Origin of the sequence: Pseudomonas sp. URMO17WK12:I9 (assembly GCF_900230165.1) — a bacterium.
GTDB lineage: Bacteria > Pseudomonadota > Gammaproteobacteria > Pseudomonadales > Pseudomonadaceae > Aquipseudomonas > Aquipseudomonas fulva.
This window is the reverse complement of the sequence record NZ_OCMQ01000003.1, coordinates 120,905-173,646: the sequence shown is the minus strand read 5'-3', so window position 1 is coordinate 173,646 and position 52,742 is coordinate 120,905. Positions and strand designations below refer to the sequence as shown.

At 60.1% G+C, this 52,742-nt stretch carries 72 protein-coding genes (2 of these 72 running past the window's edge); 41 read left to right on the top strand and 31 right to left on the bottom strand.

The window, feature by feature from the left end; genetic code table 11:
- Positions 1-210, bottom strand: the 5' end (the start) of a protein-coding gene (gene yghU / locus CRP40_RS08460; RefSeq protein ID WP_027916462.1) for a glutathione-dependent disulfide-bond oxidoreductase. 630 nt of this gene lie to the left of the window's left edge; only the first 210 of its 840 coding nucleotides appear in the window; it begins with the start codon at positions 208-210; its stop codon lies beyond the left edge, outside the window.
- Positions 211-399: 189 nt separating this feature from the next.
- On the opposite strand from yghU, the gene CRP40_RS08455 reads away from it, so the two are divergent.
- The gene (locus CRP40_RS08455; protein WP_027916461.1) at positions 400-1,443 is read left to right on the top strand and encodes a dienelactone hydrolase; all 1,044 of its coding nucleotides are present in this window, start codon (positions 400-402) and stop codon (positions 1,441-1,443) included.
- On the opposite strand, the gene CRP40_RS08450 is transcribed toward CRP40_RS08455, so the two are convergent.
- From CRP40_RS08450 to CRP40_RS08400, 11 genes are all read right to left on the bottom strand, one after another.
- On the bottom strand, positions 1,425-3,011 hold the full coding sequence (locus tag CRP40_RS08450; protein ID WP_023533837.1) for an ABC-F family ATPase: 1,587 nt from the start codon (positions 3,009-3,011) through the stop codon (positions 1,425-1,427). The two genes, CRP40_RS08455 and CRP40_RS08450, sit on opposite strands and share 19 nt — an antisense overlap.
- A 20-nt stretch (positions 3,012-3,031) precedes the next feature.
- Positions 3,032-4,225, bottom strand: coding sequence for a site-specific integrase (locus CRP40_RS08445; RefSeq protein WP_027916460.1), 1,194 nt, complete (start codon positions 4,223-4,225; stop codon positions 3,032-3,034).
- Between the two features lie 211 nt (positions 4,226-4,436).
- Positions 4,437-4,760, bottom strand: a complete 324-nt coding sequence (locus CRP40_RS08440; RefSeq protein WP_027916459.1) for a hypothetical protein — start codon at positions 4,758-4,760, stop codon at positions 4,437-4,439.
- A 56-nt stretch (positions 4,761-4,816) separates the two neighbouring features.
- On the bottom strand, positions 4,817-5,287 hold the full coding sequence (locus CRP40_RS08435) for a hypothetical protein (RefSeq protein WP_033695195.1): 471 nt from the start codon (positions 5,285-5,287) through the stop codon (positions 4,817-4,819).
- 52 nt (positions 5,288-5,339) lie between these two features.
- Positions 5,340-5,525, bottom strand: a complete 186-nt coding sequence (locus CRP40_RS08430; RefSeq protein ID WP_027916458.1) for a hypothetical protein — start codon at positions 5,523-5,525, stop codon at positions 5,340-5,342.
- Positions 5,522-5,887: a phage protein NinX family protein gene (locus CRP40_RS08425; RefSeq protein WP_027916457.1), complete on the bottom strand. Its 366-nt coding sequence runs from the start codon at positions 5,885-5,887 to the stop codon at positions 5,522-5,524. Before CRP40_RS08425 ends, CRP40_RS08430 begins: the two co-directional genes overlap by 4 nt.
- Positions 5,884-6,105: a hypothetical protein gene (locus CRP40_RS08420; RefSeq protein WP_239930204.1), complete on the bottom strand. Its 222-nt coding sequence runs from the start codon at positions 6,103-6,105 to the stop codon at positions 5,884-5,886. The genes CRP40_RS08425 and CRP40_RS08420 overlap by 4 nt, the downstream gene beginning before the upstream one ends.
- Positions 6,106-6,107: 2 nt before the next feature.
- Positions 6,108-6,359: a hypothetical protein gene (locus tag CRP40_RS08415; RefSeq protein WP_027916455.1), complete on the bottom strand. Its 252-nt coding sequence runs from the start codon at positions 6,357-6,359 to the stop codon at positions 6,108-6,110.
- A 2-nt stretch (positions 6,360-6,361) separates the two neighbouring features.
- Positions 6,362-6,676, bottom strand: coding sequence for a hypothetical protein (locus CRP40_RS08410; RefSeq protein ID WP_027916454.1), 315 nt, complete (start codon positions 6,674-6,676; stop codon positions 6,362-6,364).
- 87 nt (positions 6,677-6,763) lie between these two features.
- Positions 6,764-6,988 carry a hypothetical protein gene (locus CRP40_RS08405; RefSeq protein ID WP_027916453.1) on the bottom strand — a complete coding sequence of 75 codons (225 nt, stop codon included), beginning with the start codon at positions 6,986-6,988 and terminating at the stop codon, positions 6,764-6,766.
- Complete coding sequence (locus CRP40_RS08400) at positions 6,985-7,854, bottom strand: hypothetical protein (RefSeq protein ID WP_027916452.1); 870 nt, start codon at positions 7,852-7,854, stop codon at positions 6,985-6,987. The genes CRP40_RS08405 and CRP40_RS08400 overlap by 4 nt, the downstream gene beginning before the upstream one ends.
- Before the next feature lie 73 nt (positions 7,855-7,927).
- Between CRP40_RS08400 and CRP40_RS08395 the strand changes: the two genes are divergently transcribed.
- Positions 7,928-8,626, top strand: a complete 699-nt coding sequence (locus tag CRP40_RS08395; RefSeq protein ID WP_027916451.1) for a DUF6602 domain-containing protein — start codon at positions 7,928-7,930, stop codon at positions 8,624-8,626.
- A gap of 16 nt (positions 8,627-8,642) precedes the next feature.
- Here the strand turns inward: CRP40_RS08395 and CRP40_RS08390 are convergent, their stop codons facing one another.
- Positions 8,643-9,518, bottom strand: coding sequence for a hypothetical protein (locus tag CRP40_RS08390; RefSeq protein ID WP_027916450.1), 876 nt, complete (start codon positions 9,516-9,518; stop codon positions 8,643-8,645).
- Positions 9,508-10,293: a DUF2786 domain-containing protein gene (locus CRP40_RS08385; RefSeq protein ID WP_027916449.1), complete on the bottom strand. Its 786-nt coding sequence runs from the start codon at positions 10,291-10,293 to the stop codon at positions 9,508-9,510. The genes CRP40_RS08390 and CRP40_RS08385 overlap by 11 nt, the downstream gene beginning before the upstream one ends.
- Before the next feature lie 125 nt (positions 10,294-10,418).
- On the opposite strand from CRP40_RS08385, the gene CRP40_RS08380 reads away from it, so the two are divergent.
- Both CRP40_RS08380 and CRP40_RS08375 read left to right on the top strand, forming a co-directional pair.
- Positions 10,419-10,685: a hypothetical protein gene (locus tag CRP40_RS08380; RefSeq protein ID WP_027916448.1), complete on the top strand. Its 267-nt coding sequence runs from the start codon at positions 10,419-10,421 to the stop codon at positions 10,683-10,685.
- Positions 10,686-10,773: 88 nt separating this feature from the next.
- Entirely contained in the window at positions 10,774-11,424 is a 651-nt protein-coding gene (locus tag CRP40_RS08375; RefSeq protein WP_027916447.1) for a hypothetical protein, read from the top strand.
- A 33-nt stretch (positions 11,425-11,457) separates the two neighbouring features.
- On the opposite strand, the gene CRP40_RS08370 is transcribed toward CRP40_RS08375, so the two are convergent.
- The 15 genes from CRP40_RS08370 to CRP40_RS08300 all read right to left on the bottom strand — a co-directional run bounded on the left by CRP40_RS08370 (position 11,458) and on the right by CRP40_RS08300 (position 20,558).
- Positions 11,458-11,832 (bottom strand): hypothetical protein, encoded by a 375-nt coding sequence (locus CRP40_RS08370; RefSeq protein ID WP_345770221.1) that lies wholly within the window; start codon positions 11,830-11,832, stop codon positions 11,458-11,460.
- A complete protein-coding gene (locus tag CRP40_RS08365; protein WP_027916445.1) occupies positions 11,795-12,160 on the bottom strand; it encodes a hypothetical protein in 366 nt (121 codons plus the stop codon). Before CRP40_RS08365 ends, CRP40_RS08370 begins: the two co-directional genes overlap by 38 nt.
- 72 nt (positions 12,161-12,232) lie before the next feature.
- On the bottom strand, positions 12,233-12,751 hold the full coding sequence (locus CRP40_RS08360) for a hypothetical protein (RefSeq protein WP_050587374.1): 519 nt from the start codon (positions 12,749-12,751) through the stop codon (positions 12,233-12,235).
- Positions 12,748-13,377 carry a lambda exonuclease family protein gene (locus CRP40_RS08355; protein WP_027916444.1) on the bottom strand — a complete coding sequence of 210 codons (630 nt, stop codon included), beginning with the start codon at positions 13,375-13,377 and terminating at the stop codon, positions 12,748-12,750. The genes CRP40_RS08360 and CRP40_RS08355 overlap by 4 nt, the downstream gene beginning before the upstream one ends.
- Positions 13,364-14,308, bottom strand: a complete 945-nt coding sequence (locus CRP40_RS08350) for a RecT family recombinase (RefSeq protein WP_027916443.1) — start codon at positions 14,306-14,308, stop codon at positions 13,364-13,366. Before CRP40_RS08350 ends, CRP40_RS08355 begins: the two co-directional genes overlap by 14 nt.
- Before the next feature lie 7 nt (positions 14,309-14,315).
- The gene (locus CRP40_RS08345) at positions 14,316-15,386 is read right to left on the bottom strand and encodes a hypothetical protein (protein WP_027916442.1); all 1,071 of its coding nucleotides are present in this window, start codon (positions 15,384-15,386) and stop codon (positions 14,316-14,318) included.
- Between the two features lie 46 nt (positions 15,387-15,432).
- A complete protein-coding gene (locus tag CRP40_RS08340) occupies positions 15,433-15,942 on the bottom strand; it encodes a zinc-finger-containing protein (RefSeq protein ID WP_027916441.1) in 510 nt (169 codons plus the stop codon).
- 122 nt (positions 15,943-16,064) lie between these two features.
- A complete protein-coding gene (locus CRP40_RS21960) occupies positions 16,065-16,235 on the bottom strand; it encodes a hypothetical protein (protein ID WP_176505838.1) in 171 nt (56 codons plus the stop codon).
- Positions 16,232-16,426, bottom strand: coding sequence for a hypothetical protein (locus CRP40_RS08335; RefSeq protein ID WP_027916440.1), 195 nt, complete (start codon positions 16,424-16,426; stop codon positions 16,232-16,234). The genes CRP40_RS21960 and CRP40_RS08335 overlap by 4 nt, the downstream gene beginning before the upstream one ends.
- Positions 16,423-16,845: a hypothetical protein gene (locus CRP40_RS08330; protein WP_027916439.1), complete on the bottom strand. Its 423-nt coding sequence runs from the start codon at positions 16,843-16,845 to the stop codon at positions 16,423-16,425. Before CRP40_RS08330 ends, CRP40_RS08335 begins: the two co-directional genes overlap by 4 nt.
- 21 nt (positions 16,846-16,866) lie before the next feature.
- Positions 16,867-17,310: a hypothetical protein gene (locus CRP40_RS08325; protein ID WP_027916438.1), complete on the bottom strand. Its 444-nt coding sequence runs from the start codon at positions 17,308-17,310 to the stop codon at positions 16,867-16,869.
- Positions 17,311-17,624: 314 nt separating this feature from the next.
- Positions 17,625-17,897 carry a hypothetical protein gene (locus CRP40_RS08320; protein ID WP_050587373.1) on the bottom strand — a complete coding sequence of 91 codons (273 nt, stop codon included), beginning with the start codon at positions 17,895-17,897 and terminating at the stop codon, positions 17,625-17,627.
- Positions 17,898-18,278: 381 nt separating this feature from the next.
- The gene (locus CRP40_RS08315) at positions 18,279-18,770 is read right to left on the bottom strand and encodes a hypothetical protein (protein WP_027916437.1); all 492 of its coding nucleotides are present in this window, start codon (positions 18,768-18,770) and stop codon (positions 18,279-18,281) included.
- Between the two features lie 135 nt (positions 18,771-18,905).
- Complete coding sequence (locus tag CRP40_RS08310; RefSeq protein ID WP_141400904.1) at positions 18,906-19,337, bottom strand: hypothetical protein; 432 nt, start codon at positions 19,335-19,337, stop codon at positions 18,906-18,908.
- Between the two features lie 417 nt (positions 19,338-19,754).
- On the bottom strand, positions 19,755-20,558 hold the full coding sequence (locus CRP40_RS08300; RefSeq protein ID WP_033695194.1) for a LexA family transcriptional regulator: 804 nt from the start codon (positions 20,556-20,558) through the stop codon (positions 19,755-19,757).
- A 116-nt stretch (positions 20,559-20,674) separates the two neighbouring features.
- Here CRP40_RS08300 and CRP40_RS08295 point away from each other — a divergent pair, with 116 nt between their 5' ends.
- The 15 genes from CRP40_RS08295 (at position 20,675) to CRP40_RS08235 (ending at position 27,312) form a co-directional block, all read left to right on the top strand.
- Complete coding sequence (locus CRP40_RS08295; protein WP_027916433.1) at positions 20,675-20,872, top strand: Cro/CI family transcriptional regulator; 198 nt, start codon at positions 20,675-20,677, stop codon at positions 20,870-20,872.
- Positions 20,873-20,901: 29 nt separating this feature from the next.
- Positions 20,902-21,111, top strand: coding sequence for a hypothetical protein (locus CRP40_RS08290; RefSeq protein ID WP_014859732.1), 210 nt, complete (start codon positions 20,902-20,904; stop codon positions 21,109-21,111).
- Positions 21,112-21,129: 18 nt separating this feature from the next.
- Positions 21,130-21,342 (top strand): hypothetical protein, encoded by a 213-nt coding sequence (locus CRP40_RS08285; protein WP_027916432.1) that lies wholly within the window; start codon positions 21,130-21,132, stop codon positions 21,340-21,342.
- Positions 21,343-21,440: 98 nt separating this feature from the next.
- Entirely contained in the window at positions 21,441-22,238 is a 798-nt protein-coding gene (locus CRP40_RS08280) for a Rha family transcriptional regulator (RefSeq protein WP_027916431.1), read from the top strand.
- Complete coding sequence (locus tag CRP40_RS08275; RefSeq protein ID WP_027916430.1) at positions 22,235-22,840, top strand: hypothetical protein; 606 nt, start codon at positions 22,235-22,237, stop codon at positions 22,838-22,840. Before CRP40_RS08280 ends, CRP40_RS08275 begins: the two co-directional genes overlap by 4 nt.
- Positions 22,837-23,565: a helix-turn-helix domain-containing protein gene (locus CRP40_RS08270; protein WP_027916429.1), complete on the top strand. Its 729-nt coding sequence runs from the start codon at positions 22,837-22,839 to the stop codon at positions 23,563-23,565. The genes CRP40_RS08275 and CRP40_RS08270 overlap by 4 nt, the downstream gene beginning before the upstream one ends.
- Entirely contained in the window at positions 23,562-24,323 is a 762-nt protein-coding gene (locus CRP40_RS08265) for a replication protein P (RefSeq protein ID WP_027916428.1), read from the top strand. Before CRP40_RS08270 ends, CRP40_RS08265 begins: the two co-directional genes overlap by 4 nt.
- A complete protein-coding gene (locus CRP40_RS21955; RefSeq protein ID WP_155952748.1) occupies positions 24,323-24,475 on the top strand; it encodes a hypothetical protein in 153 nt (50 codons plus the stop codon). Before CRP40_RS08265 ends, CRP40_RS21955 begins: the two co-directional genes overlap by 1 nt.
- Positions 24,475-24,909 (top strand): hypothetical protein, encoded by a 435-nt coding sequence (locus CRP40_RS08260; RefSeq protein WP_027916427.1) that lies wholly within the window; start codon positions 24,475-24,477, stop codon positions 24,907-24,909. The genes CRP40_RS21955 and CRP40_RS08260 overlap by 1 nt, the downstream gene beginning before the upstream one ends.
- The gene (locus tag CRP40_RS08255) at positions 24,906-25,106 is read left to right on the top strand and encodes a hypothetical protein (RefSeq protein ID WP_033695193.1); all 201 of its coding nucleotides are present in this window, start codon (positions 24,906-24,908) and stop codon (positions 25,104-25,106) included. The genes CRP40_RS08260 and CRP40_RS08255 overlap by 4 nt, the downstream gene beginning before the upstream one ends.
- Positions 25,103-25,573 carry a hypothetical protein gene (locus CRP40_RS08250; protein WP_027916426.1) on the top strand — a complete coding sequence of 157 codons (471 nt, stop codon included), beginning with the start codon at positions 25,103-25,105 and terminating at the stop codon, positions 25,571-25,573. Before CRP40_RS08255 ends, CRP40_RS08250 begins: the two co-directional genes overlap by 4 nt.
- Positions 25,570-25,731: a hypothetical protein gene (locus tag CRP40_RS21950; RefSeq protein ID WP_155952747.1), complete on the top strand. Its 162-nt coding sequence runs from the start codon at positions 25,570-25,572 to the stop codon at positions 25,729-25,731. The genes CRP40_RS08250 and CRP40_RS21950 overlap by 4 nt, the downstream gene beginning before the upstream one ends.
- Positions 25,728-26,039, top strand: coding sequence for a hypothetical protein (locus tag CRP40_RS08245; RefSeq protein ID WP_027916425.1), 312 nt, complete (start codon positions 25,728-25,730; stop codon positions 26,037-26,039). The genes CRP40_RS21950 and CRP40_RS08245 overlap by 4 nt, the downstream gene beginning before the upstream one ends.
- Positions 26,030-26,632, top strand: a complete 603-nt coding sequence (locus CRP40_RS08240; RefSeq protein ID WP_027916424.1) for a recombination protein NinG — start codon at positions 26,030-26,032, stop codon at positions 26,630-26,632. Before CRP40_RS08245 ends, CRP40_RS08240 begins: the two co-directional genes overlap by 10 nt.
- On the top strand, positions 26,629-27,312 hold the full coding sequence (locus tag CRP40_RS08235; protein ID WP_027916423.1) for a hypothetical protein: 684 nt from the start codon (positions 26,629-26,631) through the stop codon (positions 27,310-27,312). The genes CRP40_RS08240 and CRP40_RS08235 overlap by 4 nt, the downstream gene beginning before the upstream one ends.
- Positions 27,313-28,236: 924 nt before the next feature.
- On the opposite strand, the gene CRP40_RS08230 is transcribed toward CRP40_RS08235, so the two are convergent.
- Positions 28,237-28,626 carry a hypothetical protein gene (locus tag CRP40_RS08230; protein ID WP_239930201.1) on the bottom strand — a complete coding sequence of 130 codons (390 nt, stop codon included), beginning with the start codon at positions 28,624-28,626 and terminating at the stop codon, positions 28,237-28,239.
- A gap of 59 nt (positions 28,627-28,685) precedes the next feature.
- Between CRP40_RS08230 and CRP40_RS08225 the strand changes: the two genes are divergently transcribed.
- From CRP40_RS08225 to CRP40_RS08125, 18 genes are all read left to right on the top strand, one after another.
- Positions 28,686-29,012 carry a hypothetical protein gene (locus CRP40_RS08225; RefSeq protein WP_027916422.1) on the top strand — a complete coding sequence of 109 codons (327 nt, stop codon included), beginning with the start codon at positions 28,686-28,688 and terminating at the stop codon, positions 29,010-29,012.
- Positions 29,009-29,320 (top strand): hypothetical protein, encoded by a 312-nt coding sequence (locus CRP40_RS08220; RefSeq protein WP_027916421.1) that lies wholly within the window; start codon positions 29,009-29,011, stop codon positions 29,318-29,320. The genes CRP40_RS08225 and CRP40_RS08220 overlap by 4 nt, the downstream gene beginning before the upstream one ends.
- Positions 29,321-29,631: 311 nt before the next feature.
- A complete protein-coding gene (locus CRP40_RS08210) occupies positions 29,632-30,054 on the top strand; it encodes a hypothetical protein (RefSeq protein WP_050587372.1) in 423 nt (140 codons plus the stop codon).
- 306 nt (positions 30,055-30,360) lie between these two features.
- Entirely contained in the window at positions 30,361-30,954 is a 594-nt protein-coding gene (locus CRP40_RS08205; RefSeq protein ID WP_033695192.1) for a hypothetical protein, read from the top strand.
- Positions 30,955-30,956: 2 nt separating this feature from the next.
- Positions 30,957-32,447: a terminase gene (locus CRP40_RS08200; RefSeq protein ID WP_027916419.1), complete on the top strand. Its 1,491-nt coding sequence runs from the start codon at positions 30,957-30,959 to the stop codon at positions 32,445-32,447.
- Positions 32,447-33,907: a DUF4055 domain-containing protein gene (locus CRP40_RS08195; protein ID WP_027916418.1), complete on the top strand. Its 1,461-nt coding sequence runs from the start codon at positions 32,447-32,449 to the stop codon at positions 33,905-33,907. The genes CRP40_RS08200 and CRP40_RS08195 overlap by 1 nt, the downstream gene beginning before the upstream one ends.
- On the top strand, positions 33,858-34,919 hold the full coding sequence (locus tag CRP40_RS08190; RefSeq protein WP_033695190.1) for a minor capsid protein: 1,062 nt from the start codon (positions 33,858-33,860) through the stop codon (positions 34,917-34,919). The genes CRP40_RS08195 and CRP40_RS08190 overlap by 50 nt, the downstream gene beginning before the upstream one ends.
- Before the next feature lie 710 nt (positions 34,920-35,629).
- On the top strand, positions 35,630-35,761 hold the full coding sequence (locus CRP40_RS22290; RefSeq protein WP_256203847.1) for a hypothetical protein: 132 nt from the start codon (positions 35,630-35,632) through the stop codon (positions 35,759-35,761).
- Entirely contained in the window at positions 35,758-36,171 is a 414-nt protein-coding gene (locus CRP40_RS08170) for a phage tail terminator-like protein (RefSeq protein ID WP_027916415.1), read from the top strand. Before CRP40_RS22290 ends, CRP40_RS08170 begins: the two co-directional genes overlap by 4 nt.
- Before the next feature lie 20 nt (positions 36,172-36,191).
- Positions 36,192-36,380, top strand: coding sequence for a hypothetical protein (locus CRP40_RS08165; RefSeq protein WP_027916414.1), 189 nt, complete (start codon positions 36,192-36,194; stop codon positions 36,378-36,380).
- Positions 36,381-36,440: 60 nt separating this feature from the next.
- Positions 36,441-37,100 carry a phage tail protein gene (locus CRP40_RS08160; RefSeq protein WP_027916413.1) on the top strand — a complete coding sequence of 220 codons (660 nt, stop codon included), beginning with the start codon at positions 36,441-36,443 and terminating at the stop codon, positions 37,098-37,100.
- A gap of 9 nt (positions 37,101-37,109) precedes the next feature.
- Positions 37,110-37,493: a phage tail assembly chaperone gene (locus CRP40_RS08155; RefSeq protein ID WP_027916412.1), complete on the top strand. Its 384-nt coding sequence runs from the start codon at positions 37,110-37,112 to the stop codon at positions 37,491-37,493.
- Positions 37,494-37,555: 62 nt separating this feature from the next.
- A complete protein-coding gene (locus CRP40_RS08150; protein WP_027916411.1) occupies positions 37,556-37,807 on the top strand; it encodes a DUF1799 domain-containing protein in 252 nt (83 codons plus the stop codon).
- A 3-nt stretch (positions 37,808-37,810) separates the two neighbouring features.
- Positions 37,811-41,284, top strand: coding sequence for a phage tail tape measure protein (locus tag CRP40_RS08145; protein ID WP_027916410.1), 3,474 nt, complete (start codon positions 37,811-37,813; stop codon positions 41,282-41,284).
- Complete coding sequence (locus CRP40_RS08140) at positions 41,284-41,622, top strand: phage tail protein (protein ID WP_027916409.1); 339 nt, start codon at positions 41,284-41,286, stop codon at positions 41,620-41,622. Before CRP40_RS08145 ends, CRP40_RS08140 begins: the two co-directional genes overlap by 1 nt.
- A gap of 9 nt (positions 41,623-41,631) precedes the next feature.
- Positions 41,632-42,381, top strand: a complete 750-nt coding sequence (locus tag CRP40_RS08135; RefSeq protein WP_027916408.1) for a phage minor tail protein L — start codon at positions 41,632-41,634, stop codon at positions 42,379-42,381.
- Positions 42,382-42,383: 2 nt separating this feature from the next.
- The gene (locus tag CRP40_RS08130) at positions 42,384-43,139 is read left to right on the top strand and encodes a C40 family peptidase (protein ID WP_027916407.1); all 756 of its coding nucleotides are present in this window, start codon (positions 42,384-42,386) and stop codon (positions 43,137-43,139) included.
- 25 nt (positions 43,140-43,164) lie between these two features.
- Entirely contained in the window at positions 43,165-43,356 is a 192-nt protein-coding gene (locus tag CRP40_RS08125) for a hypothetical protein (RefSeq protein WP_027916406.1), read from the top strand.
- On the opposite strand, the gene CRP40_RS08120 is transcribed toward CRP40_RS08125, so the two are convergent.
- Positions 43,349-43,570 (bottom strand): hypothetical protein, encoded by a 222-nt coding sequence (locus CRP40_RS08120; protein WP_027916405.1) that lies wholly within the window; start codon positions 43,568-43,570, stop codon positions 43,349-43,351. The two genes, CRP40_RS08125 and CRP40_RS08120, sit on opposite strands and share 8 nt — an antisense overlap.
- Positions 43,571-43,900: 330 nt before the next feature.
- Between CRP40_RS08120 and CRP40_RS08115 the strand changes: the two genes are divergently transcribed.
- The 4 genes from CRP40_RS08115 to CRP40_RS22335 form a co-directional block, all read left to right on the top strand.
- Complete coding sequence (locus tag CRP40_RS08115) at positions 43,901-44,377, top strand: hypothetical protein (protein WP_027916404.1); 477 nt, start codon at positions 43,901-43,903, stop codon at positions 44,375-44,377.
- A gap of 94 nt (positions 44,378-44,471) precedes the next feature.
- A complete protein-coding gene (locus CRP40_RS08110; protein WP_050587371.1) occupies positions 44,472-45,041 on the top strand; it encodes a hypothetical protein in 570 nt (189 codons plus the stop codon).
- 413 nt (positions 45,042-45,454) lie between these two features.
- Positions 45,455-46,036 (top strand): tail assembly protein, encoded by a 582-nt coding sequence (locus tag CRP40_RS08100; RefSeq protein ID WP_027916402.1) that lies wholly within the window; start codon positions 45,455-45,457, stop codon positions 46,034-46,036.
- 56 nt (positions 46,037-46,092) lie between these two features.
- Positions 46,093-52,742, top strand: the 5' portion of a protein-coding gene (locus tag CRP40_RS22335; protein ID WP_033695186.1) for a DUF1983 domain-containing protein. 865 nt of this gene lie beyond the right edge of the window; the window shows 6,650 of its 7,515 coding nt (coding positions 1-6,650); the start codon lies at positions 46,093-46,095; the stop codon falls past the right edge of the window.

The following is a 52,742-nucleotide window of genomic DNA, read 5'->3' as shown; positions in this document are numbered from 1 at the left end:
ATGGCCGAGTTCCAGCAGCTCTTCCAGGGCGATAGTGCCCTTGACGCCATTGGGTGTAGCCAGGGAATAAAGCTGCAGCGGTTGCTCGCCCACTGGCAGGTCCTTGTCATGGGTAGGCCCGGCGACCGGCCGGTTGATACTGGCGAAGTGGCCACCAGAGGCCGCTTCGTTGCGCCATACCTTCGGGGGTTGGTAAGCGGGTGTGCTCATGCTCGGCTCTCCACGATTGCGAATGATCGACGACGTCTGATTGACCTGCCTATATGCCACGGGTTCGATGGCGGGCACAAACACAAAACGGATCAGCCCTGGCGTGGCCGATGTTTCATCGGTTTTTCATTTTTGACGCAAGGGCAGCGATTAAGCTCAACCTATCCAGCGGCCATGCGCAGAGCCCCCATGATCCTTCCTCGTTGCTTGCTGGCACTGGCCATGGTCGTTGGCTCGATGGGCGCAGCCAATGCTTCGCCCTGGGTAGCCGGCTTGCATCATATGATGCTGACCGACCCGGTAGACAGCCGACCCATGCAAGCCTTGGCGTTCTATCCTGCCAAGGGGCATGCTCGGGCCAGCCACATCGACGGTTACGCGCTGGAGGTGGCTGAAGAGGTGCCTGTGGCCCAGGGGCGTTTTCCGTTGCTCGTGCTTTCGCATGGCAACACCGGTAGCCCCCTGGCCTTGCACTACCTGGCAACGTCACTGGCCAGGCAAGGGTATGTGGTGGTCGCTGTGGTCCACCCAGGCGACAATGCCCGCGACCCCAGCCGGTTGGGCACCCTGAGCAATCTGTACGGTCGGCCACTGCAAGTCAGCGCCGCCATCACCGCTGCGCGCAGCGATGCGCTGCTTGGGCCTCGGCTGAACGGTGGGAAAGTCGGATTGATCGGTTATTCGGCCGGCGGCGAAACCGCCTTGATCCTGGCCGGCGCGCGCCCTGACCTTGAGCGCCTGCGTGCATATTGCCTCGAGCGACCCGATGATCACGACGCCTGCAAAACCCACGGTGTGTTGATTGCCGACCGCAGCGAACTGTCACCCCAGGCAGATTCCCGCGTCGGGGCGGTGATGCTGATGGCGCCGCTGAGCCTGCTGTTCGGACGCCACGCCTTGGTCGATGTGCACCTACCGGTGCTCATCTACAGTGGCGACAAGGACCAGCTCGTCGCCGTCGATCGCAACGCCCAAGCCCTGGCCCGCAAGTTGCCCGTCACACCTGACTACCGCCTGCTGGCAGGCGCCGGTCATTTCGTGTTCATGGCGCGCTGTGACGCTGAGCAGGCCTTGCGCATGCCGGCGCTGTGCAAGGATGCCGAGGGGGTGGACCGCCGGCACATCCATCGTTCGCTGCAACGCGAGACGGCTGCGTTCTTCGAGCAGACGCTCGAGGCCCCGCAGCCTGAAAAGCGCTCAGTGAATACGCTGAATCAAGCCACCACGCCCTGACTGCGCAGGTATTCGTCGTAAGTGCCGCTGAAGTCCACCACGCCATCGGCTGACAGCTCGATGATGCGGGTCGCAAGCGAGGAGACGAATTCGCGGTCGTGGCTGACGAAGAGCAGGGTGCCTGGGTAGTTTTCCAGCGCCAGGTTCAACGCTTCGATCGATTCCATGTCCAGGTGGTTGGTCGGCTCGTCCATCACCAGCACGTTGGGCTTTTGCAGAATCAGCTTGCCGAACAGCATGCGGCCCTGTTCGCCACCGGAGATGACCTTGACCGACTTGAGGATCTCATCGTTGGAGAACAGCATGCGCCCCAACGTGCCGCGGATCACCTGCTCACCCGATGTCCACTGGCCCATCCAGTCGAACAGGGTCATGTCGTCTTCGAAATCATGGGCGTGGTCCTGGGCGTAGTAGCCCACTTCCGCGCTGTCGGTCCATTTGACTTCGCCCTTGTCCGGGGTCATCTCGCCTACGAGCGTACGCAGCAAGGTGGTCTTGCCGATGCCGTTGGGCCCGATGATCGCGACGCGCTCTCCGGCTTCGACGGTGAAACCGAGGTCCTTGAACAGCACCTTGTCGTCGAAGGCCTTGGCCATTTTCTCGACCGTTACAGCCTGGCGGTGCAGTTTCTTGGTCTGCTCGAAGCGGATGAACGGGCTGACCCGGCTCGACGGCTTGACCTCGGCCAGCTGGATCTTGTCGATCTGCTTGGCCCGCGAGGTGGCTTGCTTGGCCTTGGAGGCGTTGGCCGAGAAGCGGCTGACGAAGGTTTGCAGTTCAGCGATCTGGGCTTTCTTCTTGGCGTTGTCCGACAGCAGCTGCTCGCGGGCCTGGGTGGCGGCGGTCATGTACTCGTCGTAGTTGCCGGGGAACAGGCGCAGCTCACCGTAGTCCAGGTCAGCCATGTGGGTGCACACGCTGTTGAGGAAGTGGCGGTCGTGGGAAATGATCACCATGGTGCTGTTACGCGCGGTGAGCACGGTTTCCAGCCAGCGGATGGTGTTGATGTCCAGGTGGTTGGTCGGCTCGTCGAGCAGCAGTACGTCCGGGTCCGAGAACAGGGCCTGGGCCAGCAGCACACGCAGCTTCCAGCCCGGCGCTACTTCGCTCATTGGGCCGAAATGCTGCTCCAGCGGAATGCCCAGGCCCAGCAGCAATTCGCCTGCGCGCGACTCGGCGGTGTAGCCGTCCATTTCGGCGAACTCGGTTTCCAGCTCGGCGACAGCCATGCCGTCTTCTTCGGACATTTCAGGCAGCGAATAGATACGATCACGCTCGGCCTTGACCTTCCAGAGATGGCCGTGGCCCATGATCACGGTATCGATCACGGTGAATTCTTCGTAGGCGAACTGGTCCTGGCGCAGCTTGCCCAGGCGCGTATTGGGCTCGAGCATCACTTGGCCGCCAGAAGGCTCCAGGTCGCCGCCCAGGATCTTCATGAAGGTCGACTTGCCGCAGCCATTGGCGCCGATCAGGCCATAGCGGTTGCCATTGTTGAATTTGACCGAAACGTTTTCGAACAGCGGCTTGGAGCCGAATTGCATGGTGATATTAGCGGTGGAGATCAAGGAGCTTACCTATCAATAACTTACGTGGCTTCATCGCAGCTACGGACCAATTTCGGACCAATCTGGAGCTTTTCCAGCTCCTGCCAGTCATTGGACGAGTTAATCCAACGTGCATAAGTCGATAAGAGCATCTGCACGCTGTGCCCGAGCTGTTGGGCGATGAATGCGGGGTTGAGACCAGACATTAAGCATATTGTCGCATAGGTATGGCGGCAGTTATACGGTGGGCGATATCGGATCCCCAAACCCTTCAGGATCGGGCGCCATTGGTGGTGGAGGTCCGATGTCTGCTTGACGTACTCGCCGTTCTTCCCTGGCGGGAAGACGAACGGCGATTCATTGAACTGTCCCTTGCCCTGCTTGCGGCGCTCTGCATACTGCTTCGCAAACGCCAAGGCATGCAGCGCTCTGTCGTTGAGCAGAACAAACCGATCGCGGCCGGTTTTTGTCCTCTCTTCCACAACGCCCAGTGCGACTGTCCGTCGGACGTGCGCGGTTTTCTTGATCGAGTCCACCGCATCCCAGCGTAGAGCCAAGCCTTCAGAGAGACGAAGCCCCGTGAAGAACATGAACTCGAAGAATGCTGCGTAGATCTGGCTGGGCCAGTGCGCGTGCTTGTATAGCTCAGCGATGACCAAATTGGCCTCGTCGAGAGTGAACGGATCGACTTCCTTCCTTGAGCGCGCTGGAAGTTGGATCGCTTCGGCGGGATTCCTGGTGATCAGCCCGTCCAGCACAGCTGAGCGGAGGATTGTCGACAGCTTCACCATGGCATTGCGTTTAACGGATGCCGATGTCCAGGTGATCGAGGTGACGATCCGCCTAAGAAGCGTGGGCGTGATCAGATCTATACGTACCAAGGCGAGGTGGGGCACCCAATACAGATTCAAGGTGCCTTTGTAGTTGAGCCTCGTGCCCGCCGCGATCTCCCGGCTGTCCAACCACAATTGCGCGTACTCGCCGAACGTTGGTACGCCACCCACGACAGCGCCGGAGCTAGGAAAGAGTTCCGCGTACTTGTCATGGTCGAGCAGGTTGAGTTTTATCAGGCTGTTTACTTTATCTCGAAGCTGGGATGCAGCCTTGATGCCTTTTTGTGTCGCGGGATAGGGAAGGGTCTCACTCCTGCGAGCACCTTCCCACATGAACCTGAGCCGGAGCGAGCCGTAGTGGACGTCGATGCCAGGGGGTAAATCCATTGGCTTTCCAGCCATTCGTCATACCTCTTCTTGCTGTAGATAATTCGGCCGCTGTGCTTCATCCATACGCCCTCTGGGATAGATCCCCGTAGTCGCCGGCCTTCGAGAGCGCGCTTCGTGCAGCCGAGCAAATCGGCCATTTTCTGTTCGGTAACTTTGTCGACGTCACCGGTGCTGGCGGTTTCCATGGGTGGTCTCCACGCCGCCGGCGGCGGCAGGTTGGTGGTCAATCGACCTGGTAGTAGACGTAGCAATTGACGCCCTGGTCTTTCAGCGATTGATGCATGGCTTGCACGCCGGCACTGTGCTGATTGCCCTGGCCTGGCCACGGCGTATCCAGATGGATGCCTTGCTGGTGGTAGCGGCTCTTTTTCTGCAGATAGCCCGGGAGGCCTGGCAGTTGATTGAGTCGTAGGCCGGGCACCGGGATCACGACCCGGTCAAGATTCGCGCTCCCGCCATCATCAGTGCAGGCGGCTGCTGCGGCCTTGCCAGCTTCCGTGGCAATACGCACCTTCGCCGGCAGGCCAGCCAGTTCTTCTTTCGTCATGGCAATAGCTCTCCATGCCCGCGCTCGGCGGGCTGAGTAGTAGGGGAGGGTGATGCTCAGGGGTGGTGCAGGCGGATCATGGAGCGGGCATGCTCGAGCGCGGCAAGGTGTTCTTCCTTGGCGCCAATCTGGCCGTTTGCGTCAGGAGTAGTGACTGCGATTAGGTGCTGCAGAGCGACGACCAAGTCATCGCGCTGCTGGCCCTCAGCACGGCCGATGTCCCAGAACTGCTGGCCCCAGTGGCCGGATGGCGGAGGGTTGGAGCCATGCTTGCCCAAGGTCATTGCACCTACGGCGAATTCACAGATAGCCTGCTTGTAGATGTTGTTGCCGTCGATGCTCAGGCCTTGGCGGCGGAGTGCGTCGACAGCGTTGTCAAGGTTAGCCTCGGGCGAAGGAAGCACCAGGTCGAAATCACCCTTGCCTGGCCGGCAGGCGATGACGAACAGTTCGCAGCCTCCCGGCAGGTGTTGGGCCATGTCGGAAATGCAGTCCATGGCGACTTCGCGTAGCAATGCTTTGGGCATGGGGTCATCCTCGCCCGCGCATGTCGGCGGGCTTGATTAGTAATGGAATGGGTTACAACAGGTGGGCGCCGGCCACGAGCAGCCCGTCGCGGTCTTTGCGGAGGTTGTCGCGCTCCTTGGCTAGGCGCTGGATCTCGCGGTGCAGGTACTGGGCGATGGTCTCGCCGCCGCGCAGGTCGCTGGGCTTGGAGCCTTTCAGAATTGCCTCGAGCTCGTTCACGCTGAATTGCTCGATCATGGCATCAGCTCCTTGGGCACCTGCACGGTATCGCCAAGCTTTGCCTTGACCAGGCTGCGACAGAAGGCGACCAGGGCTGTTGGGCCGTAGCACCAAAAGCCACTACCTGCTGGCCCAGCGCTGTAGCGAAACTGAGCATCTGCCAGATGAGCCTGGTAGTGGGCGCTTGCGTGATGCTTGTCCAGCAGCGGGCCGCCCTGACTCCAGTTCCAGCTTGGCCGCCATGCGCTGGTGTCATCTGGAAGTTTTCGAACCCATCCTTGGTGATCGATGAAGACCGGTACCGATTCGGCCTTGGCCACCGCCCAGTCCAGCGCCGCGCCGACTAGGTTGGATACCCTCACTTCGATCAGGTCGTTCATGGCCGCACCACCTGCGATGAGTCCCGGTCGGTAACGGAGAAAAGCTCATAGCCGTCAGGGGTGTTCTCGGGCGAGCGGGCGGCCTCCATGACGGCCAGGATGTCATCAGAGCCTATATCGTCAGAGTTGGCGGTGAAGATCCGTTTGCCTGCTTTAGGATTTATAGAGAAAGCGTGGGCGAGCGAGTAGCCGATCACCCGGTATTCCATGATGAACATCGTCACAGCTCATACCTCTCATCAATCCAGCGCCTAGGCGCCAGAGCGGGTGTAGGTTCGGGTTGGGTTTCGTGCGGGGAGAGCTGGCGCTCGTTGGCGGCCTGCAGCTGGCTGTCGGGGATGCAGCTGATGCCGACCCCATTCAGCAGGTAGCAGGTGACGCCCCGCTGGCTGTCGTGCTGCACGTCGATGACGTTCTCGGTTGCGCTTGCGCCGGTGGCCAGCAGCAGGAGGCAGAGGGCGAGGCGGGTCATCGTCAGCCCTCCGTGCCCATCAGGTAGCAGGGCTCGGTGGCCTCTGCCAGCCACTGGCGAAGGCAGCCGCACTCAGCGTGTGGCGGATCTTCGTCGACCCACTGCTGGTCGAGCATCCTGTCGCTCGTCAGCTCAACGTCCCAGTCGGCGTATTCAGAGGGATCATCCCCATTCATTTCAGCCAGGATGCGGCGCGCCTCGTCTTCGCTGGTGGCCGCCACCCAATCACAGTCGCCGACCTGGTAGCAGGCGAGGGCAGCCCGCGCCGGCTGGCTTCCATCGAGTGCGAATTCGGGTGCTTGGTTTTCTTCAGGCATGACTTCGTCCTTAGCCGCCATATCGCGGCAGTGAATAGAGGGGAGAGGGGTTACAGTGGGATGGAGTACAGATGTTCTCTTGGACGGTTAGACTTGTCCGCGCATGTATGCAGCCATATCGCCCATTTGCTCGACGATGGCGTGTTCCTCGGCCGCTATGGCCTTGGTGATGCTGCTCTTGCGCTTATGGCACCTTCGGCAATCGACCTTGGCCCAGTCGCCAGACAGTTCGGAGGATTCCCCTAGCCATGTGCCGCAGGGTGCTTGCTCAACGTCTTCCGGGTCGATGAATGGTGCGAAGTGCGTCTTCACGACTTCACCTGCGGCTCTGCGCTGGTGGATAGATGATCACGAACTTCTGCGCGAACCCTTGCGCGCTCCTCAGGCGCGACATTGGTCCAGCCGAACTCTCGCACTTTGCGTAGCAGCGCCTGCGCCTCGGCCAGCTGGGCGCGCAGGATATCCATCTCGCCGCACGCTGCGTCCATCTCCAGCTTGTGCCGGCCCGCATTGGCGCGCAGCCGCTCAACCTCGGCAGGGTCGGCCAGGGTGTAGAGCTTGGTTCCCGGCGCAATCGTCATCCGGTCAACTAGCCAGGACAGCCCCGCGCTTGGGTCAAGCCACGCCACCGGGTCGCCCTGGCGCTGCTGGGCAGACGCTGCCAAGGCCATCGGCCCCAGCCCAACAATAGGCAGCCCAGTCTCCGCCGCATCCCTCTCTACATCTTCTTTGGTCCACCAGAAGGCAGTACCAACCATCCAGGCTATAGGGTCGGGGTGGGGCTGCCCAGCGTACGAAGGCAACTGCCAACGGCATCCGTCGCATGCATGGATATGCCGGTTCTCAACGCCATTTATCATCCCGCTGCCATGCCAAGGGTGGTAGCTGGGCACTGTCCCGCAGTAATCGCACGGCGGGTAGCTGGCTGGCTCGGGGTGGGCATGCGGGGCTGGCGCCTGTCCAGCGATCTGCGCGACTCCAATCCGCAAGTGCTGGCGAGCTTGGGCATGTGCCATTTCGTGAGATGTAGCTTCGCGAACCGAGTAGGGCAGGCCTCCATCAACTTTCCTGAACACCCAGCCGTAATGGCTGAGGTTCTTGTCCATCTGGATCAGGTGCAGTCCGTCGTCGCAGGCTATCCAGCCGTCGGTGTTACTGGATCGGTTTTCTGTGGGCATGCATGGCTCCCGGTATGGAAATAGTTTTGCGTTTCTGCGATCTTTGGCTCCCAGCCAACACAGGAAGTGAGCAATGTTCGACGAAATCTTCAAAACAAAAGTTAACGAGCTTTGGAACCTCTTCTCCGCTACAGGCGGCCTAAACCATCGCGGGGAAAAAGGTAGCTTCAGGGAAGAGTTTGTGAAGCAGCTTTTGGTCTCGGTTTTGCCTGGTCATTATGGAGTTGGGTCAGGTGTTGTTGTTGACAGGTGGGGCAGGCAGAGCCCTCAAGTGGATCTGGTAATCTACGATAAACGTCGGATGCCGCCTTTATTAGAGCGAGACGGTCATGGCATATACCCCATTGACTCTGTACTGAGGGTTCTCGAAGTTAAAAGCTATGTTGATAGCGCTGCCATTGATCAGTTTTTTTCTCAGGCATGGGCGTTTCATCCCGACAATGAGGAAGGGTTGAAGATGGCTTCAGCTGGAACGTTGCCTGATGGGCATTCGAATTACCCTTTGTGCGGGCTGTTTGGCTTTTCAACTGGTATAGGCGATTTCAAGGCGGCGGTTTCCTCTCGTAAAAAAGACTGCTCTTCGGGCATCCTATACTGCGACGGTAAAGGTGTAGTCATGCTGAGCAAACAAAATGACTCGATCATCGCTTTAGATGATCGCATAGAGGGCATAAAGTACTGGGTGGCAGTGTTTATCGGCGCTATTGAGGACACGGCTAACTCTCGCAGCGAATTTAAGCCTTTAGATTGGTTCAGGTTTAATAAAAAATAGTGGCGCGAGAGTTTTCTCAGTCACCGCAGAAACAATCAATATCTTCCGCCAGGTAGTCAAACTCAAAATCTGTCTGCCTGGCGCGCTGATCTGCGGACCAGGCCAGCGACCGGTAGTTGGGGCGGTCTTGCCGGAACACCTGGCCGAAACGCTCTTCGGTGCCAGACCACCAGATCACCCGCGCCGGGTCTTTCTGGATGGTCCTGATCAGCTTGGCCTCGTTCTTCTTCCAGCACAGGTCGCAGTTGCCGTAGTCCGAGTCCATTCCCAGGTCGAATGGCTGATCGGCCCAGAAGGCGGCCACGTCCTCCTTGATGATTCCCGCGAGGTAGGAGGGACAGACGCTGTCCCAACGGGCATTGCCGCGCTCGTTGGCCGTCATCATGCGGCTGTAGCGCCGAGGCTCGTCGTAGCGGATGCCGACGATGCAGTCCCATTCGTCGTAGCCCAAGGCGCGCATGTGCTTCTCGCCGATCTTTACCTTGAGGTAGGCGGTGCACATGTTGTTGCTGAAGTTCGGCAGCACGGCCGGCAGGCTTTTTTCGGCCTTCCGGTATGCCTGGTAGTACTCGAGCATCATCGTGAACGGCTCACCGTTGCGGCTGGCCGTCTCGAAGTCGACGATCTTGTACCAGGGCGCGTCTTCCGGCTGACCGTATACCCGGCACCACTCCATCCAGACGATATTGACGCCCCAGTGCTTGGCCATAGCGTCAATGAAGACCAACGTCTCCTCACGCTCCTTGCCGGTGTTCTGGAAGAAAGCATGCACATCCGCTGGGAGCTTGCCGCCGTGGGCCTCAAGGATTTTCCAGAGCATGTGCCCACTGGTGCGGCCGCCACTGACGCCGATCTGCGCCGGCCCAGTGATCTGGTAGGGGTTAATGGTCATGCGTGCCCATCCTAAGCTGATTTTGGCCTCCGTGGGTCATACCTGGGTTCAGCTCGACCCGCTGACCAGCCAACAGGCCTGCGATTTGCGCATTCAGGTCTAGCTCGAGCTCTCGGGCCTTACGGGCCTTGCCGATCTCGCGACCTGACAGGTACTGCTCGATCAGCGCCTTGTCATGCGATTCGACCGCCATCAAGTCTCGCCCCGTCGAGTGCTGGCCGATTGCAAGGTCCTCTTCGCCGCGAGATACCAGCTCATGGATCTTGCCGTGGACTGCTGAAACCCAGGCGAGCGCAAAGTGATCACCCGCAGTCTGGGGTGAGTACGAGCTGCGCCGTTTGCCCGCCCTAACCTGCGACACATACTCTCGCCGGGCCTGGGCGAGCTTGTTCAGCAGCGTCTCGTAGGCGTACATGGCGATCTGCGGCGCGGGCGTCACGCCGATGAACAAGGCGCGATCAACCAATCTGCTGGTGGTCCTGCACCAGTGGCGCTTTGAGAAAGCCCGACAGCCGAAAGCGTCTGCAATGATCGAACTCAGATCACGATCCCAGGTTGGCCTACGCTTGGCTCGGGCCACTGCTGACTCCACTTCGCCCACATCACTGAGATGTACATCCAGTTCTGTCAGTCGGTATTCGCGCATCAGTGCCTGAGCCTGCCGCATAGCGGTTGCAGCTTCGGTTTCGTTGGAGCTGGCTGATAGGGCCAGGCAGCGCTTGATCTTGCGTATTACGCGCTCGAGCTTGGCTTCGTCGATCTTCTTGTCGGACATGGTTGATCCTCGCCGGGGAGGCGTTATCGTTGAATAGGGGAAGGCGATGGCGGGCAGCGCCGGAGTAGCGCAAAGCGGAAAAATGAGCTAATGCTCACAAGTCCAAAAAATGGAGTTTCAGAAAAATGAGCATTACCGAAGGCGTTGTAGTCGCTGTAAACCGCAATCGCGGAATGGTTGCTGTCTGGGTTGAGCAGCGGGGAGGCCACACGATCATCGAAATGCTGTCGTCCCATGAGATACAGCCAGGAGACAAGATTCTGTGGGCCACCGGTACGTCGATGGGATCTAATCCCTACACCAATGCTACCCAGGGGTGGAGCACCGAGGTGTATGTGCAGAATCACGATGTATCAAAAGCTAACTTGCGAGCCCAGTTGCTCATCAACTAGGGCCATCCGTGATGGCAATTTGGTTTGGGATGGGGTACTACGGGTGACCGGCCCGGGGCCGGATCAAGGAGCATTGAAGGAGAAATGAATGAAGGACTACTCAGATCCCGATCTCGACGGTGCACTGATCGCAGCTATCCATCATGAATGCTTTCTCATGAAGGCAAGCCATGACGAATTTATTCGGCTAGGCGAAAAGCAGATATTGGCTCACTTAAGTCCTACCGAGCAGGTCCAGCTTTTCAGCAGCTACAGCTCATTTCTGCATCACCTCTATGAGTTCTACGTCGCATGCTTCATGCGAGACCAAGGTACTCATAAGGGTTTTTCGGGAATACCTGGAGCGATGAAGAAGGATGCCCTTTTCCAGGGCGAAGCTAAGCGCGTATTTTCGTCAATCGTCCATCGGCTCAGATCCGGAAAGGGGCAGGGTTGGGAAAACGACATCGAAGATTACGATGTAGAAATACCATCGGATTTTGGCGCTAAATTCCGAAAGGTCAGGAATTGCACTGCACATGCGATCACAGACCGCACCTCAGGAGAGGTCGACCTCTCAGATTTCTATGAGAACTACCATAAATATGCCTATGAGCTTTTCCGTGCAGCTTTCATGTATTGGGGTCGATACGAGATCGACCAACTTGATATGAAAGCAATCGGGCGCTTTACCGTTATCACCTCTGAACATGCCCGGCAGCTTGAAGAAGCCAAGGCTTTAGCGACCGGTTCCCGCTGAATAATCAACCTGCTTTTTCAGAGATAGCCAAAATCAGGACCGCTCTGCGAGCAGCAACAGGCCGGCATCATCTGGATCATCGCCAAGCACCAGGTCGAGCGACCGCAGCTCGCGCCCAATGCGGAACTGGTCGAGCCGGCGCGCCACAAAATCCGACACAACGATCTCGTGGCGCGGCGCGCTGAGAAAGTGGCGGGCCGCTTCAGGCCCTAATTCATGGATGCGGTGGATCAGCAGGGTCATTGCCTCGCCGTTTTCCTCGACCTGTGCCCACTGCATGATCTCGGCCAGGGCCTGGCGGGTTCCGGCGCGTGTTTTCATGCGCAGATCTTCAACGCCGGCCTTGGCTTCTTTCTCCTTGCGCTTATCGTCACGCTGCTTCGACGTCAGAGCCATCATCGCCTCCATTGCGCACAAAGCGATTGCCTGGCGCGTACTCCAGCAGGTCGCACACCCGGTTGATGATCTTGAGCGCGGCGTCGAACACCTTAGCGTCGTCCGGCTCGCGGGCAAGGCGCTTCATGTTCGGCTGATGCTCAAGGCAGACCTTGTCGACCAGACGCCGGGCCAGCCTGCGCAGGTGTTCGGCGCTGTCGTGCACGCGCAGGCTCAGCGCAAAGGCCAGGGCCACATCATCAGGCCGGTACTGGCCGCCGCTGCGGGTGTTGTACAGCTTCTTGACCGGCCGATTCAGCCAGGCCGGCAGGGTTACCACTCCAGAAGGTGCTTTCAGCATGTCTGTGCTCCGATAGGCCGCTGGGCGGCAGGTGGAACTGTTCTTGCCGCCGGCGCTGGCGGACCTGGGCTTTCAGATTGGGCCGTCGCATCGCTTGCCCTCAGCCTTGGGGTAGTCGACGCCAAACAGGTGGATGACGCGGCAGAATTTCCGATCCGAGATACCCAACCTGGCCTTGGCCTGGGACCGGTTCAGGCCCTCGTCGCGCAGCGCTGCGATCTGTTGAGCCAGCGCTTTGTCCTCAGCAGGGTCTGCGTAGGCCCTTTGCTTTTCGCCATGGAAACGGCGAGGGTCATGCTGGAAGGCAAAGCCTCCGTCTTGGGCTGCTCGGTACAGCGTGCTTTGTGCCAGGCCGGTCCGTTCCATGGCCTGGGCATAGGTCATGGTCTTGGCCATTTCGCGAAGTTCGGCCAGCTGCTTCTGGCGCTTCAGCTCCTTCATACCCATGGGCTTCGGCTGCACGGCGCGAACCTGCTCAATATCGCGGTGAGGTCGGTGCGGCACATACTGATAACCGTCAAGCACGATGATGCTGCCTCCAGACGCAAGGAAGGCCGCTTTTGCGGCCTCCAGGTCGATTGATGGGTTCATGCTGCCTCCTTCATCCGCTCGCGCATCTCCTTTTCTAAGTCGGCGAGCTCTTCGAGAAATGCCGAGACCTCGGCCTCCATGTCCCGGATGCGCTTGAAGTCGCGCTCGAAGCGGTGGCACACGTACTGCAATGGCTCAGGCAGACGGTCGTCGTAACTTACGAAGTCGGCCCAGGCGCGTTCAGTGCAGGCGATCTGAGCCAGCATCTGCCATTCGTACTGCGGGTCGTGGCGGCCGGACTGCATCGTTACAATGTGGGTTGCCGTGTTGGGGCACTTGATCTCCAGCAAGCCATCGCTGCCGACCAAGCCGTCAGGGGATGCGCCGAAGTGTGCGATGCGCGGGTGCATGACCAGGCCGGTCTCAACCACCATCAGACCCTTGTCAGCCTCATAGGCCATGCACGCGAACGGCTCGAGCTCGACGCCGCGCTGTACTGCGGCATTGCGCGACAGGTCAGCACCACCAGCCTGGCCGGTGAGCCGCTCGCACAGCAGCTCCATCATGTAGTTCTTGCGGGTGGCCGACGGCGCACTGCCGCGTCCGGTAGCCATCACATCCTTCACGCGGCTCGCGGTGACACACCCAAGGCGTGCCGCGAACCATTCATCGCTACGCTGCTCCATCTAACACCTCCTCAGATTCACCTTCGATTGGCGCTGCCTGGGCCTTGAGTGCGTCGGCTCGCTTGGTGACCTCAGCCTTAAAGCGGGCATGGCCGACCTTGTCCTTCGCCTGTCTCATGGCTTCCGTGGCCTGCTGGTACACATCGGCCAGCGCCTCAAGGCTGCCTGCCTTCTGCGCCAGAGCGATCCAGCTGTTCGCTAGCTCCGGATCGTTCGGCGCCGATCCCGCCATGCTGGCCAGACCCTCACCCCCGTCCGTGTTCAAGTGGTGAATCGCTTGTTCCAGGCGCTCAGTCTTCGGCCAGTACTTGTAGCCACGCTTCACCACGGTCTTCTTGGCCATCTCGCCCGGGTCGGTGACCCAAGGGCAGGATTTGTTCTTGCTGACCCAGGCCTTCCAGGCGCTCGATCTATCCCGGATGGCGTTCACATCCTCGATGCTCATGGTTTCGGTCAGATAGTCGCCGTCGGCGGTCTTCACGACCACGTAAACGCCGATCACCTCACCTCGATCCTTGGCAAATGGGTTGTAGGAATGGGTGGGCGGCTTGTCGAAACCGTTCAAGCTGAACGCATCGGCGGCATAGACCAGTTCGGCCTGAGCCCAGCGGATGGCGCCGGTCGCCATAGCCAGGTCCATCAAGCCGATGTAGCTGATGTCCAGGCAGATGCGTCCGTCGCGCGGGACCAGATAGGCCTGCTTTTTGGCCGGGTTCAGACTGATGCCGATGGCAGCGATGTTGGTGATCGCGTTGGCCACTGACTGCCGGTTCTGCATGGCGACCTTGGTGGCGTACTCACTCGAGGTGATCACCTGTATGGCGAATTCGGCCTCGCGCTCGAAGTTAAGCGAGCGGTCAGTCAGTACGTTAGCGAACTGATTCCGCTGCGCGTAAATGTCCTGCGAGATGATGGCTACTGCTTGGCTCATGGCGACCTCAGTAGGAAATGGCGATGTTGGGGATCTTGCGCTGGGCGATCAGAGTGATGGCCTGCTTGGCGCATTCCTCGGTCATGCCGCCGGCGACGAAGGCCTCCAGGGCGGCGCGGTTTATGCTGGCGCGGTGGTTCTTGTCGCGCTCCCGGGCTTCCTGTTGCCGCAGGATCTCGGCAGCGGCGGCATCGGCGCGGCGGCGCTCGTCTTGGCGGGCACGCTCAGCCGCTTCTTCGGCCCGGCGCTCGGCGTCCTGCCGCTCCTGCTCGGCGCGCTGCTCGGCAGCGATGCGGTTGGCCTCGGCCTGCTCAATGGCGCGCTGCTGGGCGGCGGCCTTGTCGATCAGTTCCTGCTCGCGGCGGGCGGCGGCATCGCGCTCGGCTTGCTGCTCCCGGGCCACACGCTGGCGCTCGGTCTCCACAGCCTGCTCCTGCGCCAGGCGGATACGGTCGGCCTCGGCGCGCTCGTCTGCCTCGCGGCGCAGGCGGGCCAACTCGGCCTGCTCAGCTTCGAACTGCTCGCGCTTCTGGAGCGCTGCGCGCAGGGTGGAAAGCACCTTGTCCTTGGCATTTGCCGCTTCGGCCTCGAATTCCTCCCAGTGGGCGCCAAGCTGCATGCCTTCAGCCTCGGAGATCAGGCCTTTGATGTGCAGCGGGCTCAGTTCGCCCAGATCGTCGGTCAGCGTTTTGAGCCAGTTCAGACGATCGTTGTGACGGTCAATGCGGGCATCCTCGGCGGCTTCCCACTCAGTGAGTGGTCGACGCGTCTCGTCCCGCAGCGCGTCCATCTTGGTCACGAAGTCGCGAAGCTCGGCCTCGACCACCTTTGGCATTTCCTTGAGACGGCGCAGGTAATCGCGACCCGGCTTCTCCACCGCGGTCTTTGATTTGCTGACCTTTGCGGCCAGGCTAGCGATGCGCTCACGCCCCTTGCGGGTTTTGAGGTCAGGCACTTCGCCCTCTACCTCACCCTTTACCAGATCGATGAATTGCTGAAGGCCACCGGCAACATAGAGGGCAGGGGCATTAGCTTCGCTGATCTCTTCGATCTTTACGGCGAGCTGTTTTTCGGACATGAGAATCTCCCGCGCCATCCATGCGGTGGGCGCTGACGTGTTTGGGTTATCGGGCTTTGGCGAATGCCATTGCCATAGCGGTTTGAGGCACGGCTGACTTCACGATGGCTTCGGCCCGATTGCAGTCAGCCTTCTCGAACCAGCCGAAGTGACAGATGCCTACGTCGATCTGCATCTGCTCAGCCAGCCAGCGGTAGGCCTGTGTACGGCCCATGCCGGTGTCGGTGATGTGCTTGTGGAAGACAGCCTTGGAGCGGTTGCGTAAGACGCGGAGCGCGCTATCAGCCAGAGTGCCGAGCGGAACATCCGTGTCGGGGTGCAGGCCGACATAGGCGCCACAGCCAGAGCAGAGGTAGGCGTAGGGCCAGTCGCCGTAGCTGCGTCCGTTGTAGATTTCCGAGTTGCGCACCAGCTCGACCTGGTCGCCGCAGTAGCGGCACTCGCATGGAGCGGGGAGTGGATTCTTGACGCGTTTGAGTGCCCTGCGGCTGACGTGAGGCAGCGGAGCAGGCGCAGCAATGCGCTCGGGGGCGTTTGCCCGAGGATCGATTGGCATGGTGGGTTCCTAGTTCGTGATATGGCCAGCCAGAGCACTGGCGAGCATGAAGGCGGTGCAGGCGAAGAGGGCAGAGAAGGAGCCGCGCCAGATGACTAGGCGGCGGGCGCGTTGGTATCGGGTCATCGCGCTGGCCTAACGGCGATCTGCCCAGCCTTGAGCGCAGCGACGATCTCTGGCCGCAGCTGCTGAACTGGAAGGTCGCGGGGTACGCCAGCTTCAATGATTGCCAGGCTTCGCTCGATCTGCTCGAGCTGTTCATCAATCAAGGACTTAACCGGTGCAGTGCTCATGCAGCCTCCTTGCGCCCATCAACGATCTTGTTGAGGCGCCCGCAGTAGTGGTTGAACTCTTCGATGGTGATGCGCTGGTCGCTCATCATTTCCGTGAGCGTGCGCTGGACAAGCGCAGAGCAGATGATCGGCGTGGCTGGGTCGGCGAGTGCATCAAGCTCCTCGTCGATGAGAACGTGGGGGCTTCTCATAGCTCGTCCTCGGCCTGGGCCACCAGCCCATCCTTCACCAATGGCTGGAGCAAGGTCCGCGCTATCTCCCGCAGCACGGTGTCGGTGTTCGGTACCGCCATCAGCTCGTCAGCCGCGTTACGCGCCTCGCTGCCGATCTTGAAGTGGGCAGCCAACACCAGCCTGCCCAGCACTGACTTGCTCGCACCCTGTAGGCCGAGCTGGCCCATGGCGAACTCGTCCACGACCTCAGCGAAGCGCTCCTGGGTGACGCCCTGCTTTGGGCGCATACGGCGCTGGAACACGTAATCCGCGCCGCGCATAAGCTGGTCGATGCCTTCCTCGATCCAGTGGCGTTCTGCGCGCTCCTGGGGCGTTTCGCTCACCGGGGGAGGCAACTGGTTGTCGTAGTGCCATTGTGCTGCTTGAAGTGCGGACATGGTCCCCTCCAGGTGGTGGTTTCAGTCGGTGTATGCGATGTACTTGAAGCGTCCGTTTCCTAATCGCTCGAAGCGCCCGCCGAAGGTTCCGCGAACCTCGCGTTCAACCTCCTCGCGGGTCATGTGTTCGGGGTAGACGCCTTCTTTGATCATTGAGGCGTTGGTGTGGGGCACGAATCGCCAGCTGACCTTTGTGCTGTCCAACGGGGCATTTCTGGCGCGCTCCCACTCTTCGGCCTGTGCCTTCCAGAAGTCCTTTTTCTTCTGGCTGATTGGCTCTGGCTCGGGCAATGGGTCTTCCGACTCCTCCCAGCCGCACGCCTCGCAGTAGCCGCGCGGCGCGGTGCACGCGCCGCAGGGTGGGTTGATGTGGCAGCTGCAGTTCTCTACATCGTGCGACTCGATGACGCCCTCACAGCCGTCACGGCCGCAGGTATCGCCCTCGCAATATCCGGGTTCGCTCATGTTCTTTTGCTCATGTGGAAACCGCATTGGTCAGGCGTCAGGCACGGGTGACCAAACCCACCGTGAAAGGTGGCCTGGCGCCTGCCAATGCGGTCGGTATGTGAAAGGAAGGGGATGCGGGATGCATCGGGGTGCGATCTGGCCGGTGCTGCGTTCTTTCCGGCTTGGCGGCCTAACTCTTTGAGGCCTCAGTAGCTCGCCAACGAGGCTAGGTTTGCGCATCAGCCTGCGCATTCAGATCACACTCCGATGCAGCCTGCGATGGAGAGCAGGGCATCGGGCAGTTAACGTCAGGCGGACGTGGCGCTGGTTGTTCAGGCTAGGATGATCGGATCGGCTATGAAGTCGTTGACGGATTGCTGGTCAGCATCTTCGCTATCTAGGAAGCGGATCGCCCACGGCATCAACGTCTGAACTGTGCCATCAGCCATCTCAACGATGGCGACGCTGTAGTTGCCTGGGCCGTTCTCGAACTCTTCGTACTCGACGCCCCAGCCGTGGAACTTGCCTTCGCCCGCATCCTCCTTCTCGTCCATCAATCGACCCAACGAGTCGCGGACTGCTTTCAATGTCATAACTGGTCGCATCTGCTTTTCCTCCAGTGGATTCCCCCTGATGCGCCCCGCTTGAGGCGCACCGGGGAATCGTCTGTTTCTCTCAGGCCCCGGTCGCTCACCCGGTATCGCGCTTCCTGCATCTGTCGAGGCATGCGCGCCGCTTGGATGCCGCTCTATTGCGGCACACCTGATCGCACCAGAGCCCTGCGGGGATGGTGGCCTGCTATGCCTGCAGGCTCGGCGGTCTTGGTTGTTAAAGAGCGGTCGGCTTGAGGGCCTGTCGAGGGGCTGTGTAGTGCCTCGATGAATCAAAAGTAGCACTGCTGTTATTTGAGAGTCAACAGCAGTGCTGATATTTTTTTGCCGCCCACAAAAAAGCCCGCACTCGGCGGGCTTCTGTATATGCGCTTCCTACTTAGTAAGCATCTCTCTGGCTTGTACCCCATCAGATATCGTCACGATCTTGGCTACCACGCCTCCCTGGGGCAGGAGCCCAAACTGAGTGGGGGCTTGCCATTGGACTTTCGAGCTCAGGAAATATCGCCCAGGCGGCACGTTCGTGAAGCTGAAATTACCGCTGCCATCTGCCTGAGTTACCAATGTCCCTTGCAAGGCGCGCGGGTCGGCCGGCTCAAGCGGGCGGCCTTCCAGGTAATTGACGGTGTACCACTGCTGGGTATAGGCAGTCACAGGCTGCAGATGAACATCACTGCCAGCCCCGAATTTCACATCGCCGCCCATTGTGCGCATGAACACCTGGCCTGCCAGTGAGCCCGTACCAGTTTTCGGCAAAGCGTCGTACTCGGATACCGGGAAAGGCACTCTTGGGACCGCTTGCTGGTTAGGGGTGGCGCATGCAGATAAGGCAAGTGCTAGCGCCAATGGCATCCATACTTTTTTCATCGGGTTACAGGCTCAGAGTAGGTGGTAAGGCATTCTATCACTGTGGCGATCCGCCATCATCCAGTCATGAAAAAGCCCGCTCTGGGCGGGCCTTATCATCACAGCATAAAACAGGTAATTTGGCAGAGTGTTCGTTCAGTTCGCGGCGGACTGAGAAGGACTCAGTGGTGAGGGCTTGACCTGAAGGAGCATGCGAATTTCGCGGTTACCGTCATCAATTTTATTCGAGAGATGCTGAATTTTCGAATCTACTTTGTCGAAATTCCTCTCTATCTTGTCGACGGCCCTATCTAGTCCAGAACCTCCATCTGCACGCAGGGCATCCACTTTGCTATCAAGCCTGTCATACATCATAGCCCCTGCGACCAGCACAACAACCGTAGCAGCTATGACAGAAAATTGAGGCGAGGAGAGAAAGGCCCAGCCTCGAGACTGATTCGCCATGGCGACTCCTCTTTCAAGAGATACCCCTGCATCTTGATCTAGACCAGGCGTTTCGTCTATGGGATTAGGCTGCTTCTGAGGGTCTGGGTTGGTATGGACCTTTGGTGTCCAACGGCTGGTCATTAGTCAGCACTCTCCGTTTGGCTCGCAAGCCAATTCATAACGTTGTCACACAGGATATGGCGAGCGCTCCCGCAAGCTGCGCAGGACAAGCTGAAAAAAGGCCTGAAGGCTTCGGACTCATCTGCAAATGTCATCCGGTAGACCCGCATGTATTCTACCCCATCAGGAAGGGTGCAGTCTTTACGGCGAGATTCTGCATCCATCATCCAGCCCTCATCCTTTTTGCACTGAGGGCATTCCGTGCTATCAAAATGCGCATCCATGTACCGCACGAAATCTAGATTTGTGACTAGAAAATTAGACCTCATAAACTCCAGAGGTTGCTTTTCAGGATCTCGGTTAGCGTCTTCCATATTGCCCTCTCATACCATTCATCCTGGAGGATCTAGCAGCTGTTATTGTTGGGGTTTAGGACCACTACAAATCGCCGCCCCGCCAGATAACCTTCCCAATGATCCGATGCTCGTTCCCCTTGCTGCGTAGGTGAGACCGATCTGGATACTCGTCCTTGTCTTCGTTGTCGCTGCGCAAGGTCCACTGACCCAGCGGGCCTTGGACCAGGCGCTTTACGATTGCGCCGTCGGTTCCGGCAAGCACGAACACCTGACCATCAGCTGGCTCGATCCGCGACTTGTCGACCAGCAGCACGTCACCACTGTTGATCGTTGGCCACATGCTTTGCCCCTCGGCGTAGATCACTGCCAGGCTTTCAGGCTTCACGCCCTTTGACTTCAGCCAGTCGCGCTTGAATGCCAACGTGGAATGAACCTCTACGTGAGGGTTCTCGCTGCCGAGGCCCGCGGCTGCTTTCGCGTCGTATTGCGGAATGAATGCATAGCGCTCATCTTCGGACTGAGGAACATCAGCCGATTCAGGCAGGGGCGAATTGGCGGCTTGCGCCCCATGGTCTAGGTGCTGCCCACCTGAGACTCTTCTGATGCCTGCGGCGAGAGTAGGGCTTACCTCGGCCGGCTCAAAATCTAGAGCCTCGGACAGTTTTACGAGCGCATCGAGATTCAGAGCTACTTTCCCTGTCATGTACTGACTTACAGTGCTCTGAGGAGATTTCCATTCGCATCGCTCACCGACCTCGGTCTGGGTCAAGGCCGGCTTGGTTGGATCTTCCCTAGACTCCTTGGCGCGCTTTTTGTAGATGTCATGCAGCCGCTTGGCATCGGCAAGCTGCTCTGCAGACAAAGGGGTTCTGATGGGTTTCTTCATGCGCGTGATTTAGTAGCACAGCTGATTCTTAAGCAAACAGCACTGCTACTCTTTGTCCTTGAATATTGTAAAACAGCAGTGCTAATATCCGATTAAACCCCTATGAGGCAGACCAGATGAACACTGTTTCCCTTGAGGAATACCTGGCCGGGCATGGAACCCAGAGCGACCTCGCCAAGGCTCTGGGGATACAGCAGAGCGCCGTCTCCCAAATGTTTCGTGCCAAGCGGGACATCCGAATCACCATGCACGACGACGGGCACATTGAGGCGAACGAGATTCGCCCAATACCTGCTCGCAAGTCGGCTGCGTAAACATTTTTCAATCACAAGGAAATCCCTGAATGCACCTGGACCCCGCCAACAAACGCAGCGAAGTGATCAAGTCGCGCTGGAAGCCTGAAGAGGTCCGAAAGCTGCGCATGGAAGCACGTATGGCCGGCATGCAGCTCGCTACCTACGTGCACGAACTGGCCAATCTTGGTCGTCGCCTGGGCGCTGCTGATCTGCTCCGAGAAATGAACGGTGCCGGTGAGCAGGATAAGACGGCCTGAAGCCCCTATGGAGGGCCTATGCCTGAAACCACCTTCGAATTGCTGCCGATCGAGGTGAAGGCTGAGGTTCGACAGCTGGCTGCCGACCTTGGCTGGAGCCTGGATAGATCGACGGAGGAGTACTTGGAGATGAGTCGCTCACTCGCGGTCCAGGAGCAATTGAGACAAATGCGACACAAGGCCCCGGTGTTGGGGCTGGTAGGGCACAAAAAGGGCCTCGATGTTCCCTGATTGTGAAAACACAGAGGCCCTCTTTCGGGCTTCTTACAGGCACAAAAAAGCCGGGATTGCGGCCCGGCTCTCTGCAACACATAACTGAGACCAATTATATGCACATGCAGAACCTGAGTCTACAACCCATCAACAACCCCGCGCCACAAAATGCAAACCACGATTTCGTGGCGCGCACTATGTCGTCGCGTGAAATCGCTGACTTGGTAGAGGCCCGCCATAACGATGTGGTAGCCACTATTGAGCGCCTTTTCTCAAAAAACCTTTTGCGATCAAGTCGTAAAAGCCGCCGTGAAGCCACAGGCGGGCGCCCAATTGAAGTCTACGACCTGGTTGAGCGCGATACCCACCTGGTGGTGGCCGGCTACAGCGATGAGTACCGGGCGAGGGTCATCGACCGCTGGCAAGAGCTAGAAGCGAAAGTTGCTCCGCAGGCGCCAGCCGACCTGAGCAAGCTGGAAATCCTCCAGATGGCTCTGGAGTCGGAGAAAGCCCGCGTCCTGCTCACTGTACAGGTAGAGGCCCAGGCCAAGAAGATCGACCACCTGGAGAACCTGTTCAAGGAGGGGATGAGCCACGTCCAGTTCTGCAAGGGCCTGAATGGGGTCAACGTGATGCAGGTCGGCCACTTCCTCGAGGGCCGCAACTGGCTCTACAACGAAAGCAAGTCCGGTACCCGCTACCGCGTCGCCGCCTACGCCCGCGACAAGTACATGACCGAGCACCAGCACGAAGTCACTCCGCACGGCAAAGACCCATTCATCAGCTATACGCCGATCCTCCTGCGCAAGGGGGCGACTCGCCTGTACGAGCTGTACCTGGCCGGCGACCTGCCCATGAAGAAGAACTGGGACGGCCTGCACACCCACGACAAGGCCGTGCGGGGTGCAGCATGAGCATCGACAAGGAAGCATTAAAGGCGCTGTCCGAGGCAGCCAACGCAGTCACGACCGATGTAAACATCACGATGGCCGTAGGCTCAGCCCCTGAAGAGGTCAAGGCTGTTCAGGATTTTCTTCAGCATGCCATGCCGAAGACCATCCTGGCCCTGGTTGCGGAGATCGAGCGACTGGAGAAGTTCGAGGAGTGGTTTGTCCGTCTTGACCAGGCAGAGCAATCGCTATCGGCATCGTTCAAGGCAGAGCGCGACCAACTCAAGGCAGAGAACGAGGCTCTAGCGAACCTCCTCAAACGTTTCGTTGATGGTGAGCACGACCAAGACGAAGACCTGAATGAGCGCCACGAATACCACGGTGAAGCTCAATCGATGCTCATGCGTATGGGCGGTGAGTTTCGCGAGTACAGCTTAGTGCCGAATGACGCTCTGTTCGCTCAGCACCAGCAATTGAGTGCGCTGCGTAAGGCTGCTGACCGCTACACCTGGCTGCGCAACAAACAGACCTTCATTTGGCTGATCCAAGACTGGTTCCCGGGTGCTGAGTTCACCGACGTGGATGCAGAGATTGATGCAGTCATGGCCAGGGAGCGCGCCCAATGAGCATGGAGCTGATGGTCAAGGCGATGAAGACCAAGGTCGGCAATCCGCTGCGCAAGCTGGTGCTGATTAAGCTGGCCGACAACGCGAGCGACCAAGGAGAGTGCTGGCCGTCTTATCAGCACATCGCGGACCAGTGCGAGATCGACCGCAGCACCGTTCGCAAGCACATCAAACACCTGGAAATGCAGGGCTTGGTGCGCATCGAGAACCGCGAAGGGCCGAAGGGAAATAGCTCGAACCTCTACCGCATCACCCTGTGCCGACCTGTAGGCCCAAACAGCACCCCTGTAGGCCCAGAAAGCACAGGTGTAGGCCCACAGCCTACAGGGGGTGTAGGCCCAGAAAGCACCAGAACCAGTCACTCTTTTGAACCAGTCACTGAACCAGTAGAGCAGACGGTCGCTACCGCTCCCTCGGCGAAGAAGAAGGCTCCGAAATTCGACCCGATGACTGCCAAGCCATCCAACGTCAGTGACCAGGCCTGGGCCGACTGGTGCCAGCACCGCCGCGAGATCCGTAAGCCGTTGACGAAGACCTCCTGCGAGCGCCAGGCCGCCCAGCTGGCCAAGCACCACGCTCCTGACGCCGTGATCAACCAGTCGATCAGCAACGGCTGGACCGGCCTGTTCCCGGAGAAGGTGCTGCCGGGTGCCCAGCAGGGCCAGCGCCGCAACGGCCCCGACTTCAACGACACCAGCTGGGCTGATGACCTGGGGGGCTTATGAGCGCACAACAGAAACTGCGCAGCGTGACGCAGATCATGGCCAAGACCGGCAACCTGCCTGCCGAGGTACATGCCCCGGCCAAGCAGCTCGACCCGGGCACTACCGAGGTCGTCAACGCCCTGTTCAAGGAGCTGCAGGCCATCTTCCCTGCCTGGAAGCAGGCTTGGCCAGACGATGACGCGCTGAAGGCTGCCAAGCGCAGCTGGATCAAGTCCTTCGTGGCAGCGGGCATCAACACCCTGGAGCAGATCCGCTTCGGCATCCAGAAATGCCGGGTGCTGGGTACCGACTTCGCACCGAGCAGCGGCAAGTTCATCAAGCTGTGCCAGCCGACCCCGGAAGAGATGGGTATTCCGCCGCTTGTGAGGGCCATGGCAGAGGCGCTGGAGAACTTCCACCCCAGCAGGGCAGGGTCACGCGCTTGGACGCACGCAGCGGTGCGCCACGCGGCCCTGCAATGTGAGGCGCAGAACCTGGGGTCGATGGAGGTGGAGCGGGCCGAGAAGGTCTTTGCCCGGGCCTACGACATCACCATTCGCATGCTAGTCGCCGGCGAGCCTCTGGGCGATATCGCCACCGGCATCGGCCACGACAGCCAGAAGGGCGCTGCGGAGCTGGCCGACGAGTACGCCGCCCAGCGCCAGGTGCGGCTGCTGGAAGTCCAGCGAATTCCCAGTGGTGCTGCCGCATGCCGTGCACACCTGCTGGCCAAGTTGAACATCAAGCGCGCCGGGCAGCCGGCCGGGGAGGGGGTGTGATGAACAGAATCCACATGTGGCACCGCATGGCCTACATGGGCCTTGTCGCAGTGAAGTGCGGACGGTTGGTCAAGGCCAGCCAGTTCACCCCAGAGCGGAGCAGCGTTACCTGCAAGGCCTGCCTGAACGCCATGGCCAAGGAGAAGCACTGATGGACACCAACAAGATGCGCGAAGAGTTCGAGGCGTACTGGGCCGATGTGATGCGAGGTGACGAGCCGCCGCCAGGTCGTAAGCCAACACGTAGCCGTATCGACCCCGAGAGATACGCAGGGGACGCCGCTCAATTTGCATGGAAGTGGTGGCAACGATCCCGTGCCGCTACCGGCTGGCAGCCGATGGAGTCATGCCCCAAGCATGTCGAGGTTCTGTTCTATCGCGAGGATTGCGGCGTGATCAGCGGACAGCTCACCTGCGCCGACACGTTCATGACAGACAAAGATCGAGAAAGCGGCGATTACAGCGAGGAAGAGCAGTACAGCGAAGACGCATGGTGCTACGGCCCTGACGGTGTTGAGCGACTGGATGGTGATCTTGTGCCAACGCATTGGATGCCTTACCCAGACGAGCCTGAGGTGACCCCATGAAGCGTGTATGGACCGTAATCGTAGGCCCCAAGGCCTTCCAGATGGTGCTGATGGAGCAGAGCCTGGACCGTGCGGGTGCGCTGCGTGAGGCGCAGTTGATCTGGCCTGAGTGTGAAGTGGTGGGGATGACCGATGTGATGGGTATCGCGTTCATCGTCCTGTGTCTGCTGCTCATGTTTCAGGGAGGACAGCCATGACTGACCGAATCAGCGTTAACAGCACCACAAAGCTCTCCGAGGCCATCAGCAAGCTGACCAGCATGTTCCGCGACAAGAAATTCGTAGTGGTCAGCCTGCGCCCAGGCAAGGATCGCACCCTAGATCAGAACGCGCTGTGGTTTGCGTTCTACAAGCGCATCGCGGAGATGACCCAGATCGGTGACGCCGCCGACGCCCGGCGCTACTGCAAGCTGCACATCGGTGTGCAGATCCTGCTGAACGAAGACGCCGAGTTCCAGCAGGCCTGGTATCGGGTCATGCGCCACCTACCGTACGAGGAGAAGCTGGCGATGATGGGCGAGTGCAAGCTGTTTGGCCCAGACGGTTTCCCGGTGACCAGCCTGTTCAATCGCGCGCAGGGCGTGGCCTACACCGACCGCATCCTGGCCGAGTTCACGGCCAGGGGTGTGTTCTTCGGCGACCTGGTGGGCGAGGTGGCGGCATGAAGACTGGGTATTCAGCGATCACTGCGCTGCTGGGTGGCGCGTTGGCTGCACAGTTGGCAATGGTTGGCGTGTACATGAGCAGCCCGGCCTTCTGGACGATCTTCGGTACAGCGCTTGCCATGGGTGGCGTGTTCTACAAGTGGGGTGACGAGGTATGAACCATCAATTCAAGCCTGGCGACCTGGCGCTCATCGTTGGCGCAAATTCGCTGACCCAGAACATTGGCAAAGTCGTCGAGCTGAGCAGCATGGTCAAGGATGGCGACCTGTATGCCGGGCCCAATGGCAGCCTCTACCGGCACTCTGACGTCGACTGCTGGGTAGTCAGAGGGGAAGGGGTCGTCTTCCGTACAGAAGATGGCGTCTTCGCCGGTTTCGGCCTGTGCGAGCCTCGCCACTTGCGACCTATTGGGCGCGACTTCACCGCCGAGCAGCAGAAAGCCAAGGAGGCCGAGCCATGCGCGTAGCCGAGATCAAGCCCAAGAAGTGCAAGGCTCCTGGTTGCGGCAAGCCCTTCAAGCCAACCATGACCACTCAGAAGGTGTGCAGCATCGCCTGTGCGAAGACCATGGCCAAAGACCCGAAGCTGCAGAAGGTTGCGGCCAAGGCAATCACCAAGCAGGCCCGGGAAGACCTCAAGGAGCGCCGGGAGAAGCTGAAGACCCGCCGCGAGCACATGGCCGAGGCGCAGGCCGCGTTCAATGCCTACATCCGCGAGCGCGACGCCGGCTTGCCGTGCATCAGCTGCGATTCGAACCCAAGCGACCACAACCTAATCACCGGCAGCCGCTGGGATGCCGGCCATTACCGGTCGGTAGGCGCCTGCCCGGAGCTGCGGTTCGAGCCGCTGAACGTCCACCGCCAGTGTGTGAAGTGCAACCGGAACCTGTCGGGTAACGCGGTCGAGTACCGCATCCGGTTGGTGGGGCGCATCGGTGCCGACCAGGTGGAGTGGCTTGAAGGCCCTCATCAGCCCCAGCGCCTGACCATCGAAGACCTGCAGGCCATCAAGGCCGCCTATCGCCAGAAACTCAAGGACCTCAGGAGGGCCGCAGCATGAAATATCAGAACGTGGTATCCGCAGTAGTGCGCGCCCTGGCGGCAGAGACGATCAACAGCGCAGGCGGTTGCAGCGTTGAGCCCAGGGTGCAGACCAGCAAACTAAAAGGGGAGATCACCGGCAAAGACGCGGCGCTGCTGGCCGACTGCATTGTGCACAAGATGCTGCATGCCCAGCTCAGCCCCAGGCACTGGCACGCGCTGCTGGCCAAGTACAGCACGCACAAGGGGCGCAAGCTCCAGGCCATCTGCGCGCTGATACCAGTTGTTCCCACGCCCGCGCCCAAGCGGTTCACCCAGCAGGCCGTGATGGTGTGGGCCGTGCCGGAGCAGCGCAAGGGTGTGCAGCGCATAGCGGTCCAGGCCAAGCCTGCAGAGCTTCGCGAGTGCGACAAGGGCGAGGATCGCTGGGCATGGCGCAACCAAGCCGCCCAGCGGGCCGTGGAGCGGGCCAATGCGCACGCCAGGGCAGTGGCCGAGGATCGCCCGGGCGATATGATCGTGCTGGCTGCATCGAACTACGACATGACCAGCTGGGACGACCAGGGGCTGACAGAGCGCACCTACCAGCGCTGGAACAAGGCCATTCGTGGCTCGCTGGAAGGGTTGGTGAACGAGGCGCTGGTCGAGGCTCAGCACATGCTTGAGGCAGTAGGGGTCCTGGAAAGCGAGGCGGCGTAAAATAGTCCCTCAAAAGGGCTTGCAATATCATGTCGCCATGTCGTAAATTTCTCCCATCCTGTATTTCCTGCGTGTGTAGGGGATTGAGGGCCAGTTGCTCCTCTTCGGAGTGGGCGGTGCGGGGAAGTTGTTGACGTTGAAGGGGGCCGCAGTTTTTGGACTTCCAGTCCTGTTCATGTGGTTCGTTCTTACAAAAATCTCTTCTAACAATCAGCAAACTGGACCAAAAGGGGGTATGCGTATGGCTAAATTGATTGGTGTTTCCATGGTGACAATGTTGGCAAATGCTTCAACGGCCCTGTACGTTAACAACCTTCCGGCACTTAGCATTCGGGTGTTTTCTAGCCCAAAGGTTTAGCGAGTTCAGCGCAACCAACAAAAACCTCAGTCGGCGAAGGTCGACTGAGGTTTTTTTATCCTGAGAGGGTCGTATTATGTTCGACTCTTCCAGCCATGCAGATGAATACGCAGGCTGATGCGCTAATCAGGTGAGCGAGAGCTGTTCGGGGCTGGTATCAAGATCCATCGGCCGAACAGGTGCGGAGAGCGAGTGGAAAGCGGTACGCACACCTGCAGCTACAAAACGAGGCGTCCAGTCCACGCCTATCGCCACCGTGCCGGGATCAGCTCCTGCCGTCTGCACCCATTCAGAGCCCGGCCATGCGCTGGGTCTTTATGTCATAGTCTGCATGGGTCGAAGCTGTGAGCGCTTAGCAGAGATGGTTCACCGCTGACGCATCTAGTTCGAAGGGTGGCGATGCGAGCCTATACCCTTAGAAGCGAGAGTTCGAATCCCTCACGCTCATAGTTTCGACCCATACAGATTTCTAAGCCCGGCCCAGTGCCGGGTTTTTTCTTGCCTGCAAAGGGCCTCAAGAGGGCCTGCTCTAAGTATCTTGTTTTGACTCAGGCAGGGACAGGCATTCAGAAATCTGATTTTCTGAAGGTTTTATCGCCAGACTGATCATTGCGGATTGTCAGTTGGCCGCCCGCTACCGAATAGGTGGTTGTTGCATCTCCCTCAGAATAACGGTTCCGCCAGCGCCCCCAGGTGCGGGTGTCGTTCAAGAACGTTGACCAAACAACAGTGTCGTCGCTCACCTGGCATCGGTATCTGAAAGAGTCTCCATCAGGACGCTTGTAAGAGATCTCGGGTACCGCACCATGCGATCTGGTCTTCATCTTTTTGGTGGGTCGGCTCATTTCCACGGAAATTGCAGCCTTGCAGATCTCCACGCTTGTGAAATCGCTTGCTTGCACACCTTGAGCCACGCCTAGCACTGCGAGCGATACCGCGGCTACATACTTTTTCATTCCCTTGTCCTCAGCTTTGTTGGCCAGGGGATTTTACATGCACATACGGAGTCGAGCGCATGGAGTTTTTTCACCGTCTGCTCGATAAGCTCGACTGGGCAATAGCGGGCCTATTGGGGGCCCTGGTTGCCACCCGATGGCACAAAGACGACCTCACCGACCGCAAGGCCTGGATTCTTTTCCTGCTCACTGGTATGGCTTGCGCTCACTACCTTACTGGGATGGTCAGCGCGTACTTCGGGATCGTCGAGCCACGCAGCGTGGCAGGCGTCGGGTTCCTGCTGGGCACTTTTGGTGGCTCACTGATCGCTGCCGTAACCCGCGCCATCAAGGCCGCTGATCTCTGGTCTGTCATCAGGTCCAAGTTCGGAGGGCCAAACGGATGATTCTCGAATACGTCAACGCCCTGGCAGCTGGGTTCATCGCGCTATGGGCTACCTGGGCAGTCTTGAGCGGCAAGGTCAGGGATGGGGTGATAGGCAAGATGCTGTACATCGTCATCGCCCTGAGCGGCTACGCCATCCTGGCCAGGTCGGACCGGATGTTCTTTACCCCGAACACTGCCGGCGTGACGATGCACGTCGCTCTGGCCCTAGCCGGTATCCGGCACATGTTCGTAATCACCTACTGGCCACGGGTCAAGCGCTGGATCTGCCGGCGCCTGGACTGTGACCTGTGCAAGCGGTCGAACTGATCCGCGCCACAAAATCGGTAGGCGCCGTTTCGTGGCGCGAGGAGATCGGGATGCCAGAGACTACAAAGCAAGTTCACGCTCATCAGGTGGTCTACGCATGCGATAGCTGTGGGGTAGGAAGCATGGTCTACACCGGGATGGTGCTGACCTCACATCCGCCGAAGTATCCGCATAAGTGCAATCATTGCGATGCATCAGCCACCTTCCTGAAGGCTTACCCTTGCATCGAGTGGAGGGACTCACAGTGCAGTTAGGCTGAACAGGAGGAGGAAAGCTATATTGCGCCTGATTATCAAACCAGGAGCAGTGTCATGGTGATCGATTCGCGAATAAAAGATCTGGAGTCCGATGCGTCGGCCAGGAGCATGAGCTTCGATCAGTTTGTCCTGGGTGCTACCTTGGCCGGGCTTGCCTATCTTGCACAGATTCAAACGTACGAAAAGCTGGGCTGGAACGCGTCGACGCTCAGCCTGGCCCCACTTATCCTTTTAGCCTTGTCGGCTTGGCTCGGATTCAAACGGATCGAAAGCACAATCCATCTGTTGCGGTGCAATGCTCGGTACCTTGAGCTCTGTTCTATGCATGGCGGCCGGGACGAATCGACAGCGCTGAGAATGCTAGAGCGCATTGACAATAAGACCGGTTTTTATTACCGATGCCGGAATAGGGTTGTGCTTCTCGCAGTGATCTCTTACGTAGGCATAAAGGTTGCTGTGGCTTACCCAATATTTTGAGGCTCTGAGATACTTATGCCGACTCCTTGCAAGTCGGACGAAGTGACCATATGTTCCTAAAAAGGCAAATAGAGAACAAAAAGTGGAAGATCTCAAGGTAGGCGACTGGGTGACTCATCCCGGTGTTGATTGCGTAATGCGCATCACACATTTAGGGCCGCGTGAGTACAAATCTGATCCTGCCCTGTGGGCGCGATGTGAATGGAATGATGGGGCAGAGAGCCATAGCCGCGATTTCAAACTATCGGTGCTTGAAAAAGCGCATCGTCAACCAGCGTCCAGGGACTGACTTAACGGAGCTACATAATGAAGCAACCCGACTGGGAGGCGATCGAACGAGCCTTCCGGGCTGGGGCGCTTTCCATCCGCACCATCGCTGACCGTAACGGGGTGAGCGACACCGCTATCAGGAAGAAGGCCAAGGCCTTGGGCTGGGAGCGGGACCTTTCCGAGCAAGTCCGCAAAGAGGTTCGCAACAAGTTGGTTCGCGGCGAGGTTCGCGAAGACCAATGCGCGAACCCTGAGCGGGACGCGGAGATCATCGAAGAGGCGGCGGAAGAGGGCGCGACGGTCGTTCGCAGTCATCGCCGCGACATTCGCAAAGCCGCGAACCTTGCGAACCTGCTGATGGATGACTTGCTCACCACCATCAAACGGCGTGAGGACATCGAAGACGAAATCGAGCGCGAGACCGCCGATGATGAGAGCGGCTTCCGCCGGAGCTCAATGCTCGCCGCCGTGGCCCTGCCCAGTAACGCCAAGACCCTTTTCCAGCTGTCGTCGGCTATGAAGAACCTGCAGCTGCTCGAGCGCACTGCATTCGGCCTGGACGACAAGGAGCAGTCAAAAGACGCCGACGAACTGTCGCAGCTGATGGATGAACTATCGAAGGATGCCTGACCATGAAGCCCGAGCACATGAAACTGCTTCGGGACCGGTTCTGGCGGCTGAACAACCTGTACTTCATCACGGACAAGCAGGGCAAGAAGGTCCGCTTCCGCATGACGCAGGAGCAGATCGACTACTTCCAGGGGATGCACACCCGCAACATCATCCTCAAGGCTCGGCAGTTAGGGTTTACCACCCTGGTCTGCATCGTCCAACTCGACGCCGCGCTATTCGAGGCTGCCAAGTGCGCCCTGATCGCCCACACCCTGAACGACGCCAAGCGGCTTTTCCGCGAGAAGATCAAGTATGCGTACGACCACCTTCCCAAGGAAATACGCGCTGCTAATCCTGCTCGCAACGATGCTGCTGGCGAGCTTGTGTTCAGCAAAGGCGGATCGCTCTACGTGTCCACATCCTTTCGGGGCGGGACTCTACGGTATCTGCACGTATCCGAGTTCGGGAAGATCTGTGCCAAGTTTCCCCACAAAGCCCGAGAGATCGTCACCGGCGCCTTCGAGGCTGTCGCCGCAGAGTGTTTCGTTACGATCGAGTCGACGGCGGAGGGGCGGGCGGGCTACTTCTTCGACTACAGCCAGTCCGCTGAGAAGCAGCAACTGGCCGGGGTGCCCCTGGGCCTGCTCGACTGGAAGTTCTTCTTCTTCAGCTGGTGGCGCAACCCGCTGTACTGGCTGGACCCGACCGGCGTGGTCATCCCCGACCGCCTGACCAAGTACTTCGACGACCTGACCGCCAAGCACGGCATCGTCACCAACCCGGGCCAGCGCGCCTGGTACAGCGCCAAGGAAAAGACCCTCGGCGACGACATGAAGCGCGAGTACCCGTCGATCCCTGCCGAGGCATTCCAGCAGACGATCGAGGGCGCCTACTACGCGAAGCAGTTCACCAAGCTCTACGCCGCACAGCGCATCGGCAAGCTGCCAGACAACAGCCACCTACCGGTGCACACGTTCTGGGACATCGGTGTGGGCGACTCCACGGCCATCTGGTTCGTCCGGATCGTCGGCGAAGAATTCCACGTCATCGACTTCTACCAGAACAGCGGCGAGGGCCTGCGGCACTACATGAAGGTGCTCAAGGATCGGGGCTACGCCTACGGGGAGCACTGGGGGCCGCACGACATCGACAACAGGGAATTTGGTAGCGACGGCAAGACTCGACGCGAACTCGCGCGTGAGGGCTACGAGATCGACGGCCAGAAGTACAGCCTGATATTCAAGGTCGTGCCGAAGCTGGGAGTTGACGAAGGCATCGAGCAAGTGCGCGAAGTTCTGCCGAACTGCGCCTTCGACCAATCCAAATGCGAAGAGGGCATCACCGCCCTGGAGAGTTACCGCAAGGAGTGGGATGACAAGCGCGGATGCTGGAAAGACAAGCCCCTGCATGACTGGTCATCCCACCCGGCAGACGGGTTCCGCTATTTCGCCGTTGCCATGGCGCGACGTAAACGCACAGGCGGCAGTCGCCGCATCGGAGGTTTGGCGTAATGCCTGTTCAATCCACCAACCCAGAGTACGACGCTCACATCGAAGAGTGGCGGATGATGGACGATGCTCTGGAAGGCGAGTGCGCCATCAAGGGCAGTCCACGCAACCTGCCCAAGCCAAGCGGCATGGTCGAGGCTGAAAAGCTGGATGGCCAGGGCAATGCCTATCTCTATCAGAACTACACAGCGCGGGCGCAGTACGAGCACTGGGTGCGCGATTCGCTGCGCTCGATGATGGGCCTGGTCTCCCGGCTCATTCCTGAGGTGAAGCTGCCCAGTGGGCTCAAGGGCGTCGAAGAGAACGCCACCGCCGACGGCTTCGGCCTGACTCAACTCTTCCTGCGCATCGTCCGGCAGACGATCTCCCACGGGCGTGTGCCGCTTGTGGTCAACGTGGACGACCAGGGCCAGCCTTACTTTGCAACCTACGCTGCTCGGAACGGCATTAACTGGGATACCGCCGATCAAGGCGGGCGCCAGGACCTGGTGCTGGCCGTGTTCCGCGAGTTCCGCAAGAAGGCGGAGGACCGCTACAGCCATGAGTGCCAGACGGTCTACCGCGAGTTCTTCATGCAGGGGCAAGTCTGCTACACGGCTGTGCGCAATGAAGCAGGCGAACTCATCGATGATGAGCGCCCCCTTGGCACCGTTGGCGCTGGCAACCAGCTGGTGCGTGGGCTCGAGTACATCCCGGTCATCTACTGCGGCTCGACCGATAACTCACCGGACGTGGACGAGATCCCGCTGCTGACCATGGCCAGGGCTGCGCTGAAGTCGTACCAGCTCAGCGCTGACTACTTCACCGCTCTGCACCAGACCAGCCATCCACAGCCGTGGGTGTCCGGCCTGGACGAAAGCGTGGAGCTCAGCGTGACCGGGCCGTCTGCAGCTTGGGATCTCGGACCCAAGGGTCAGTGCGGCTATCTGGAGTTCCAAGGGGCAGGCGTTGAGGCTGTCCGAACGGCCATGTCTGACCAGAAGAGCGCAGCCCTCGAAGCTGGCGCCAAGGTCATGGACGTGTCCGGCACTGAATCAGGCGAGGCCCGCAAGACCCGCCAGAACGACCAGCACGCCACGCTGCACAGCATCGTCATCACCGCAGCGTCGGCTATTGAGCAGGCCTTGCGGTATGCCGCTGAATGGACCGGCTACAACCCGGACGACGTGGTCTTCACGGTTAAGCCTGAGTTTGTGATCCCTGAGGTCAACGCCCAGGTGCTGGCCGAGCTGCAGAAGGGCGTCATGGCCGGAACCATCAGCGCCGACACCTACTGGCAGTACCTCACCACTGGCAAGCTGCCTGAGCGGGCCTACGACGAAGAGGCCGAGCTGATCAGCGACGAGCGCGAGTCAGCCGGCATCAACCTGGACACCGACGATGACGACAAAACCGACGCAAACGGCGGACGAGATGCTGCTGGAACAGGTCAGTCGGCACGCGGTGCTGCTGGAGCGGCTTAAAGCGGGTGAGGTGAAGAAGTTTGAAACAGTGCTGCGCCAGGTGGATACCCAGGTGCGGGACCAGCTCACGCGCCGCGAGCTGACCACCTACAGCCGGAGCCGGTTGGAAGAATTCCTGTCGAGAGTCGGCGGGAAGCTACTGGGCATCTATCAAGCCTTCGGCGACCGCATGCAGGCCGACCTGGTCGACATCGCGCAGTACCTAGCCGCGTTCGAAAGCCGTAGCCTGGCGAAGGCACTGCTCATCGATGCCATCATGCCGACCGACTCGCTGATCCGAGCCGCGATCAATACGCAGCCTCTTCAGGTGGCAGGGATCGACGGCGGTACGCTGCTAAAGCCCTTCCTGAGCGGCTGGACGCGCACTGAGTCTACCCGGGTGACCAATGCCATCCGCCTTGGCGTGGTGCAGGGTCAGACCAACGCAGAGATCACCCAGGCTATACGCGGCACGGCCGCACAAAACTTCACCGATGGGGTGCTGGCGGTCAGTAACCGCAACGCTCGTTCGGTGGTGCACACCGCCGTGCAGCATGTGTCTGCAACGGCACGCATGGAGACGCTGGCCGCAAACGCCGAGTTCGTCCCGGGCTACCGGATCGTGGCCACCCTCGACCGGAAGACCAGCCAGCAGTGCAAAAGCCTGGACGGACGCGAGTTTGAGATAGGGAAGGGGCCGGTTCCGCCATTCCACGTCAACTGCCGGACGACCATTACGCCGATCACCAAGCTGTCGGCCGCATTCGCTAAGGGTGCCACACGCGCCTCAGTGGGCGCCTCTGGCGGCGCGCAGGTCTCGGCCAGCCTCAGCTACTACCAATGGCTCAAGACGCAGTCTGCGGCGTTCCAGGACGCGGCGCTGGGCCCGGTGCGTGCAAAGCTGTTCCGAGACGGAGGCCTCACGGCTGAGCGTTTCGCCTCGCTGCAGTTGGACAAGAACTTCAAGCCGCTGACGCTCGCCCAGGTCAAACAGCTAGAGCCACAGATCTTTCATAGTGCGGGCATATCGTGAGAATTGCGCAGCGTTGAAGGCAAATGACGCCTCGGTTAATATCCGAGGCCCTTAAAATGCCCTTAACTCAGCCTGTGCGCAGGCCGGAGATAGATTATGCAGCCCGAGTTCCAAGTCCGGGAGGTCACCCGGTACATCATTACCCGTTACGATGGGAAGGCTATCAAGACGGTCGTCGAATGCCAGTCTCTGGCTGCGGCCAACGAGCTCAAGAATGCTCTTGTGCAGCAGGCCGAATCTATGTCCCATTCTCAACCCCCAGACGATTTTGATCTCTATCACGCAAATCTCGGACTTTCCTACAACTCGCTTGCGAACAACGATGTTCGAACTTTCGGCCAATTGCGAGTGATGAGCAAGAAGCAACTAAGGGCCCTGAAGGGTATGGGGCCGACTAGGCTCACTCCAATTTTGGATTATCTGGCTAGGCATGGAATACATCTCTAGCAGACCTAACCCCTAACTCAAGCAACCTCGGCAATGCCGGGGTTTTTTTATGCCCGCAAGGCGGGCCAACCAGTCCCAAGGGGATAGCCACATGCCTTTTGACTTCGACCCGGCCGCCCACGGCCTGACCCTCGACGAAACCCAAACTGCCGCGCTGAAGGCGGCGCTCGGCGGAGAGGTACAGAAATTCCTGGACGTGGAGGTCTCGGGCCTCAAGTCCAAGCCAGGTGCAGGCGCTGACCGTCGGCCAGACGGCCTACATCGTGAACAATCTGCCATATGCGATTCCGCTGGAATACGGGCATTCAACCCAGGCCCCAGCCGGCATGGTCCGGGTCACCCTGGCCAACTTCCAGCACATCGTCGACGAAGCCATCAGGAACAACAGCGTATGAGCCATGCACGAGCCCGCCAGGCCATCGAGATCAAGCTGATGGCCTGGGCGACGGCGCGCCCGATTCGGGTCGCCAACTTCGAAGAGGGATTCGAGGCCGGGTCCGGCGAGACCTACCTTCGAGCCTACTTGCTGCCGGCCAGCACCACCTGCCGATACCTGGGCGGCGACGCCTACGAATACACCGGCGTCTACCAGATCAGCATCGTTTGCCCGGCAGGCCAGCCCCTGGGCGTTGCCGAATCACTGGTCGACGAGCTGAGCAGCCTGTTCCGGGTTGATACAGAGCTAAGCCGCAGCGGCTTCGAAGGCCTGCTCACCGAGCCACTGGAGCAGGGCCCGACCATCACCGAGTCGGCGACCTATACGGTCCCGACCAGCTTCACCTACCGCGGCGTCGCGGACCAGTAACCAAACTCGAGGTCATTTCCGTGGATCATGCCCCCACCACTCAGCCAGCAGAGATTGTGCCGCCGTTCTTGATCCAGGATGGTCAAGTGGTCATACGTGACGCCTTGATCGCATCGGTCGGCTTGCGTACAGAAACCCCGAAAGAGCGCATGGAGGCCGATATCAAGCGCCGATTTCTTGCGGGGCTCACGTTCAGTTGGAACGTCTGAGCCCGCTTCCACAGCCTGCCGCGTGCGGGCTTTTTCGTTTATACCCAAGAGGAAAATCCCATGGCCGCACGCTTCCCGCTGCCGAACGGCTCTGTACTGGAAATCGCCAGCGTACTCGCCGCTGCCGTCGCCTTCACTGCCCTGACCAACGCTGCTCCTCCCGTGGCCACCGCTGCGGGGCACAACATCAAGAACGGCGACGTCCTGGTTGTCAGCTCCGGCTGGTCGCTTATCAACGACCGCGCTGTCCGCGCAGCCAGTGTTGCCACTGACAAGTTCTCGATGGCCGGCCTGAACACCACCAACGCCGACAAGTACACCGCCGGCGCAGGTGTGGGCTCTGTGATCCCGGTGAGCAACTGGGCGCAGATCTCCAAGGTGACTGCCTTTACCTCTTCCGGCGGCGAGCAGCAGTACCTCACCGTCGGGTACCTGGAGGACGATGATGATCGCCAGTTCCCCACCAATCGCAACCCCATCACCTTGTCGATCACTGTCGAGGATCAACCAGCGGCTGCCTACGTGGGCCTGGTCGAAGCCTACGGCGACAGCAAAGAGCTGACGGTCGTCCGCCTCAAGCTGCCCAACGGCGACCAGATCCTCTATCCGGGCTACGTGAGCATCACCACCACTCCGACCATGGAGCGCAACAACCTGATGACCCGAACCATCAGCATCGCGCTCTCGGGCCGTCCGGTTCGCTACCTGGCTGCTGCCTAAGGAAACCTCATGGCGAAGATCAAAATCGCGCAGAACCCGACCTTTACTGCCGAGGTGCAGGTGCCTCGAATCGGTGGAGAGTCGGTGCCGGTGGAATTCGAGTTCCGCTACATGGACCGGGTGACGCTGGCTGGCATGTTTGATCGCTGGAACAAGGCGCGCGACGCCTGGGCAGAGAAGGCCAAGGCCGACAACGCCACTTGGGAAGAGGTGACCGCCGGCGAGATCGCTCTGCAGGCTGAGCAACTGGGCGAAATCGTTACCGGGTGGGACTTGGAGGACAAGTTCAGCCAGAAAGCGATCCTTGAGCTGGCGCGTACCTGTACGGGGGCGCCAAAGGCCGTCATCGACGCCTTCCAGGCTGCCTACAGCCCGGCCCGCTTGGGAAACTAAGGGCGGCCGCCCGGGCGTGCTATGAGCAGGGTCCCTCTGCCGAGCAGTTGGCGGCTCTAGGCCTGACCCCGGCTGACATTGCGGAAGATGAAGTAGAGGTGTGGCCAGATGCCTGGCCTGCCTTCCGCCTGTTCGACGCAATGGGCACGCAATGGCGAGTCGGCCCTGGCGGCCCGTCCGGGCTGGATTACACGGCCGTCCCCACCACGGCCTCGATGCTGGGCATCAAGCGCCGCGACCTTCCCGATATTTTTCCCGATCTCCGCGTGATGGAAGTCGAGGCCCTGGCCGTCATGGCCGAATCCATGGAGTAGATCATGACCACCATTGCTTCCCTCGGTCTTCAGATCGATTCCGGTGATGCTGTTGAGGCCAAGGATAACCTCGACCAACTGACGGACGCCGGCAAGCGCAGCGAAGAGTCGGCTGGGCGAACCGGACGCGCGTGGGAGACTGCGCTGGGCAGCCTGCAGGGTGACACCCGGCAGATCGTGCAGGAGCTGCAATCGCTCAACGCCAAGCAGACCGAACTCGCGCAGCAGATGGCTACCGTGGGCCGCGCCGTTACCAGCGCATCCACGGCATTCAGCAGCGCCGCAGCGAACATGGGCTTATTCCGGGCTGAGGCCGCGCAGGCCGGGCAAGTCCAGCAGGCGCTGACTACTGCCACGGATGCCGGTGCCCAGGCTGGGCGTCGTGCCGCTGAGTCCGCTGACGAGCAACAGGCTAGGATTCTGGCCGTGGCCAAAGCCTCTTTGGAGGCGAGCCAGTATATTCAGACGCTCAATCGGGCCACTGAACAGAGTGTGGAGGTCACCGCCCAGGCGAACGCCGTACTCTCAGATAGCGCCAGCCGTCAGGCGGCCATCAACAGCCGCGCCCAGGCCCTTATCGCAACGGAAGAGCGTCAGGCGGAGGCGGCGAGGAAGGCGGCCGGGGCCCACCGGGAGGAAGGGCAGGCACTGGACGAACTGCTGGGCAAGATTGATCCGACTGTCGCGGCATTGGGTCGGCTGGATCAGATGGAGCAGAAGCTCAAGGGCTACCGCGCCAGCGGCGCGCTGGATGCCGAGACCTTCGGTGAGTACCAGACAAAGATCGACCAGGCCCGAACTGCACTTGGAGGTGCAGACGCAGCGCTGAACAAAACCGGTATGTCGGCCAAGGCCACGGCGGCGGCGCTACGCAATGTGCCAGCTCAGTTCACCGACATCGTGGTATCGCTTCAGGGAGGGCAGGCACCGCTCACCGTGCTGCTGCAGCAGGGCGGGCAGCTCAAGGACATGTTCGGCGGCGTAGGGCCTGCTGTGAAAGCGCTCGGCGGGTACGTCCTCGGCCTGGTCAACCCCTTCACAGTCGCAGCTGCCGCTGTAGGCGTACTGGGTTACGCCTATTACAAGGGGAGCGAGGAAGCGGTCGGCTTCCAAAAGGCTCTCATCACCTCCGGCAATGCTGCAGGCACCACTGCTGATCGCCTGTCTGGAATGGCTGCCCAGGTGTCGGCCACCGTCGGCACCACCGGCGCCGCAGCGGAAGTGCTGACCCAGTTAGCCGGTAGCGGGAAGGTTGCCGCCGGCAGCTTCGTCGAGATCACCGAGGCTGCGCTTGAATGGCGCGATGCTACAGGCCGCGCAGTGGAAGAGACCGTCGCCGAGTTCGTGAAGATCGGCAAGGATCCGGTCGCAGCAGCCAAGGATCTGAACGAGCAGTACAACTTCCTGACCGCCTCGACGTACTCGCAGATCGTAGCTTTGAAGGAGCAGGGTGACACCATCGGAGCAGCCAAGCTGCTCACCGATACGTACGCTGACACCATCAAGGAGCGTTCAGGTCAAATCACGGATAATCTTGGCCTGATAGAGAAGGCGTGGAAGGGAATTAAGGCCGCAGCGGCTGGAGCGCTCGACGCAACGTACAGCGTTGGCAGAGAAGTGACACTGGCGCAGCAAATCGAGGCGCTAGAACGCAAACTAGCGGATCCTCAATCCTATAGCGCCATTCCGATTATCGGGGAGGACAATCCGAACCTGATGGAGCGCGGCAGCACCCGCGAGGAAGACGAAAGCCGGCTACGGACCTTGCAGCTCTACCGTAAGGAGCAGGAAGGCATTGCAAGGTCGAAAGCGGATGAGGCACGCAGTCAGCAGGCGGCAATTGTCGCGATGGGCAAAGTCGACGCGCTGGAAAAGTCGGCATGGACGAACGCCGAGAAGCGTGCCGAAAAGCTCAAGGAATACAGGAAGTCGCTCGATGACATCAGGGAAAAAAATCCCAACGATGAGCGGTTGAAGCCGGAGCGAATCGCGCGGGTCGAAGCTGACATCGCCAAGCAGTTCAAGGATCCGGCCGGCCGGTCCAAGCCGCTTGACCTCTCCGGATTCAACGACCAGAAGAATGCCCTGGGCGCCATCCTCGCGGAGTACAAGAATCACCAGAAGGAGCTTGATGCGGCGCAGAAGGCCGGCCTGATCTCTCAGGAATCGTACGCCGCCCAGCGCGCTGCGATCATCGAGCAGCAGAAGGCAGAGGTCACCAACGCCTACGAGGCTGAGATCAAAGCCTTGGAGCAGGCCAAAGGGCGTAGCAGCACCAGCGCTCAGCAGCGAATCCAGCTTGACCAGAAGATCGCCGATGCCCGCGCTGCGATGGTCAAGGCACAGAAGGATGCCGATACCGAACTGTCGGTGCTTGCCACAAACGAGCAGGGCCGGCTCGCTAAGCAGGCTAGGGCAGTGCAGACCTACACCGACGCGCTCGGCCAGCAGGTCACAGCGCTAAGGCTGCAGGGACAGCGCTCCGCAGACGGGCTTGGACTGGGTGATCGTCAGCGCGGCTTGCAGGATCAGCAGTACGGAATCACTGATCGCATCAACCAACAGCGCCTGGACCTGGCCAACCAGTACGGCGACGGCTCCCGCGGCATGAGCCTTGATGAGTACAGCCAGAAGCTGGCGGCCCTGAACAAAACCGAGAAGGACCTGCAGGAAACCACCATCGCCAACTACGACCAGATGACAGCTGCCCAGGGCGACTGGCGCAAAGGTGCATCGTCTGCCTTCCAAAATTACTTGGAGCAGGCTCGGGATGTTGCCGGGCAGACGCGATCCTTGTTCACCAATGCATTCAGCTCGATGGAAGATGCGGTCGTCAACTTCGCCATGACTGGCAAGTTCTCGTTCGCAGACTTCACCAAGTCGATCCTTGCTGACATGGTCCGGATCGAGACCCAGCGTGCTGCCTCTGGGCTGCTTGGCAGCCTGGTGAGCTGGGGCGCCACTGCGGCATCCGCCTATTTTGGCGGCGGTGGGGGTAATGGCATGGAGGCCGGCTCGGCGGGCGCGGTTTCCTCAAATCTGGGTGCATCGCAGGCAGGCTACAGCAGCACCTACTTCCCTCAAGCTCTTGGCGGCGCCTGGTCGAACGGCGTGCAGCTGTTTGCAAATGGCGGCGCCTTCACCAACTCGATTGTGAGTAAGCCCACGGCGTTCGGCATGGCCGGCGGCAGGATGGGCGTGATGGGAGAGGCAGGCGATGAGGCCGTCATGCCTTTGACCAGGACTGCAGGTGGTCAGCTTGGGGTAAGGGCGGTAGGCGGTGGAGCTACCTCCATTACTCTATCCGCCCCTGTGAGCCTGGTCATGCAGGACAGGAGCAACGAAGGCATGCAGCTCGATCAAACGCTGCTTCAGCAGAACATGCAAAAGCAAATGCAAATGGCTGCCGAGAGGGCGGTGGCCGACTCATGGCGCCCAGGTGGTGTCAGCCATCGAAACACCAGCGGGAGACGGTGATGGCCATTGAGAAATTCAGCTGGCCAACCCAGCGCGGTGAAACCCCCGAGATCAGCTATCGCACCCGCGAATCCCGGTTTGGGGGCGGGTATCGGCAGGTGGTCGGCGACGGGCCCAACAACAAGGAAGACAGCTACCCCATCACCGTCACCGGCACGAAGGCCCAAGTACGCAAAGTCATGGAGTTTTTCGACAGGCACGGCGGGGCTAAGGCTTTTCTGTGGACCACGCCGCTCGGGGATCTTGGCTTATTCACCTGCAAAGACCCCAAGCCTACCCCGGTGGGTGGTGGACGTTTCAAAGTGACCGCCACCCTCGAGCGGGCTTTTCACCCATAAGGAACCAGCATGTCACTGATCAAGGACATCCAGACCCTGGAGCCTGGCAGCGAGGTGCTGCTGTTCGAGCTCGACGGTTCGGACTTCGGCGCCGACACCCTGCGCTTCCATGGCCACGCCATTCCCCATTCACCCGAGGAGTTGCGAGCAGCCGGCGCCAATGCCGAGCAACTGCAGGCCAAGTCCATCTGGTGGCAAGGCAACGAGTACAGCGCCTGGCCAGTGCAGATTGAAGGCATCGAGGCGAACTCCGACGGCACTGCGGTGCGGCCGACGTTCAGCGTGGGCAACGTCAATGGCCGGATCACCGCGCTGTGCTTGGCCTTCGACAACTTGCTTGAGTTCAAGCTGACCATGCGGCACACCTTCGCCGAGTACTTGGACGCTGCGAATTTTCCCGGCGGCAACTCTTCCGCAGATCCGGCGGAGGAGGCGATCGAAGTCTGGTATATCGACCAGAAGGTGTCTGAGAGTGGCACCACTGTAGCCTGGGAGCTTGCAAGCCCGGGCGATGTGGGCGGCGAAACGATTGGGCGTCAGATGACGCAGCTATGCCATTGGGCAATGACGGCAGGGTACCGAGGGCCAAACTGTGGCTACACCGGTCCCTACTATGACATGGATGGGAACCCGACCTCGGACCCGGCCAAGGACCAATGCAACGGCTGTCTGGATACCGGGTGCACCGTCCGGCATGGCCAGGGCAACGAACTTCCCTTCGGCGGCTTTCCTGCCGTCTCGCTGATCGCCCGGAGCTGACCATGCGCAAACACATACTCACCGCCGTGCAGGTGCACGCAGCGGCTGAATACCCGCGCGAGTGCTGCGGCCTGCTGCTGCAGGTTAGCCGTAGGCAGGTCTATCACCCGTGCACCAACGCGTCCAACGACCCGACTGAGGAATTCCGGATTGCACCAGAGCAGTACGCCGAGGCGGAAGATCGGGGCGAGGTGATTGGAATCGTTCACTCGCATCCCGACGCCACCAGCAGGCCGTCACCGCGCGACCTAGCCATGTGCGAGGCCACGGGCCTGCCCTGGTACATATTGTCTTGGCCGGAGGGTGATCTGCGCACGATCACGCCAACCGGCAGCACGCCGCTGCTTGGGAGGCCGTTCGTGCACGGCGCTTGGGACTGCTGGCAGGCCTGCGCCGATTGGTACAAGCGAGAATGGCGGCTGGAGTTTCCCGCTTACTCCCGGGAAGAGGGCTGGTGGGAAAAGGCCGACGGACCGAGCCTGTACGAGCAGGCCTATGAGGCCGCCGGTTTCTACCAAGTGAGCGAGCCGCAGCGTGGCGACTTGATCGTCATGGCGGTGGGGCGCACCGCCCATCCAAACCATGCTGGTATCTACCTTGGCGCTGATGCCCAGCTGCCGAATGAGGGCAGCCATGTGTTTGGACCGGGCCCATTCATGCTGCACCACTTGCTGGGGCGGCCATCAGAAATCATTGTGTTCGGCGGGCCCTGGCTCGATCGGATGCGCCTTGTGTTGCGTCATCGGGACGCGAAATGAAGCGGCTTCGCCGCAGGGGGATCATATGGCTCAGTCTCACGCAACAGGAAAGGACGGCACCACCATTAGCAACGCCCAGCTCGCGAAGAGTTTCATCGTCAGTGCCGAGCGCTTGACCTATTCGAAAGATAGGGAGCGGCGCCTGCCTGAGAAAGCCGACCTGATTGAGCGTCGGCTTCAACATATCGAGGAGGCGTTAAGGCTTGGAGTTACTTGAGCCCACTGAAGAACCTCGAAATGGCCTCAACATCAGGCTTGATAGGACCACCCGGATGACTGGCCGCTTTTTTGAGTGCGTATGAATGGGCTTCTGCTAGTGCCTCTGAACCATGCGTCTTGGCGATTTGGTCGGCGAGGCCAGACAGGATGCACTCCAGAGTTAGCAACGTGGAGCCTGTGTAATTGAAGATTTCTTGAGTGTTGTTACTCATATGGGCCTCCTAGGTCATCATGCCCCAGTCCGTGGGCTTTCCCGCAACGGACCAGGGCGGGTCGTTGGGAGGCACAACGCTACTACGGCAGGGTGTCGGGCAGTTACTGGTGATGCGTCCAGGGTGGCTGGGTGGACAGGAGCGGATTCGCCAGAGGGCGCCAGGGCAGTTGGGCTGTGGTAAATTGCCAGCACCAACAATGACACTTGGAGTTATCATGTCTCAAGATGAGTTCTTCAAAAGCCACGTACCGCCCACCAGGACGCCTGCCGCGCCACAGGCTCCAGCTGCACCGTCAGAGCCACCGTCTCAGCAAAAGAGCTAATCAACATGGATAGAGCCGATGAACGCAGCCATTTTGAGGCGGTCGGCGATATCTGCTATGCCTCGAGATATTTTCACCTTCAGGCTCGCCTGTTTGGGAAGATTGATGGTCTTTTCAAGCTGGTGACTGTCGTTGCTGGCAGTTCAGCTTTTGCGGGCTTCCTCTCCAGCAGCCCCAAGCTTGCCGGGGTTGCGGCTCTTGTTACCGCAGTGATTACTGCACTGGATGTGGTCTGCTCTCCTGGGAGTAAGCGGTATGTCTGCTCCGATCTTTACAAGCGCTATACAGCACTTGAGCGGCGAGCCAAAACGTTGAGCCTGAACGAGCTGGACGCCAAGATTTGGAAGCTGCGCCAAATTGAAGCACCGGCCATCGAGGCCTTGCGTATCCCGGCCTACAACGATTCGGTAATAGAGCGTGGTATGACTTCACAAAAGCTTCCTACCACGTGGTGGCATGATCTTATGGCATGGGTAGCATAGCTTCATGCCTGACAAGCCCAGCCCCGCGCTGGGCTTCTCGCATCTTGCAGTCCGAAGCCTCCGATTTAGGTGATACAGTCTTCCCGAGATTGACATGGATGCCCTCAAAGTGACTACCGCAACTTCGACTGCTTGGGATGGCCCTGACCACATAGTCGTCAGCCAGGGCGAGCCAGACTCCAATGGCGTCATCTTGGTTGAAAGCTTTTCGCCTTTCGAGGAGCGATTTTTGCGCTTGCCGTATAAGAAAAGGCTAGATAGCGTTGATGGCATTGAGGCTTACAAGTTTTGCGCGACGATGCAAGCCAGGAACTCGCTTAGAGTGCTGCAGCAGCATGGGCGCCTGGAGTCACTGCCGCCGGAGAAGCTGCCGAAAATAGCAAAGCACTCCTGGCAGGGAATATGGATTCCAGTCACAAGGCTCCGAAGAGTTTTCTCTGTTGGGGCTACGATGGCGTCCGAGATCGGCCAAATTGATGCTGACGGTGGGGACTACCTTCGCTTTTTGCTCACAGTAAAGGCTATCGGGAGCCTGAGAATTCCGATAGCAGAGAAGCGCAGGCAGCTTTCCGAGGTCGAGCGCATGAGAGGTCAGGCAGGTACTTGTTTCAGTTTCTTCATTGGTAAATGCTACATGCCTCTCGAAGAAGTAATGAAGTCATGAAAATTGAGAGAGTTCACATGCGAGTTCTGATCGGGGTATTGGGGTTGGGGTTGCTGGCGGGATGTGTCTCGCCTGCGGACCTAGAGAAAAACGAGCCAACGATCGTTGCCGCCACTCCTAAAGACCCAAAGGCATACGCGCTTTGTGTTTTCCCAAAGTGGCAAGCGGCACGCGCTGACTCGGCAATGGTTGAAACCTCAGACGGTTACCGACTATGGGTTGCCCAGAGCAATATGACCGATGAGCTGCTTGATATCCGCAGATCGGGTTCGGGCAGCGCTGTGACGCTCAAGCAAAGGATGGCGTGGAGTCCAGGGCTCGGTAGAAGCGCTATTGAAAAAGCTGCCAGGGATTGCTTGTAGTTCCCAAGAACACAGCCGCCTTCGGGCGGCTTTTTTACGCCTGGAGGAATCATGCCGGCATCTGCTCAGCATCATGTAGACATTAAGCTCTCTGGATCATTGGCTCAGAAGTTTGGAAGGCGGCACTCGAAGGTTCTGGACACAGGGAAAGCTTGGGAGGCGTTCAAGGCTTTGAAGGTCACCATTCCTGGTTTTGAGGAAGAGGTTAAACGACTGGATCGCCTTGGGATGAGATTCGCCATATTCCGTAACGGGAAAAACGTGAGCGAGTCCGATTTCGATAGAGGGGGGGTTCAGGAGCTGAGGATCGTCCCAGTCGTACAGGGCGGAAAGCGTGCCGGGCTGCTCCAAACAATCATCGGCGCCATTCTCATTGTGGTCTCGTTCATCCCCGGTTTTCAGGCGGCTGCAGCACCTGGTATTGCACTCGTTGCTGGCGGCGTAATCCAAATGCTCAGCCCCCAGGCCAAGGGCCTATCCCAAAGTGCGGCGCCGGAAAACCTACCGTCGTACGCCTTCGGCAGCGCCAAGAACACCACAGCAAGCGGCAACCCTGTCCCGATCTGCATCGGCGAACGACGCTGGGGTGGGGCGATCATCTCCGCCTCAATTGAGGCGCAGGACAAGGCATAGCGCCAAGCGAATGAATGCACCGCCATCTGGCGGTTTTTTTATGCCCGGAGGAAAGCATGGGCCCAGTAGATCACCTGGAAATTGTCGGCGCCAAGGGTGGCGAGAGCCAGCCAAAGCAGGCAGTAGAATCGCCGGACAGCTTGCGCTCGACGAACATCGCCAAGATCTTGCTGGCAGTGGGCGAAGGCGAATTCGATGGGGTGCCCACCGACCGGGACATTTACCTCGACAACACCCCGATCGCTGATGCCAGCGGCAATGTGAACTTCCCGGGTGTGAAATGGGAGTGGCGTCCGGGCTCCGTTGAGCAGAGTTACATCCAGGGCATCCCGTCGGTGGAGAACGAAACCTCCGTCAACGTTGAGCTGCGTAGCGATAACCCGTTCACGCGCGCCCTGAGCAACACCCAACTCTCGGCTATTCGCGTGCGCATGTCCTGGCCGCGCCTGGCCAAGCAGGAGAGTAACGGCGACACCAAGGGCTATCGCATCGAGTACGCAATCGATATCGCTACAGACGGTGGCGCTTATGCCGAAGCTCACTTGGGCGCTGTGGATGGCAAGTCCACCAATGGCTACCAGCGCTCGGTGCGCGTGAATCTGCCCAAGGCCACTTCTGGGTGGATGCTGCGCGTGCGCCGACTCACGCCGAACGCGAATAGCGGCACCGTGGCCGATACCATGACCGTGGCGGGCTACACCGAGATCATCGATCAGAAGATCCGGTACCCGAATACGGCCTTGCTGTACATCGAGTTTGATGCCCAGCAGTTCCAGAACATCCCGGCGGTGACGGTCAAGTGCAAGGCCAAGCGCTGGCCGGTACCGAGCACCTATGACCCGATCACCCGCACCTACAGCGGTGTGTGGGACGGCACGTTCAAGCTGGCCTGGACCAACAACCCCGCCTTCGTGACCTATGGCTTGTGCGTGGAAGACCGTTTCGGCCTGGGCAAGCGCATCAAGCCGTGGATGGTCGACAAGTGGGAGATGTACCGCATCGCCCAGTACTGCGACCAGCTTGTGCCGAACGGTGTGGGTGGCCAGGAGCCACGCTTCCTCTGCGACATGAACCTGCAAGGCCGTGCCGAGGCCTGGACGCTGCTACGTGACCTGTCTGCCATCTATCGCGGCATGGTCTATTGGGCGCATGGCTCGCTGTTCATGCAGGCGGACATGCCGCGTGCTCAGGATATCGACTACGTCTTCACCCGGTCGAACGTGATCGACGGTGAGTTCGTGTATGGCGGCGCCGAGCGCAGCACGCACTACAGCCGGGCCCTTGTCAGCTACGACAACCCGGCCAACAACTACGACACCGACGTCATTCCGGTGACCGACAACGCACTGCAGCGCCGGTACCGGGACCGCCCAATCGAGCTGTCCGCGATTGGCTGCACCCGGGCATCCGAGGCCCAGCGCCGTGGTAAGTGGGCGCTGCTGAGCAACAGCCAGGACCGCACCGTTACTTTCAAGACCGGCATGGAGGGTCGTATCCCGCTGCCTGGGTTCGTTATCCCAGTGGCGGACGAGTTGGTGGCAGGCCGGCCGAACGGCGGCCGTATTTCCTCTGCCGCTGGCCGCGTCGTGACGCTGGACCGTGACACCCCGATCAAGGCCGGCGACCGGCTGATCGTGAACCTGCCCAACGGTACCGCCCAGGCGCGGACCGTGCACTCCGTCGCGGGCCGGGCGGTGACCGTCACCACCGAGTACAGCTTGCAACCCGAACCTGAATTGCAGTGGGCGATCGACTACGACGACCTGGCGGTTCAGCTGTTCCGGGTGCTCAAGACCACCCGCACCCAGGAGGGCAACTACGAAATCACCGCGCTCGAGTTCAACCCGAGCAAGTTCGCCGCGATTGATACAGGAGCGAAGCTGGACGAGCGTCCGATCAGCGTCATTCCGGTGACCACCGTGGCGCCTCCGGCCAGCGTATCGCTGTCGTCTGGCCACATGATCGACCAGGGTATCGCGGTCAGCACCATGACCATCGCCTGGCCGGCAGTGGCGGGCGCCGTTGCCTACGATGTCGAGTGGCGCAAGGACAACGGCAACTGGATCCGCCTGCAGCGCACTGGTGCGGCATCTGTGGACGTGGTCGGTATCTACGCTGGCGCTTACCTAGCCCGCGTCCGTTCGGTCAGTGCCTTCGATATCACCTCGATCTGGAAAAGCTCGGACCTGACCCAGCTGAACGGCAAGGAAGGCTTGCCGCCGGCGGTCACCTTCCTGGCAACCGAGAGCTTGCTGTTCGGCATCGGCATCAAGTGGGGCATGCCTGCCGGCGCCGAAGACACCGAGCGTACCGAGCTGTGGTACAGCGAAGGCACCGACCTCGGTGCTGCAACCAAACTTGCCGACCTGGCCTACCCGCAGAGCGAGCACGTCATGCAGGGTCTGCGTGCGGGTCAGCGCTTCTTCTTCTGGGCGCGCCTGGTGGACCGGTCCGGCAACATTGGGCCGTTCTTCCCTGTGGCGCCGACTGTGGTCACCGGCAATGCCAGTGCCGATGCTGGCCCGATCCTCGAGCAGATCAAGGACCAGATCACCGAGAGCGAGCTGGGCAAGGAGCTCACCAGCAAGATCGAAAAGATCGCGCTTATCGATGGCAACGGCCCGGGCTCGGTTAACGAGCGGATCGGCACCGCCAAGACTGAGCTGGCCAAGCAGATCAGCGACGTGAACAACGCTCTTGGCACTGTGAAGGGCAATCTCGAGCAGCAAATTACTGCCGTGAGCGCGGACGTTTCGGCTGCCAAGACCGAGCTGCAGCAGCAGATCGCCAACGTCTCGGCCCTGGCCGGCTCTCTGCCATACCGCAAGGACAAGGCCTACAGCGTCGGCCAAAGCGCCCTAGGCAGCGATGGCAAGTTGTACCAGGCCCTGAAAGCGGTACCGCTGAACACGCCACCGCCGAACGCCACCTACTGGACCGATGTTGGCCAGGCGGTGGTGACTGCCAACGGTATGGCTGCGCGCGTTTCCAAGGTCGAGACCGATGTATCCACGCTGGATGGCAAGGTGACCGCCCAGGCGTCTCAGATCAGCGGGCTGCAATCGAGCCTGACCACCACTAATGGCAACGTCTCGGCTGCTCAGCAGGCTGCTCAGGATGCGGCCACGCTGGCGGGCGGGAAGGGCAAGGTCATCGTTCAGTCGGCAGCGCCTGCTGTCGCTGATCGTCTGGCGCAGAACTTGTGGATCGACACCACCGGCAATGCCAACACCCCGAAGCGCTGGACCGGCTCGGCTTGGGTTGCGGTGACGGACAAGGTGGCCACCGATGCAGCCGCTGCTGCCGCTGGTGCTCTCGCCCTGGCGCAGACCAAGGCCGACGCTTCTGTAGTCAGCAGCCTGACCACCCGCGTCAGCGATGCCGAGGGCAAACTGTCGTCGCAAGCCACCCGCATGGACGGGATGCAGACCAGCATCGACGGCAAGGCCAGCTCGCAGGCCTTGCAGCAGGTCACCAGCCGTGTGACCGCCACTGAGCAAAAGGACGCCACTCAGGATCAGCAGCTGACCTCGCAGAGCCAGGCCCTGACTTCGCTGACTGACAGTGTGAGCAAGAAGGCCGACGCCTCAACGGTCCAGGCCCTGAGCAACGAGGTGAAGACCCAGGGGCAGAACCAGACCGCCCAGGGCCAGGCACTGACCCGGATAGACACCAAGCTGCTGGCCAGCCAGGACAACTCGCCGACCAAGGTCTACCAGAGCGTGTTTTCGGACATGGCTCAGGATCAATGGGTGTCAACCAATTCGGGTGCCGGTTCCTCGGCCTCGTTCGGTACGCCCAACGGCATCACGCGGGGCGCGGCGTTGATCTTGGACGGCGGCTCCGGCAACCGGACTTGGTGGGGCGCTTCGACCCGCAAGATCCGCTTCGACCCGACGCGCCTCTACAAGCTGACCATTCGAGTGCAACAGGTCGCCATGGGTACCGGCTCGCCCGGCACCTACGCAGGCCTTGATTGCTACGCGGAAGACGGCAAAACCCGCGTCAGCACCCTGGGCACGGGCTCGGTCGGGTCCTCTCACTACGTTCTGCTGAGCAACAGGAAGCTCGGCCAAGGTGAATGGACTACCGCCGAGGTGTATGTGAAGGGGCATACAACTGGCTCGGAGGGCGGGGCAGCTGGTGCTGGGACGCTGGCAGACCCCAAGCGGCTCAAGGAAGGTGCTGCCTGGTTCTCGCCCATGATCATCGCCGGTTACTCGGACGTGGGCGGGCAGGTCGTTGTCGATTATTTCGACATCGAGGACGCCACCGAGCAGGCGCAGATCGACGCAGGCGCCACGGCCACGTCAGCCATTGGTGCGCGGGTTGAGCGAACGGAGCAGGGACTGAGCTCGCAATCCGGTGCCATCACCGTACTGATCAATACGCTGAATGCAACCAATCAGGAGGTGGCCAAGAAAGCCGAATCATCTGCAGTCCAGTCTCTTAATAACGTCGTATCACAGCAGGGCGCTGCGATCACCGCCAACGGCCAGGCCTTGACAGGCATCAATGCAAGCCTGAACAACTTGGGCGCCAGTGGCGTCAACCTGGTCCCTGCTGAGTACTGTGCGTTCACAAAAGACTTGCCGCCCATGTACTCCAACGGTGGCGTCAACGTCACTACAGTGGCTGATCCGCAAGCCCTCAAAGGCTATGCATTGCGGGCTGATAGTCGCGCCGTCGACTCTCACACCTTCGGTTTGAACACCGGTTTCAATGCGCCTGGTTGCAACATGGACTTCAAGCCAGGGAAATACCTGGTGTCCTTCTATGCCAGGACGGAGACGGCTGGCCATATGGTGGGGGCCTACGCCCGCGTGTTGCTCGCGGACGGGACATCTTTCAAGACGTCGAACGCGCCTACCTTCGCGTTGACGACCTCGTGGGCCAGGTACTCAGGGGTCATTGACCTCACAGACCCGGCCTACACCGGTACGCAGATGCAGTTGGCTATCCAGGGCAACCGCTCCGGGGTGGCCAACCGGGTCAGCTACTTCGACCGGTTCATGTTCGAAGCGGTGGTCAACGAGCAGAAGTCGCCGTCCACGTTCAGCATGGGCAACAGCTTCGACCAGGCCCAGGCGAACGCCCTGGCTAACACAGCCCTGACGGGTCGAGTGGAGCGGGCCGAAAGCGGGATGACCAGTGTTTCCGGTCAGCTGACCGAGCTGAACAACAGCATCGGCGATGTCGGCGCGGAGAACTTGGTCTTCAACCCATCGTTCGAACGGGTCGACCCGGGCACGCCAGGAATGGCGGACGGCTGGTGGTATGACGGCACCGGCAGTACGACTCGAGTCCCGAGTCTGGTGCCGTCCTCGCTGGCATCGGGCATGGCGCAGCGATTGGATGTGACCGGCCTGACGCCGTCTACTTGGGCCCGCTGCTACGTTAAGTCGCAGTTCCGGTTCAAGCCAGTGCCAGGCAAAACCTACACGGCATCGGTCTATATGCGTGGTTCGCCGGGTCTGCGTATCTTGCCTCAGGCCTATGGGACCAATGAGGCAGGTGCCGGTACCGAGAGCTGGGCAGGGGCCCGCACCGATGCAACAGACGGCTGGGTACGGCTGACCGTAACCTTCACGCCAGGAGCCGCTACGACCAAGATTTACGCAGCGGTCGTGGTGTACGGCGGTGGTTCGACCAGCAGCGGCTTCATAGAGGCCGACCGCTATCAAATCGAGGAGGGTATTCGGGCAACGGGCTGGCGGGACAATGGCCAGGTCAACAGCTTTGAGAGCTCGGCCTTGTCGTCCGCCGTGACTGGGCTGTCATCAACGGTCTCGCAACAGGGCTCGACCCTGTCGAGCGTCAGCAGCAGGACGACCAACCTGGAGAACGCTGTCAACAGCACCTCCAGCGGTTTGCCGTCCAAAGCCAGCACCAGCGCGCTCCAGTCCTTGACCGGTCGCGTGACAGCGGCGGAGGGCGGCTTGACCGCTGCCAATTCGAGCATTACGCGGATCGGCAGCCAGGTCGAGGCTATCGGCGGGTCAGGGTCAAACCTGATGCCAGCGGAGTACTCCACGTTCACTGACTCGCTACCGGTCTTCCGAAGCCAATCCGGCTTGGTGTTCAGTGCAGTGGCAGACGCTGCGGCGTACAGCGGCAGGCTGCTCAAGGTGGAGTCGAACACCGGTTCGGGCTGGACGTGGCTGGCAAATAGTCCCACCGACTACAACCTGCGCTTGGTAACCGGGCGTCAGTACATCGTCTCGTTCTGGGCCAAAGGCAGCGCGGTCCATAACGTGGCGGTCCGTATGCGCTTCCAGAACACCGCAGGCGGCGAAAGCGAGGTAGTCTTCGCCAACGTGAACGTGGGTCTGGAGCTGTCGCGGTACAGCGGAGTGTTCACGGCTCCTGCCGCGTTGGCTGGGCCTGCCTGTATGGTGCTGTTCACGCAGTCTGCAGGTAACTCCGGGTCTACGTGGTTCGACGGTTTCATGGTCGAGGAGAAGGTCGGGGAGTCGACGGCGCCCTCTGCTTTCACCCCTGGCACCTCAACGCGCCAGGCTGCTGGCCAGGCGCTTGCGGTATCGGCGCTGGATACCAAGGTCACACAGCAGGGTGCCAAGATCGAGTCGGAGGCCAAGCGCACGGACGGGCTGTACACGTCAGTGGGCAACGCCAATTCAGCGATTCAGGATGAAACGACTGCTCGCGCCACTGCCGACTCGGCGCTAAGCACGCGGATCAACAC

Coding starts and splice junctions, on each gene's coding strand:
- CRP40_RS08455 (WP_027916461.1), top strand. CDS start 400: ATGATCCTTCCTCGTTGCTTGCTGGCACTGGCCATGGTCGTTGGCTCG.
- CRP40_RS08445 (WP_027916460.1), bottom strand. CDS start 4,225: ATGGCTGGAAAGCCAATGGATTTACCCCCTGGCATCGACGTCCACTAC.
- CRP40_RS08440 (WP_027916459.1), bottom strand. CDS start 4,760: ATGACGAAAGAAGAACTGGCTGGCCTGCCGGCGAAGGTGCGTATTGCC.
- CRP40_RS08435 (WP_033695195.1), bottom strand. CDS start 5,287: ATGCCCAAAGCATTGCTACGCGAAGTCGCCATGGACTGCATTTCCGAC.
- CRP40_RS08430 (WP_027916458.1), bottom strand. CDS start 5,525: ATGATCGAGCAATTCAGCGTGAACGAGCTCGAGGCAATTCTGAAAGGC.
- CRP40_RS08425 (WP_027916457.1), bottom strand. CDS start 5,887: ATGAACGACCTGATCGAAGTGAGGGTATCCAACCTAGTCGGCGCGGCG.
- CRP40_RS08420 (WP_239930204.1), bottom strand. CDS start 6,105: ATGTTCATCATGGAATACCGGGTGATCGGCTACTCGCTCGCCCACGCT.
- CRP40_RS08415 (WP_027916455.1), bottom strand. CDS start 6,359: ATGACCCGCCTCGCCCTCTGCCTCCTGCTGCTGGCCACCGGCGCAAGC.
- CRP40_RS08410 (WP_027916454.1), bottom strand. CDS start 6,676: ATGCCTGAAGAAAACCAAGCACCCGAATTCGCACTCGATGGAAGCCAG.
- CRP40_RS08400 (WP_027916452.1), bottom strand. CDS start 7,854: ATGCCCACAGAAAACCGATCCAGTAACACCGACGGCTGGATAGCCTGC.
- CRP40_RS08395 (WP_027916451.1), top strand. CDS start 7,928: ATGTTCGACGAAATCTTCAAAACAAAAGTTAACGAGCTTTGGAACCTC.
- CRP40_RS08390 (WP_027916450.1), bottom strand. CDS start 9,518: ATGACCATTAACCCCTACCAGATCACTGGGCCGGCGCAGATCGGCGTC.
- CRP40_RS08385 (WP_027916449.1), bottom strand. CDS start 10,293: ATGTCCGACAAGAAGATCGACGAAGCCAAGCTCGAGCGCGTAATACGC.
- CRP40_RS08380 (WP_027916448.1), top strand. CDS start 10,419: ATGAGCATTACCGAAGGCGTTGTAGTCGCTGTAAACCGCAATCGCGGA.
- CRP40_RS08375 (WP_027916447.1), top strand. CDS start 10,774: ATGAAGGACTACTCAGATCCCGATCTCGACGGTGCACTGATCGCAGCT.
- CRP40_RS08370 (WP_345770221.1), bottom strand. CDS start 11,832: ATGGAGGCGATGATGGCTCTGACGTCGAAGCAGCGTGACGATAAGCGC.
- CRP40_RS08365 (WP_027916445.1), bottom strand. CDS start 12,160: ATGCTGAAAGCACCTTCTGGAGTGGTAACCCTGCCGGCCTGGCTGAAT.
- CRP40_RS08360 (WP_050587374.1), bottom strand. CDS start 12,751: ATGAACCCATCAATCGACCTGGAGGCCGCAAAAGCGGCCTTCCTTGCG.
- CRP40_RS08355 (WP_027916444.1), bottom strand. CDS start 13,377: ATGGAGCAGCGTAGCGATGAATGGTTCGCGGCACGCCTTGGGTGTGTC.
- CRP40_RS08350 (WP_027916443.1), bottom strand. CDS start 14,308: ATGAGCCAAGCAGTAGCCATCATCTCGCAGGACATTTACGCGCAGCGG.
- CRP40_RS08345 (WP_027916442.1), bottom strand. CDS start 15,386: ATGTCCGAAAAACAGCTCGCCGTAAAGATCGAAGAGATCAGCGAAGCT.
- CRP40_RS08340 (WP_027916441.1), bottom strand. CDS start 15,942: ATGCCAATCGATCCTCGGGCAAACGCCCCCGAGCGCATTGCTGCGCCT.
- CRP40_RS21960 (WP_176505838.1), bottom strand. CDS start 16,235: ATGAGCACTGCACCGGTTAAGTCCTTGATTGATGAACAGCTCGAGCAG.
- CRP40_RS08335 (WP_027916440.1), bottom strand. CDS start 16,426: ATGAGAAGCCCCCACGTTCTCATCGACGAGGAGCTTGATGCACTCGCC.
- CRP40_RS08330 (WP_027916439.1), bottom strand. CDS start 16,845: ATGTCCGCACTTCAAGCAGCACAATGGCACTACGACAACCAGTTGCCT.
- CRP40_RS08325 (WP_027916438.1), bottom strand. CDS start 17,310: ATGAGCGAACCCGGATATTGCGAGGGCGATACCTGCGGCCGTGACGGC.
- CRP40_RS08320 (WP_050587373.1), bottom strand. CDS start 17,897: ATGCGACCAGTTATGACATTGAAAGCAGTCCGCGACTCGTTGGGTCGA.
- CRP40_RS08315 (WP_027916437.1), bottom strand. CDS start 18,770: ATGAAAAAAGTATGGATGCCATTGGCGCTAGCACTTGCCTTATCTGCA.
- CRP40_RS08310 (WP_141400904.1), bottom strand. CDS start 19,337: ATGACCAGCCGTTGGACACCAAAGGTCCATACCAACCCAGACCCTCAG.
- CRP40_RS08300 (WP_033695194.1), bottom strand. CDS start 20,558: ATGAAGAAACCCATCAGAACCCCTTTGTCTGCAGAGCAGCTTGCCGAT.
- CRP40_RS08295 (WP_027916433.1), top strand. CDS start 20,675: ATGAACACTGTTTCCCTTGAGGAATACCTGGCCGGGCATGGAACCCAG.
- CRP40_RS08290 (WP_014859732.1), top strand. CDS start 20,902: ATGCACCTGGACCCCGCCAACAAACGCAGCGAAGTGATCAAGTCGCGC.
- CRP40_RS08285 (WP_027916432.1), top strand. CDS start 21,130: ATGCCTGAAACCACCTTCGAATTGCTGCCGATCGAGGTGAAGGCTGAG.
- CRP40_RS08280 (WP_027916431.1), top strand. CDS start 21,441: ATGCACATGCAGAACCTGAGTCTACAACCCATCAACAACCCCGCGCCA.
- CRP40_RS08275 (WP_027916430.1), top strand. CDS start 22,235: ATGAGCATCGACAAGGAAGCATTAAAGGCGCTGTCCGAGGCAGCCAAC.
- CRP40_RS08270 (WP_027916429.1), top strand. CDS start 22,837: ATGAGCATGGAGCTGATGGTCAAGGCGATGAAGACCAAGGTCGGCAAT.
- CRP40_RS08265 (WP_027916428.1), top strand. CDS start 23,562: ATGAGCGCACAACAGAAACTGCGCAGCGTGACGCAGATCATGGCCAAG.
- CRP40_RS21955 (WP_155952748.1), top strand. CDS start 24,323: ATGAACAGAATCCACATGTGGCACCGCATGGCCTACATGGGCCTTGTC.
- CRP40_RS08260 (WP_027916427.1), top strand. CDS start 24,475: ATGGACACCAACAAGATGCGCGAAGAGTTCGAGGCGTACTGGGCCGAT.
- CRP40_RS08255 (WP_033695193.1), top strand. CDS start 24,906: ATGAAGCGTGTATGGACCGTAATCGTAGGCCCCAAGGCCTTCCAGATG.
- CRP40_RS08250 (WP_027916426.1), top strand. CDS start 25,103: ATGACTGACCGAATCAGCGTTAACAGCACCACAAAGCTCTCCGAGGCC.
- CRP40_RS21950 (WP_155952747.1), top strand. CDS start 25,570: ATGAAGACTGGGTATTCAGCGATCACTGCGCTGCTGGGTGGCGCGTTG.
- CRP40_RS08245 (WP_027916425.1), top strand. CDS start 25,728: ATGAACCATCAATTCAAGCCTGGCGACCTGGCGCTCATCGTTGGCGCA.
- CRP40_RS08240 (WP_027916424.1), top strand. CDS start 26,030: ATGCGCGTAGCCGAGATCAAGCCCAAGAAGTGCAAGGCTCCTGGTTGC.
- CRP40_RS08235 (WP_027916423.1), top strand. CDS start 26,629: ATGAAATATCAGAACGTGGTATCCGCAGTAGTGCGCGCCCTGGCGGCA.
- CRP40_RS08230 (WP_239930201.1), bottom strand. CDS start 28,626: ATGAAAAAGTATGTAGCCGCGGTATCGCTCGCAGTGCTAGGCGTGGCT.
- CRP40_RS08225 (WP_027916422.1), top strand. CDS start 28,686: ATGGAGTTTTTTCACCGTCTGCTCGATAAGCTCGACTGGGCAATAGCG.
- CRP40_RS08220 (WP_027916421.1), top strand. CDS start 29,009: ATGATTCTCGAATACGTCAACGCCCTGGCAGCTGGGTTCATCGCGCTA.
- CRP40_RS08210 (WP_050587372.1), top strand. CDS start 29,632: ATGGTGATCGATTCGCGAATAAAAGATCTGGAGTCCGATGCGTCGGCC.
- CRP40_RS08205 (WP_033695192.1), top strand. CDS start 30,361: ATGAAGCAACCCGACTGGGAGGCGATCGAACGAGCCTTCCGGGCTGGG.
- CRP40_RS08200 (WP_027916419.1), top strand. CDS start 30,957: ATGAAGCCCGAGCACATGAAACTGCTTCGGGACCGGTTCTGGCGGCTG.
- CRP40_RS08195 (WP_027916418.1), top strand. CDS start 32,447: ATGCCTGTTCAATCCACCAACCCAGAGTACGACGCTCACATCGAAGAG.
- CRP40_RS08190 (WP_033695190.1), top strand. CDS start 33,858: ATGCTGCTGGAACAGGTCAGTCGGCACGCGGTGCTGCTGGAGCGGCTT.
- CRP40_RS08170 (WP_027916415.1), top strand. CDS start 35,758: ATGAGCCATGCACGAGCCCGCCAGGCCATCGAGATCAAGCTGATGGCC.
- CRP40_RS08160 (WP_027916413.1), top strand. CDS start 36,441: ATGGCCGCACGCTTCCCGCTGCCGAACGGCTCTGTACTGGAAATCGCC.
- CRP40_RS08155 (WP_027916412.1), top strand. CDS start 37,110: ATGGCGAAGATCAAAATCGCGCAGAACCCGACCTTTACTGCCGAGGTG.
- CRP40_RS08145 (WP_027916410.1), top strand. CDS start 37,811: ATGACCACCATTGCTTCCCTCGGTCTTCAGATCGATTCCGGTGATGCT.
- CRP40_RS08140 (WP_027916409.1), top strand. CDS start 41,284: ATGGCCATTGAGAAATTCAGCTGGCCAACCCAGCGCGGTGAAACCCCC.
- CRP40_RS08135 (WP_027916408.1), top strand. CDS start 41,632: ATGTCACTGATCAAGGACATCCAGACCCTGGAGCCTGGCAGCGAGGTG.
- CRP40_RS08130 (WP_027916407.1), top strand. CDS start 42,384: ATGCGCAAACACATACTCACCGCCGTGCAGGTGCACGCAGCGGCTGAA.
- CRP40_RS08125 (WP_027916406.1), top strand. CDS start 43,165: ATGGCTCAGTCTCACGCAACAGGAAAGGACGGCACCACCATTAGCAAC.
- CRP40_RS08120 (WP_027916405.1), bottom strand. CDS start 43,570: ATGAGTAACAACACTCAAGAAATCTTCAATTACACAGGCTCCACGTTG.
- CRP40_RS08115 (WP_027916404.1), top strand. CDS start 43,901: ATGGATAGAGCCGATGAACGCAGCCATTTTGAGGCGGTCGGCGATATC.
- CRP40_RS08110 (WP_050587371.1), top strand. CDS start 44,472: ATGGATGCCCTCAAAGTGACTACCGCAACTTCGACTGCTTGGGATGGC.
- CRP40_RS08100 (WP_027916402.1), top strand. CDS start 45,455: ATGCCGGCATCTGCTCAGCATCATGTAGACATTAAGCTCTCTGGATCA.